General features: G+C 62.7%; 51 protein-coding genes, 1 tRNA gene and 2 pseudogenes (2 of these 54 running past the window's edge). 26 read left to right on the forward strand and 28 right to left on the reverse strand.

The genetic code is table 11. The annotated features are described in order from the left end of the window. A protein-coding gene (locus ACNQOP_RS14135; RefSeq protein WP_416404869.1) for an aminotransferase class I/II-fold pyridoxal phosphate-dependent enzyme crosses the window boundary here: on the reverse strand, nt 1–235 show its start. 2,483 nt of this gene lie to the left of the window's left edge; the window shows 235 of its 2,718 coding nt (coding positions 1–235); the start codon lies at nt 233–235; its stop codon lies beyond the left edge, outside the window. A gap of 27 nt (nt 236–262) precedes the next feature. Beyond that, nucleotides 263–1,765, reverse strand: a complete 1,503-nt coding sequence (locus tag ACNQOP_RS14140) for an amino acid permease (protein WP_416404870.1) — start codon at nt 1,763–1,765, stop codon at nt 263–265. 341 nt (nt 1,766–2,106) lie between these two features. On the opposite strand from ACNQOP_RS14140, the gene ACNQOP_RS14145 reads away from it, so the two are divergent. The 6 genes from ACNQOP_RS14145 (at nt 2,107) to ACNQOP_RS14170 (ending at nt 9,773) form a co-directional block, all read left to right on the forward strand. After that, entirely contained in the window at nt 2,107–3,723 is a 1,617-nt protein-coding gene (locus ACNQOP_RS14145) for a helix-turn-helix domain-containing protein (protein WP_416404871.1), read from the forward strand. Nucleotides 3,724–3,727: 4 nt separating this feature from the next. Further along, nucleotides 3,728–4,639 (forward strand): glutaminase, encoded by a 912-nt coding sequence (locus tag ACNQOP_RS14150; protein WP_257370637.1) that lies wholly within the window; start codon nt 3,728–3,730, stop codon nt 4,637–4,639. A gap of 15 nt (nt 4,640–4,654) precedes the next feature. Next, on the forward strand, nt 4,655–5,473 hold the full coding sequence (locus tag ACNQOP_RS14155) for a DNA alkylation repair protein (RefSeq protein WP_416404872.1): 819 nt from the start codon (nt 4,655–4,657) through the stop codon (nt 5,471–5,473). A 90-nt stretch (nt 5,474–5,563) separates the two neighbouring features. Continuing rightward, the gene (cobA, locus tag ACNQOP_RS14160; protein ID WP_416404873.1) at nt 5,564–6,841 is read left to right on the forward strand and encodes a uroporphyrinogen-III C-methyltransferase; all 1,278 of its coding nucleotides are present in this window, start codon (nt 5,564–5,566) and stop codon (nt 6,839–6,841) included. A gap of 20 nt (nt 6,842–6,861) precedes the next feature. Then, nucleotides 6,862–8,328, forward strand: a complete 1,467-nt coding sequence (locus ACNQOP_RS14165; RefSeq protein ID WP_257370634.1) for an FAD-dependent oxidoreductase — start codon at nt 6,862–6,864, stop codon at nt 8,326–8,328. An 80-nt stretch (nt 8,329–8,408) separates the two neighbouring features. After that, a complete protein-coding gene (locus ACNQOP_RS14170; protein WP_416404874.1) occupies nt 8,409–9,773 on the forward strand; it encodes an MBL fold metallo-hydrolase in 1,365 nt (454 codons plus the stop codon). A gap of 3 nt (nt 9,774–9,776) precedes the next feature. Here the strand turns inward: ACNQOP_RS14170 and ACNQOP_RS14175 are convergent, their stop codons facing one another. The 3 genes from ACNQOP_RS14175 to ACNQOP_RS14185 form a co-directional block, all read right to left on the reverse strand. Further along, on the reverse strand, nt 9,777–10,457 hold the full coding sequence (locus ACNQOP_RS14175; RefSeq protein ID WP_416404875.1) for a FadR/GntR family transcriptional regulator: 681 nt from the start codon (nt 10,455–10,457) through the stop codon (nt 9,777–9,779). Beyond that, nucleotides 10,454–11,743 (reverse strand): MFS transporter, encoded by a 1,290-nt coding sequence (locus ACNQOP_RS14180; RefSeq protein ID WP_416404876.1) that lies wholly within the window; start codon nt 11,741–11,743, stop codon nt 10,454–10,456. Before ACNQOP_RS14180 ends, ACNQOP_RS14175 begins: the two co-directional genes overlap by 4 nt. A gap of 67 nt (nt 11,744–11,810) precedes the next feature. After that, the gene (locus ACNQOP_RS14185) at nt 11,811–13,253 is read right to left on the reverse strand and encodes a PucR family transcriptional regulator (protein WP_416404878.1); all 1,443 of its coding nucleotides are present in this window, start codon (nt 13,251–13,253) and stop codon (nt 11,811–11,813) included. A 143-nt stretch (nt 13,254–13,396) separates the two neighbouring features. On the opposite strand from ACNQOP_RS14185, the gene ACNQOP_RS14190 reads away from it, so the two are divergent. Together ACNQOP_RS14190 and gabT are read left to right on the forward strand one after the other, a co-directional pair. After that, nucleotides 13,397–14,827 carry a gamma-aminobutyraldehyde dehydrogenase gene (locus tag ACNQOP_RS14190; protein WP_235517220.1) on the forward strand — a complete coding sequence of 477 codons (1,431 nt, stop codon included), beginning with the start codon at nt 13,397–13,399 and terminating at the stop codon, nt 14,825–14,827. Between the two features lie 56 nt (nt 14,828–14,883). After that, a complete protein-coding gene (gene gabT / locus ACNQOP_RS14195; RefSeq protein WP_257370628.1) occupies nt 14,884–16,239 on the forward strand; it encodes a 4-aminobutyrate--2-oxoglutarate transaminase in 1,356 nt (451 codons plus the stop codon). Nucleotides 16,240–16,411: 172 nt separating this feature from the next. On the opposite strand, the gene ACNQOP_RS14200 is transcribed toward gabT, so the two are convergent. Then, nucleotides 16,412–18,817: a polysaccharide lyase 8 family protein gene (locus ACNQOP_RS14200; protein ID WP_416404879.1), complete on the reverse strand. Its 2,406-nt coding sequence runs from the start codon at nt 18,815–18,817 to the stop codon at nt 16,412–16,414. 155 nt (nt 18,818–18,972) lie between these two features. Further along, nucleotides 18,973–20,037, reverse strand: coding sequence for an EamA family transporter RarD (gene rarD, locus ACNQOP_RS14205; RefSeq protein ID WP_416404880.1), 1,065 nt, complete (start codon nt 20,035–20,037; stop codon nt 18,973–18,975). Nucleotides 20,038–20,153: 116 nt separating this feature from the next. Here rarD and ACNQOP_RS14210 point away from each other — a divergent pair, with 116 nt between their 5' ends. From ACNQOP_RS14210 to ACNQOP_RS14235, 6 genes and pseudogenes are all read left to right on the forward strand, one after another. Then, nucleotides 20,154–21,605: an FAD-dependent oxidoreductase gene (locus tag ACNQOP_RS14210; RefSeq protein ID WP_416404881.1), complete on the forward strand. Its 1,452-nt coding sequence runs from the start codon at nt 20,154–20,156 to the stop codon at nt 21,603–21,605. Between the two features lie 121 nt (nt 21,606–21,726). After that, nucleotides 21,727–23,075: pseudogene (locus tag ACNQOP_RS14215) on the forward strand (GAF domain-containing protein). Between the two features lie 96 nt (nt 23,076–23,171). Next, nucleotides 23,172–24,695 carry an aldehyde dehydrogenase family protein gene (locus ACNQOP_RS14220; protein WP_416404882.1) on the forward strand — a complete coding sequence of 508 codons (1,524 nt, stop codon included), beginning with the start codon at nt 23,172–23,174 and terminating at the stop codon, nt 24,693–24,695. 42 nt (nt 24,696–24,737) lie between these two features. Next, nucleotides 24,738–25,748: an alcohol dehydrogenase AdhP gene (gene adhP / locus ACNQOP_RS14225; protein WP_416405010.1), complete on the forward strand. Its 1,011-nt coding sequence runs from the start codon at nt 24,738–24,740 to the stop codon at nt 25,746–25,748. Next, on the forward strand, nt 25,748–26,164 hold the full coding sequence (locus ACNQOP_RS14230) for a DUF779 domain-containing protein (protein ID WP_257370622.1): 417 nt from the start codon (nt 25,748–25,750) through the stop codon (nt 26,162–26,164). Before adhP ends, ACNQOP_RS14230 begins: the two co-directional genes overlap by 1 nt. 166 nt (nt 26,165–26,330) lie before the next feature. Further along, on the forward strand, nt 26,331–27,884 hold the full coding sequence (locus ACNQOP_RS14235; protein ID WP_416404883.1) for an APC family permease: 1,554 nt from the start codon (nt 26,331–26,333) through the stop codon (nt 27,882–27,884). Between the two features lie 133 nt (nt 27,885–28,017). Here the strand turns inward: ACNQOP_RS14235 and ACNQOP_RS14240 are convergent, their stop codons facing one another. From ACNQOP_RS14240 to ACNQOP_RS14280, 9 genes and pseudogenes are all read right to left on the reverse strand, one after another. Continuing rightward, nucleotides 28,018–28,155, reverse strand: coding sequence for an IS3 family transposase (locus ACNQOP_RS14240; protein ID WP_416404884.1), 138 nt, complete (start codon nt 28,153–28,155; stop codon nt 28,018–28,020). Beyond that, nucleotides 28,119–28,412: a hypothetical protein gene (locus ACNQOP_RS14245; protein WP_416404885.1), complete on the reverse strand. Its 294-nt coding sequence runs from the start codon at nt 28,410–28,412 to the stop codon at nt 28,119–28,121. The genes ACNQOP_RS14240 and ACNQOP_RS14245 overlap by 37 nt, the downstream gene beginning before the upstream one ends. Nucleotides 28,413–29,083: 671 nt before the next feature. Next, nucleotides 29,084–29,497 (reverse strand): hypothetical protein, encoded by a 414-nt coding sequence (locus ACNQOP_RS14250; protein WP_416404886.1) that lies wholly within the window; start codon nt 29,495–29,497, stop codon nt 29,084–29,086. 17 nt (nt 29,498–29,514) lie between these two features. After that, a pseudogene (locus ACNQOP_RS14255) lies at nt 29,515–29,925 on the reverse strand (amidase domain-containing protein); the annotation flags it as partial. Nucleotides 29,926–29,946: 21 nt separating this feature from the next. Then, complete coding sequence (locus tag ACNQOP_RS14260; protein WP_416404887.1) at nt 29,947–30,690, reverse strand: hypothetical protein; 744 nt, start codon at nt 30,688–30,690, stop codon at nt 29,947–29,949. 891 nt (nt 30,691–31,581) lie between these two features. Further along, entirely contained in the window at nt 31,582–32,217 is a 636-nt protein-coding gene (locus tag ACNQOP_RS14265) for a DUF2461 domain-containing protein (RefSeq protein WP_416404888.1), read from the reverse strand. Between the two features lie 112 nt (nt 32,218–32,329). Next, complete coding sequence (locus tag ACNQOP_RS14270; RefSeq protein WP_257370619.1) at nt 32,330–33,811, reverse strand: catalase; 1,482 nt, start codon at nt 33,809–33,811, stop codon at nt 32,330–32,332. Between the two features lie 13 nt (nt 33,812–33,824). Next, nucleotides 33,825–34,301 carry a Fur family transcriptional regulator gene (locus tag ACNQOP_RS14275; RefSeq protein WP_257370618.1) on the reverse strand — a complete coding sequence of 159 codons (477 nt, stop codon included), beginning with the start codon at nt 34,299–34,301 and terminating at the stop codon, nt 33,825–33,827. A 30-nt stretch (nt 34,302–34,331) separates the two neighbouring features. Beyond that, a complete protein-coding gene (locus ACNQOP_RS14280) occupies nt 34,332–35,099 on the reverse strand; it encodes a hypothetical protein (protein ID WP_416404890.1) in 768 nt (255 codons plus the stop codon). Between the two features lie 85 nt (nt 35,100–35,184). Between ACNQOP_RS14280 and ACNQOP_RS14285 the strand changes: the two genes are divergently transcribed. Both ACNQOP_RS14285 and htpX read left to right on the forward strand, forming a co-directional pair. Continuing rightward, nucleotides 35,185–36,456 carry an MFS transporter gene (locus tag ACNQOP_RS14285; RefSeq protein WP_416404891.1) on the forward strand — a complete coding sequence of 424 codons (1,272 nt, stop codon included), beginning with the start codon at nt 35,185–35,187 and terminating at the stop codon, nt 36,454–36,456. 104 nt (nt 36,457–36,560) lie between these two features. Further along, a complete protein-coding gene (htpX, locus tag ACNQOP_RS14290) occupies nt 36,561–37,430 on the forward strand; it encodes a zinc metalloprotease HtpX (protein WP_235517206.1) in 870 nt (289 codons plus the stop codon). A gap of 100 nt (nt 37,431–37,530) precedes the next feature. On the opposite strand, the gene efeB is transcribed toward htpX, so the two are convergent. The 3 genes from efeB to efeU form a co-directional block, all read right to left on the reverse strand. Continuing rightward, nucleotides 37,531–38,868 carry an iron uptake transporter deferrochelatase/peroxidase subunit gene (gene efeB, locus ACNQOP_RS14295; RefSeq protein WP_416405011.1) on the reverse strand — a complete coding sequence of 446 codons (1,338 nt, stop codon included), beginning with the start codon at nt 38,866–38,868 and terminating at the stop codon, nt 37,531–37,533. Nucleotides 38,869–38,963: 95 nt separating this feature from the next. Next, the gene (gene efeO, locus ACNQOP_RS14300; protein WP_416404892.1) at nt 38,964–40,151 is read right to left on the reverse strand and encodes an iron uptake system protein EfeO; all 1,188 of its coding nucleotides are present in this window, start codon (nt 40,149–40,151) and stop codon (nt 38,964–38,966) included. A 43-nt stretch (nt 40,152–40,194) separates the two neighbouring features. Further along, complete coding sequence (gene efeU / locus ACNQOP_RS14305; RefSeq protein ID WP_235517204.1) at nt 40,195–41,049, reverse strand: iron uptake transporter permease EfeU; 855 nt, start codon at nt 41,047–41,049, stop codon at nt 40,195–40,197. Between the two features lie 563 nt (nt 41,050–41,612). Here efeU and ACNQOP_RS14310 point away from each other — a divergent pair. Next, the gene (locus ACNQOP_RS14310; RefSeq protein WP_416404893.1) at nt 41,613–42,110 is read left to right on the forward strand and encodes a hypothetical protein; all 498 of its coding nucleotides are present in this window, start codon (nt 41,613–41,615) and stop codon (nt 42,108–42,110) included. A 331-nt stretch (nt 42,111–42,441) separates the two neighbouring features. On the opposite strand, the gene ACNQOP_RS14315 is transcribed toward ACNQOP_RS14310, so the two are convergent. Continuing rightward, entirely contained in the window at nt 42,442–42,933 is a 492-nt protein-coding gene (locus ACNQOP_RS14315) for a YajQ family cyclic di-GMP-binding protein (protein WP_017200185.1), read from the reverse strand. Between the two features lie 182 nt (nt 42,934–43,115). Here ACNQOP_RS14315 and ACNQOP_RS14320 point away from each other — a divergent pair, with 182 nt between their 5' ends. Both ACNQOP_RS14320 and ACNQOP_RS14325 read left to right on the forward strand, forming a co-directional pair. After that, on the forward strand, nt 43,116–43,382 hold the full coding sequence (locus ACNQOP_RS14320; RefSeq protein WP_211712039.1) for a hypothetical protein: 267 nt from the start codon (nt 43,116–43,118) through the stop codon (nt 43,380–43,382). Nucleotides 43,383–43,510: 128 nt separating this feature from the next. Continuing rightward, a tRNA-Tyr gene (locus ACNQOP_RS14325) sits at nt 43,511–43,592 on the forward strand. Nucleotides 43,593–43,715: 123 nt separating this feature from the next. Here the strand turns inward: ACNQOP_RS14325 and ACNQOP_RS14330 are convergent. Both ACNQOP_RS14330 and ACNQOP_RS14335 read right to left on the reverse strand, forming a co-directional pair. Beyond that, nucleotides 43,716–44,474, reverse strand: a complete 759-nt coding sequence (locus tag ACNQOP_RS14330) for a potassium channel family protein (protein WP_257370612.1) — start codon at nt 44,472–44,474, stop codon at nt 43,716–43,718. Nucleotides 44,475–44,510: 36 nt separating this feature from the next. Next, the gene (locus tag ACNQOP_RS14335; RefSeq protein WP_235517202.1) at nt 44,511–44,732 is read right to left on the reverse strand and encodes a hypothetical protein; all 222 of its coding nucleotides are present in this window, start codon (nt 44,730–44,732) and stop codon (nt 44,511–44,513) included. Between the two features lie 166 nt (nt 44,733–44,898). Between ACNQOP_RS14335 and ACNQOP_RS14340 the strand changes: the two genes are divergently transcribed. Beyond that, nucleotides 44,899–45,444 carry an acyl-CoA thioesterase gene (locus ACNQOP_RS14340; RefSeq protein WP_416404894.1) on the forward strand — a complete coding sequence of 182 codons (546 nt, stop codon included), beginning with the start codon at nt 44,899–44,901 and terminating at the stop codon, nt 45,442–45,444. Here the strand turns inward: ACNQOP_RS14340 and ACNQOP_RS14345 are convergent. From ACNQOP_RS14345 to ACNQOP_RS14355, 3 genes are read right to left on the reverse strand one after another with little or no spacing between them, the layout of a single operon-like run. Beyond that, a complete protein-coding gene (locus ACNQOP_RS14345) occupies nt 45,441–46,241 on the reverse strand; it encodes an ABC transporter permease subunit (RefSeq protein ID WP_416404895.1) in 801 nt (266 codons plus the stop codon). The genes ACNQOP_RS14340 and ACNQOP_RS14345 overlap by 4 nt on opposite strands. Further along, nucleotides 46,234–47,259 (reverse strand): ABC transporter ATP-binding protein, encoded by a 1,026-nt coding sequence (locus tag ACNQOP_RS14350; RefSeq protein WP_257370609.1) that lies wholly within the window; start codon nt 47,257–47,259, stop codon nt 46,234–46,236. The genes ACNQOP_RS14345 and ACNQOP_RS14350 overlap by 8 nt, the downstream gene beginning before the upstream one ends. Next, the gene (locus ACNQOP_RS14355) at nt 47,225–47,932 is read right to left on the reverse strand and encodes a TetR family transcriptional regulator (RefSeq protein WP_416404896.1); all 708 of its coding nucleotides are present in this window, start codon (nt 47,930–47,932) and stop codon (nt 47,225–47,227) included. Before ACNQOP_RS14355 ends, ACNQOP_RS14350 begins: the two co-directional genes overlap by 35 nt. 178 nt (nt 47,933–48,110) lie before the next feature. Here ACNQOP_RS14355 and ACNQOP_RS14360 point away from each other — a divergent pair, with 178 nt between their 5' ends. Continuing rightward, on the forward strand, nt 48,111–49,922 hold the full coding sequence (locus tag ACNQOP_RS14360; protein WP_416404897.1) for a GDSL-type esterase/lipase family protein: 1,812 nt from the start codon (nt 48,111–48,113) through the stop codon (nt 49,920–49,922). A gap of 150 nt (nt 49,923–50,072) precedes the next feature. Further along, nucleotides 50,073–50,450, forward strand: a complete 378-nt coding sequence (locus ACNQOP_RS14365; RefSeq protein ID WP_211712055.1) for a thioredoxin family protein — start codon at nt 50,073–50,075, stop codon at nt 50,448–50,450. A gap of 96 nt (nt 50,451–50,546) precedes the next feature. On the opposite strand, the gene ACNQOP_RS14370 is transcribed toward ACNQOP_RS14365, so the two are convergent. Then, nucleotides 50,547–50,825 (reverse strand): putative quinol monooxygenase, encoded by a 279-nt coding sequence (locus ACNQOP_RS14370; RefSeq protein ID WP_211712056.1) that lies wholly within the window; start codon nt 50,823–50,825, stop codon nt 50,547–50,549. An 83-nt stretch (nt 50,826–50,908) separates the two neighbouring features. Between ACNQOP_RS14370 and ACNQOP_RS14375 the strand changes: the two genes are divergently transcribed. Further along, nucleotides 50,909–52,585 carry an AMP-binding protein gene (locus ACNQOP_RS14375; RefSeq protein ID WP_416404898.1) on the forward strand — a complete coding sequence of 559 codons (1,677 nt, stop codon included), beginning with the start codon at nt 50,909–50,911 and terminating at the stop codon, nt 52,583–52,585. On the opposite strand, the gene ACNQOP_RS14380 is transcribed toward ACNQOP_RS14375, so the two are convergent. Beyond that, nucleotides 52,582–53,553 (reverse strand): DNA-3-methyladenine glycosylase family protein, encoded by a 972-nt coding sequence (locus ACNQOP_RS14380; protein ID WP_284986428.1) that lies wholly within the window; start codon nt 53,551–53,553, stop codon nt 52,582–52,584. The genes ACNQOP_RS14375 and ACNQOP_RS14380 overlap by 4 nt on opposite strands. Nucleotides 53,554–53,694: 141 nt before the next feature. Between ACNQOP_RS14380 and ACNQOP_RS14385 the strand changes: the two genes are divergently transcribed. The 3 genes from ACNQOP_RS14385 (at nt 53,695) to ACNQOP_RS14395 (ending at nt 56,760) form a co-directional block, all read left to right on the forward strand. Beyond that, nucleotides 53,695–54,087: a VOC family protein gene (locus ACNQOP_RS14385; protein WP_235517194.1), complete on the forward strand. Its 393-nt coding sequence runs from the start codon at nt 53,695–53,697 to the stop codon at nt 54,085–54,087. A 64-nt stretch (nt 54,088–54,151) separates the two neighbouring features. Further along, nucleotides 54,152–55,537: a cystathionine beta-synthase gene (locus tag ACNQOP_RS14390; protein WP_416404900.1), complete on the forward strand. Its 1,386-nt coding sequence runs from the start codon at nt 54,152–54,154 to the stop codon at nt 55,535–55,537. Between the two features lie 59 nt (nt 55,538–55,596). Then, nucleotides 55,597–56,760: a cystathionine gamma-synthase gene (locus ACNQOP_RS14395; protein ID WP_416404901.1), complete on the forward strand. Its 1,164-nt coding sequence runs from the start codon at nt 55,597–55,599 to the stop codon at nt 56,758–56,760. 82 nt (nt 56,761–56,842) lie between these two features. On the opposite strand, the gene ACNQOP_RS14400 is transcribed toward ACNQOP_RS14395, so the two are convergent. Then, nucleotides 56,843–57,540, reverse strand: the final stretch of a protein-coding gene (locus ACNQOP_RS14400; protein WP_416404902.1) for a phosphocholine-specific phospholipase C. It continues 1,420 nt past the right edge of the window; the window shows 698 of its 2,118 coding nt (coding positions 1,421–2,118); its start codon lies beyond the right edge, outside the window — the gene reads right to left on this strand; it ends in the stop codon at nt 56,843–56,845.

The following is a 57,540-nucleotide window of genomic DNA, read 5'->3' on the forward strand; positions in this document are numbered from 1 at the left end:
CGTCGATTAATTGGCGCAACTGCGCCACGGCGTTGACTCCGGGCTCTGCCCAATACGGTTCCACCGCCGCCAGGAGGGCAAGGCTTCGGTGGATCTGGGACAACAGGCCGGGCTCCTGGTGCCTGGCTGAGGCAAGCTGCCTGAGCGCGTACCCCAGGAATTCCCACGCATCGGCTCGGGACCGCCAAGCCCGGCTTGGCGTGCCGATTTTGAGGGACGGGGAAGGGTTGCTCATGTGTTTCACTTTCGAACTGGGAAGGGTCTAAGACGTCAGCGCTGTGCGGATGCGGCCGCGATACGCATACCAGCCCGCGATCAGGAGCGGCACCAGCACCAGCAATGACGCGAGAACCCAGCGGCCCGTTTCCGAGAAGCCCATGGTTACGACCACAAAGGCGAGGAACCCAAGCGTGAGGTAGGAGGTAAAGGGTGCTCCGAACAGCCGGAAGGCCGGGCGGACCACCTTGCCGCTGCGGACCCACCGCTGGAGCTTGATGTGGCAGAGCATGATGGTGGCCCAGCCGCCGATGATGCCCACCGCCGAGATTTCCAGCACGATCTCAAAGACCTGCGAGGGGACAACGGCGTTCAATCCAACGCCCACCAAGGTGATGACCGCTGTCAGGAGGATGCCACCGTAGGGCACTCCGGACGCGCTGATCCGTCCGGTGAATTGCGGAGCCGAGCCATTCACAGCCATGGACCGGAGGATGCGGCCAGTGGAATAGAGGCCGGCGTTGAGGCTGGAGAGCGCGGCGGTGAGGACCACGAAGTTCATCACGGACGCGGAGATGGCTCCGGCCTGCGGATCGCCGAGGTGCGAGAAGAAGGTGACAAAGGGGGACTCGCCGGCCTTGTAGGACGTGAAGGGAAGCAGGAGCGAGAGCAGCAGGACGGAGCCCACGTAGAACACCCCGATGCGGATTACTACGGTGTTCACGGCCTTGGGCATCACCTTGTGGGGGTTGGCGGTTTCGCCGGCTGCAGTGCCCACCAGCTCCACGGCGGCGTAGGCGAACACCACGCCGCTGATGGCCAGGAGCGGCGCCACGGAGCCCATGGGGAACATGCCACCGTTCTCAGCGATGACGTTGAAGCCCGGAACGCCAACGTCCGTCCGGCCGCCGAAAACAATGAAGCAGATGCCCACCACGAGGAACGTCACCAGGGCGCCCACCTTGATCATGGCGAACCAGAACTCCATCTCGCCGAAGATCTTCACGGACACCAGGTTCAAGGAGAGCACCACTACCAGAGCGATCAACGCGATCAACCACTGCGGGATGTCATTGATGGGCGCCCAATATTGGCCCCAGAACTTCACGTAGAGGGCAACGGCGGTGACGTCCACAATGGAGGTCATGGCCCAGTTCAGGAAGTAGAGCCATCCCGCCGCGTAGGCCATCTTTTCGCCGTAGAACTCCCGGGCGTAGGAAACGAATGAGCCGGACGTGGGGCGGTACAGCACCAGTTCGCCCAGCGCCCGGAGGATCAGGAATGCGAAGAATCCGCAGACGGCATAAACGAGCACCAGCGCGGGCCCGGACCCGTTTAGCCGGCCTCCGGCGCCCATGAAGAGCCCGGTTCCGATCGCACCGCCAATGGCGATCATCTGAATTTGCCGGGGCTTGAGGGTTTTGCGGTAGCCGCTTTCCTCCGGGGCGACAGCGTTCGACGACGGCGCTGCGGCTAAGTCTTTCGGGGAATCCTTCGGGGAATCTTTGGGGGCGGAAAGGGTCTGTGTGGACGCAGGGGTGGGTATCACTTCGGGGGTCTCCTTTGACTCCGTTGCCACCTTAGGTGGCCCAATACTCCAAAACGTGGGGGTGGCCTGCCGGCTTGATGTACCTGAATTTGGCCGTGGTGCAGACAGGCTTTGTGGTGTTTGGGACAGTCACCAACTCTAGGTCGCCGCCGTCGCCGACAAATTGGCTGGCGAACCAAATTCCAGGGCCGGCTCTTGTGCCGGGCGGACAACACTGGTGTTCTGAAGGGCCGGTAATGTTTCTCGCTGTGCGTGCCTGCGTACAGGTACCGGCTGCGCCCCTCAATGGCGAGGAAGCGTCTTGCCGAAGACACTGATGAGGAAAGGAAGCGATAGCTTCGTTGAACGCTTTGGACATTGACGACGACGGTGTCGTCACCTTATTGAGCGACGTCCTGGAAGACCTTGGCGTCGACAACGCCCGGTTGGTGCTGGCCCCTGCAAGTGACAACAGAACTGTCAGTGAAACAGTCATTGTCGACGCTGAAGACGACGATGAGATCCGCCCCCGGGTGCTGGTCATGCTGATTGGTGTCCGTGGACGTGCCGCCCTCCCCGCACTTCGTCGCATCATTGCCGGCCGCCCCACCGCGATAGCAGTCAAGGGCAGTGAGCGCGAGCTGGAGGCCGCTGCTGAGTTGCTCCAGGCAACGGGTATTGGCCTGGTGGCCGTGGCTCCCGGACTCCGCTGGGACAAATTCGAAAGCATCGCACTGGACCGGATCCGCGAAAACCATGTGCCGGGGGAATCCCCAAACGCCGTCCACCGGGACCTGTTTGCGATCGCGCAAACTACAGCCACGCTGACCAACGGCCACGTGGTGATCGAAGATCCGGGCAACAGGGTGCTTGCCTACTCGCCTGCGTCCAATGACGTTGATGAGCTTCGAAGGCTGTCCATCCTGGCGCGGCGTGGCCCTGAGAAATACCAGAAACTCTTGAAGGAATCAGGAGTTTACAAGCATCTGCAAGCCACTGAAGCACCCGTTCATGTGGAGGCCAACCTGGAGGCCGGGCTTCGGGAACGCGTAGCAATCGGCATTCACGCCGGCAGCCGGGTCATGGGATACATCTGGTTGCAGGAAGGCGCAGAACCCCTGGCGGAAAACACTGACCGCATCATGGTAGGCGCCGCCCGGCACGCAGCCATTGAGCTGGTACGGCACCGCAACGAGCAGTCGCAATCGATGCGGGAGGACCGGGTATCCAGCCTGCTCAGCGGCACGGCACAAGTTCATTCCCAAGCCCAAGCTGCTGGAATCGATCCCTCCAAACCAGCGGCTTTGGTTCTGATTTCTGCAGGGGGCCTCAGCCAAAGCGCAGCCGGTCTCCAGCTGCGCAGGGGCGAACTCTCCAAAGTGGCCTCGATTCATGCCGCGGCTTACCGGCCAGGCGCGGTGGTGGGTGCGCTTGGCATGGAGACCGCCATCATTCTCCCGGACCTGGACCCGCAGAAATCGCTGCCCGCCATCAATCGGCTGGTCAACACGATTGTCCGTGATGCCACCACCCACCTCCACTTCCAAGTGCAGGCAGCAGTAGGCCCCATCGTTCCACGCCTGGACGCACTGCAAGCCACTCTTGACCATGTGCGCAGCGTCCTGAAAGTCATGGAATCAACCCCCGATGTTCGCGTTGCCTCGTACAGCGACGTTGAGACCACCGTCCTGACCCGGGAACTGCTGGAACTGTTGGAATCACGGACCGGTTTGCGTCATGCGGGTATCACCCGGCTTTGCAGCCGCTATCCGGAATTCGCGCTGACCCTCCTGACCTACCTGGAGTTCTTCGGTGACGTGAACCGGTGCGCCGAGGAAATGGCTGTCCACCGAAACACTGTTCATTACAGGCTTCGCCGTGCCTGCGAAGTGGCTGGCCTGGACCTGCAATCCGCGGATGAACGCCTGCTGGCACACCTTCAGATCAGGCTCTGGACCTATGCAGGGACCAAAGGCTAGAACTGTGGACATTCAAAACCTCCTCGACGACATCGTCGGAGCAGTTCAACCGCATATCGGCCAAGGAAATGTGGCTGACTACATTCCGCAACTCGGTGCTGTTGACCCGTATCAATTCGGGATCTCGGTAGTTACCCGCGACGGTGAAGTCTTCTCGGCGGGTGATGCGCACGTGGAGTTCTCCATTCAAAGCATCTCCAAGGTGTTCGCTCTCGCCCTTGTGCTGGCTTCCGACGGCGACCACATCTGGAAGAGGGTCTTCCGCGAACCATCGGGCAATCCGTTCAACTCCTTGGTTCAGCTGGAGAGCGAGGAAGGCATTCCCCGCAACCCCTTCATCAACGCCGGTGCGATTGTGGTGACGGACCGGCTCCTGAGCCTGACCGGCAACGCAGCGCACGCCGTGCGGGACCTGATGCGGCAGGAAACCACCAAGGAAAGCATCGACACCGATCAGCGTGTTGCCGGCTCGGAACTGGCCAATAGCCACCGCAACGCTTCCTTGGCGCACTTCCTTGCGAGCTGCGGAAACCTGGAGAATCCTGTCGAGGATGTCCTGGACTCCTACGCAAAGCAATGCGCGCTCGCCATGACCTGCGAGGACTTGGCGCTCGCCACCCGTTTCCTTGCCTCGAATGGTCTGGGCGTGGACGGAAACCTGCTGCTGTCTCCAGCCCAGACCAAGCGCATCAATGCCGTCATGCTGACCTGCGGAACCTACGACGCCGCGGGCGAGTTCGCTTACCGGGTGGGTCTGCCGGGCAAGAGCGGGGTGGGCGGTGGAATCGTTGCCGTGGTTCCCAACAAGTGCTCCATCAGCGTGTGGAGTCCGGGCCTGGGAAGGTCCGGGAATTCGGTTGCGGGAGTAGCGGCACTGGACGAATTCACCACCCGCACTGGCTGGTCGGTCTTTTAGGCGCATGATGGAGTCATGACCCCCAAGGACGGTAAGGCTCCCAAGGACGGTAAGGCGCCCAAAGACGGAAAGGCCCGCAAGCCTGCCGCGCCCGCGCCGGGAACGCAGCCCACCGCCGTCGCATTTTTGCAGCGCCTGAAAATCCGTCAGTCGGACGTGGAGCAAGCTAAATACCAGCGGTATTTCAAGACCGGCAAGGGCGACTATGCCGAGGGTGACTTCTTTATGGGCGTGCGCATGGGTGAGGTTTTCACGTTGAGCAAAGAGTTCGCAGCCATGTCGATGGAGGACATCGAGCAGCTTCTGGAGCAGGACATCCACGAGGCCCGCGCAGGAGCCGTGAAGATCATGTCGCTCCAAGCCCAGAAAAAGAAGACCACCGAAGAGCGTCGCCAACGCCTCTACGAGCTCTACTTGCGGAAGCATGACCGGATCAATAACTGGGACTTGGTGGATCTTGGGGCAGGACGCGTGGTGGGTGGCTGGCTGATGGACAAGCCTCGTGACCCGCTGTACCAACTGGCTCGCTCGGAGAACTTGTGGGAGCGCAGGACAGCAATCGTAGCGACGTCCGCGTTCATCCGCGAAGGCCAGCTGGATGACACGTTCGCCATCGCCGAGGTCCTGCTTCACGACCCGGAGGACCTGATCCAGAAAGCCGTGGGCGGGTGGATCCGTGACGCAGGCCGGAGCAGCCGCGAGCGTCTTCTGGCTTTCCTCGACGAGCACGCCGCCACCATGCCGCGGACCACGCTTCGTTACGCGATCGAGCACCTGGGCAAGGAGCAGCGGGCCCACTACCTGACGCTGAAAGACAGGGTTTCCCCGAACTAGGCCGGTAGATATGTGACGCCGGATTACCCAGCGTTACCGGGTGTTTCCGAGCCTTTGAAGCATATTACGAGCCCGCCCTACAGTTTTTTCATGGCAATACAGGACATTTACCCCACCGCGCTGCGGCTGCTCGGGCGCCCGGTGCTGGTGGTGGGCGGCGGACCCGTGGCTGAGCGCCGAGCCAAGGGACTGCTCGACGCCGGTGCGAAAGTCACCGTGGTCGCCCCCGTTGCCACCGAAAACCTTCACGGCCTGGCCGCTTCAGGGCTGCTCACCGTGGAGCAGCGCGAGTACGTAACGTCAGACCTCGACGGCGTCTGGTTCGTCCAGACGGCCACTGGCACTTCCGCTGTGGACACCCAAGTAGCGTCCGACGCCGAAGCGCAGCGCATCTGGTGCGTCAACGCCTCCGACCACGAAGCCTCAGCAGCGTGGACCCCCGCCGTAGCCGTGGTGGACGACGTCAAGATCGCCATCAACGCCGGGGGAGACCCGCGCCGCGCCATGGCTCTTCGAAATGCCGTTGCCACTGCCCTGGAAACAGGTGACCTTCCGCTGCGCCGCCACCGCAAACCGGACGCCTCCGGCACGGCTCCAGTTGGCTCCGTCGCCTTGGTGGGCGGCGGTCCCGGCGACTCCGGCCTCATCACAGTCCGCGGTCGGCGCCTCCTGGGCCAAGCAGATGTCGTGGTTGCCGACCGTCTCGGCCCGCGCGAGCTGCTGAAAGAACTGGCTCCCGATGTCCGTGTGATTGAAGTCGGCAAGACGCCCGGCCACCATCCCGTCCCGCAGCTTGAGATCAACCGGATCCTCGTTGAGGAAGCCCTTAAGGGCAACCGCGTGGTCCGTCTTAAAGGCGGCGATCCCTATGTCCTGGGCCGCGGTGGTGAGGAAGCAGAATTCTGCCGGCAGAACGGCGTCGAGGTTGAAGTGGTGTCCGGCGTGACGTCGGCCATCTCGGTCCCGGCCGCAGCGGGCATTCCTATCACGCACCGCGGACTGGCCAAGGGCTTCAGCGTGGTGACCGGCCATGAAGAGCTGTCCGAAGTCCCCGCACGCCCGGACCACACTGTGGTGTTGCTCATGGGAGTGGCTCAATTGCGCGATTCCGCGGCTGCCCTGGCAGGCTCGGGTCTGCCTTTGGACACACCAGTAGGTATCGTAGAGAACGGGTATTTGCCGGATCAGCGCGTCACCATCGGCACCTTGGGTACCATCGCGGACCAGGCGGAAGCCGTTGGCGTGGCCAGCCCGGCAGTCATCGTGATCGGCGATGTCGTCCGTGTCAGCCCCTTTGCTCCGGAGCATTTCAAGACCGCTGACTACAGCACCATCACCCCCAACCGTCCCCGTGTCCGCAGTAACTGAGAAAAAGAAGGAACACAGCCGTGTCAATTAGCACCCCCGTAGGTTCTGCGGACCGTCCGCTTCGCGTCGCCGTCATCGGTTCCGGCCCGGCCGGCGTGTACGCAGCGGACATCCTGACCAAGAGCGAAGCTGTCAAGAGCGGCGAACTCACCGTCAGCATCGACCTCTTTGACCGCTACCCGGCACCGTACGGCCTGATCCGCTACGGCGTTGCACCGGACCACCCCCGCATCAAGGGCATCGTCAACGCTTTGCACAAGGTGCTTGACCGCGGCGACATCCGTTTCTTCGGCAACGTGGACTACGGCACGGACATCTCCATCGAGGACCTCCGCAAGCACTACGACGCCATCATCTTCGCCACCGGCGCCATCAAGGACGCCGACCTGAACATTCCGGGCATCGAACTCCAGGGCTCCTTCGGCGGGGCCGACTTCGTGTCCTGGTTCGACGGACACCCGGACGTTCCCCGGGAATGGCCGCTGGAAGCCAAGGAAATCGCCGTTCTGGGCAACGGCAACGTGGCCTTGGACGTAGCCCGTGTCCTGTCCAAGCACGCCGACGACCTGCTGGTCACCGAAATCCCGGACAACGTTTACGCCGGCCTGAAGGCCTCCCCGGTCACCGACGTGCACGTCTTCGGCCGCCGCGGTCCTGCACAGGTGAAGTTCACCCCTCTGGAACTGCGCGAACTCTCGCACTCCAAGGACGTTGACATCATCCTCTACGCCGAGGACTTCGAATTCGACGAAGAATCCGACCGCCAGATCCAGAGCAACAACCAGATCAAGACCATGGTTGGCACACTCACCAACTGGATCGCCGAGCAGCCCGAGGACCTTTCCGAGCTCACGGCGTCCCGTCGCCTGCACCTGCACTTCCTGCACAGCCCGGTTGAGATTGTTGACTCCACCGAAACTCCGGGCAAGGTAGCCGGTATCAAATTCGAGCGCACCGAGCTGGACGGCACGGGTAACGCCCGCGGCACCGGCGAGTTCATCGACTACCCCGTCCAGGCCGTCTACCGTGCCATCGGCTACTTCGGTTCGGCCCTGCCGGACGTCGAGTTCGACCACAAGAAGGGCGTGATTACGAACGACGGCGGTCGTGTCCTGGATGCCGACGGCCAGCACGTCCCGGGCCTTTACGCTACGGGTTGGATCAAGCGCGGTCCGGTTGGCCTCATCGGCCACACCAAGGGCGATGCCCTGGAAACCGTGACCTACTTGCTGGAGGACCGCGAAAACCTGCCGGTCGCCGAGGTTCCTGCGGCAGACGCCGTCGTGGATCTGCTCGACGCCCGCGGCGTGAAGTTCACCAGCTGGGAAGGCTGGCTTGCGCTCGACGCGCACGAGCTTGCCCTCGGCGCCGCGGCTACCGAAGCCGGCGGTTCGCACGGTGTTGAGGTCAAGCGTGAGCGCATCAAGGTTGTGCCGCGCGAGGACATGGTCAACATCTCCCGCGACGGCGTAACGGCCGAAGTTTAACTACAACGCGGGGTCACTTAGGGCCGGTCCGGGGCTTCCGGATGGGCCCTAAGTGACCCCGCGTTGTTTTATGGTGGGGTATGGACGTCGTGGTCATCGAGACACCCCAGCTGGGGGACCGGAGCTACCTGGTGCATGATGGCACCGTGGCGTTGGTGATCGACCCCCAACGGGACATTGACCGGGTGGAAGCCGCCGCCACAGCTGCGGGCGTGCGGATCACGCATGTGGCCGAAACCCACCTCCACAATGACTACGTCACCGGCGGTTTGGTACTGGCTTTGAAACACGGCGCTGACTACCTGGTAAACGCCGAGGACCACGTCTCTTTCGCCCGGGTTCCTGTCAGCGACGGCCAGGTTCTGCGCATTGGCCGGTTGTTGGTACGGGTTGTGGCGACCCCGGGACACACCCACACGCACCTTTCGTACGTGGTGCGGGACGAAACGCACGACGGCGGCACGGAGGCCGTTTTTTCCGGCGGCAGCCTGCTCTACGGTTCAGTTGGACGGACGGACCTGGTCTCGCCCCACGACACCGCTGCGTTGGCGCATGAGCAGTACGCATCGGTCCGGCGGCTGGCCTCCCAAGCCAGCCCCGACGCGGCGTTGTACCCGACACACGGCTTCGGCTCGTTTTGTTCGATTGGGCCCGCCAGCCACCAGGAAGCGTCCACCATCTCCGAGCAAGCAGCTTCCAACCACGCGCTGACGGACGCCAATGAGGGCCACTTCGTTGCAGAGCTGTTGGCGAACATCACGGCCTACCCGTCCTATTACGCCCACATGAGCCCACTCAATGCTGCCGGGGTTGGGCCTGCGTCATTGGATGTGCCGGAGTCCGTGGACGCCGAAGAGCTGGGGCGGCGCCTCAAGGCAGGGGAGTGGGTAGTAGACCTCAGGCATCGGGTGGCCTTCGCGGACAACCATCTTCAGGGCAGTGTGAGCTTCGAATACGGTCGCGGGGACAATTTCACCAGCTACATCGGCTGGGTGATCCCGTGGAACCAGCCGCTCACTTTACTGGGGCCGGCGGACGAGGTGGAACAGGCGATCCGTGATCTGGCGAGGATCGGCATCGAAAGTCCGGATGCCGCCGTCGGGCCTGAACCGGGCGCTTTGGCGCCTGACTCTCAGCGAACCTCCTACCCCCACGGTAACTGGAGTCTCATGGCCAAAGAACGGGCACCCCACGATGTCGTATTGGACGTTCGAAGGCCGGAGGAATTCGAAGCATCGCACGTGGGTGGAGCGCTTAACGTGCCCGTGTATGAGCTGCCCGGGAGGATCCCAGAGCTGCCGGTGGCGAGGACCTGGGTGCATTGCGCCACGGGTTACCGCGCAAGTATTGCGGCCAGCCTATTGGACCGGGCGGGCCGGAACGTGGTGCTGATTGATGCCAGGTTCAAGGACGCAGCCGGCGCGGGGATCGAAACAGTGCCGTAAGACTTACGGCTGGGCCTGGTCAGCGCAGAAGTCCAGGTTCCGGTACACACTGCTGACCGCAGCATCGGGATCATGGGCTTCCAGCGCATCCACCAACTCGTCATGCCCTTCGCGGGGAATGCCATTGAAGCCGCCCTTGCGCTGCTGGCGGAGGAGGTCGTTGTGGAAGACACCGCCGAACGAGACGTACAACTGGTGAAGCAGGGGGTTCCCGGAGGCCACGGCCACACGTTCGTGGAATTCCCAGTCGGCCGAGGCCCACGAGGGGTAGTCCTCGGCGAGCCACGCATCATGACGAAGGGCGAGGAGGCGGCGCATCTCTGCGATGTCCTCTGGTGTGGCATGCTTCGTGGCCAAACGGGCTGCCTGCGTGTCCAGGCCGAGCCGGACCTCCACAATGTGCTCTTGCGTGTGCTCCAAATACATCCGCTGGGCGGCGCCGGACATCTCGCTGTTCGCCCGGACGTACGTGCCGTCGCCGCGACGGACTTCCAACATCCCGGAGTGCGCCAGGGCTTTGATGGCTTCCCGAAGGGTGCCGCGGGAAACGCCCAGCGAGGCCATCAGCTCCGGTTCTGCAGGAATGCGTTCCTGCAGGGGCCACTCTCCGGACTTGATCATGTCCCGCAGCTTGGCCGTGATTTCCTCGGCCAAGGCTGGGCGATGCGAAGGGGTCAGGGTCATGCTGTCCTCGGTCCGGTCTTGGTGGCAGTGCGCTTGCTGGTGAGCATGTGGCAGGTAACCATGAGTGCCACCGCCACGATCGACAGCAGGCTCAGGGGCAGCACCCAGCCGCCGGTGGCGCTGTGGAGGAGTCCCATGCCAAAGGGGCCAACTGCCGCAATCAAGTATCCAAGCGATTGGGCGATGGTGGAGAGGGCGGTGGTTTCCGCCGTCGAACGTCCGCTGCGGCTGATGATCACCAGGACCAGCGGGAAGATGCCCAGGCCGAAACCGAACAGCACAGCCGGCACGACTGCCAGGGATGTGGGCAACCAGATCATGGCGGCGATGGCCAACAGCGTGGAGCTGCTGGCGAGGTACAGTGCTGGGCGCAGCATGCCCGGCCGGGAGCCGAACGCGAGCAGGATCATGCCAGCAGCGACGGAGACGAGCTGCATGACGCCGAACTGCAGGCCGCTTTCGGAAGCGCTGAGGCCCTGCGAGGTCAGGATGTAGGCGAACCAGCTCATCACGGCGTAGGCAAGGAAGGCCTGGAACGTGAAGATCGCGGTGATCAGGATGCCGAGGCGGGTGCGCAGGAGCGGCCACATGGAGACGCGGGCGCGCTCGGTCCGGGTGCTGTTGCGGTGCGTGTGCAGGACCATGGGCAGGAAGCCCAGGAGCGCGGCAACGCCCAGCAGGCCCCAAGCGGCCAGGCCCATCGAGGGAGAGCCGAGCTGTTGGGACAGGGGGACACTGACCGCTGCGGCGAAGGTGGCCCCGCCTGACATGGTGAAGGTGTAGAGGCCGGTCATCATGGACGTGCGCTCGGAGTAGTGCTCCCGGATGAACGACGGCATGGCTACGTTGCAGACGGCCAAGCCGGACATTGCCAGCACCGTTCCGCCCAGTAGGGCACCGGTCGCGGGAATACCCCGCACCAGCAAGCCAGCGGCGAGCAGTGCCAATGCGATGGCGATGGCCTTCTCGACACCTACGCGGCGGGTCAGCCACGAGGTTCCCATTCCGGCGACAGCGAAGCAGAGCAACGGGATGGACGGCAGGATGGACGCAACCAAGGCTCCGTAACCCAGGACCTGCTGGAGATCGTGGAACAAGGCGGCGGCGCTGGTGATCCCGGCGCGAAGGTTAAGGCCAATGAGCACCACGGCGATAATGCCGACGACGGCGACGACGCGCGTCTTTGGAACTGCCTGGCTCGCCGAAGTCACCGAACCAGCAGTGTCAGCGGGGCAGGTCGTAGGGATATTTCCTGTCGTGGGAGTCAAAGGGGTCGTCGCAGCCATAACTAAAGGTTAGACGTTTGACGTCTAATGTCCACACTTCTGTGGCGAACCTCTCCGTCCAGGGGGTCTACCTGGGGTTCCGCGAGCCCAGACGCTGGACGGCCAACGCCAGCCACAACTGCACGCGATCCTGCGTCTGGGAGGGGTCGTAGCCCGTGAGCTCGGTGATCTGCGCCAGCCGGTAGCGGACGGTGTTCCGGTGCAGCGTCAGGGCTTCGGCCACGGCTGCCACTGATCCGTTGTGGTTGAGGTAGCTCTCCAACGTGGCCACCAGCTCGGCTCCGTGGGCGGCATCGAACTTCCGGAGGGGAGTCAGCGATTCGCTCGCCATATCGGCAAGGGGCACATCCTCGCTGGCGAGCAACAAGGACGTCAGGCTTAGGCGTTCCGGTTCGTTGACCGGCAAGCCGTGCGCCACGGCGTCGCGCGCCTCAAAGTAGCTCCAGCGCAAGCCGTTCGGCTTCGTGTAGGCGCCACCGATTCCAATCACGGCATGGATGCCGGCTTCCTGCAGGTGATCGCTGAGGCTCTTGGCCAGCGCGGTGGCCGAACTGCCGTCGTCGCTGATGACCGTGACCAGGTCCTTCCCGACGACGGCGCTGACGCCGGCTTCCAGCGCTTGGGGGAGCGAGATGCTGACCAGTTGTTTGTGGTGCGCCGTGGACTCCGCCACCAACACCACGTTCTTCCGTGTGCTGTTGATGCCTACCCCTGCCAAGCGCCGGGCCGCTTCAATGGTTTCCAAGGTGCCGTGAATGACGTCGTCCAGCACCTGTCCCGCCATGGCCCGCTGCGACTGCCGCTGCTTGACCATGTTGTTGAGCTCCACGCTGATCAGGTTCTGCGCGTAACTCACAATCCCGGAGTCCACGAAAGGCTGCCGCAACCACAGCGTGCAGGCGTCCCTGCGGCCGGTGGGAATCGGGTACGACGCCCAGCCATCCGCCGTCGGCGCCGGTTTCCCAACCACGCTGTTGTAAAGCTGGGCACTGAACTGGGTGAGCACAACGTCGGTGCGGAGCATGCTGCCCAGCTGTTTGAGGAGTTCGTTGAGCCCGCCTCCGGTGAGGAGCGAGCGGGCCAGGATCTGGTGCCCGGCCAGGAGGCGTTCGAGGTTGGCATAGTGGTCCGCGGAGTGCGACTCGGCAACGAGTTTGCCGATGGCAATGAACGGGATCTCGTAGGGCACCTCCACCAGTGGCAGACCCCAACGGTTGGCCTCGGCGACCAGGGCCTCCGGGACGGACTCGTGGGTCAGGCCGATGCCGAAACCGATCCCGACCGCGCCGGCACGTTGGGCCTGCCGGACAAAACGGCGCTGGTCCGCGGCGCTCTTGAGGCGCAAGCCCGTGGTGAGGACCAACTCGCCACCGCTCAGGAAGCGCTGGGGATCCTCGAGCTCCGTTACCGCGACCCAGCTGATGTCCTGGTTAAGCGTGGTCTCAGCGAGGCCAGCCTGGCGGAGTTTGAGGGAGGGGACAGCGACGAGCGAAGCGAGGGACATGGCCATGGATTAAGGGTAACCCGGCGCTGGGCAAGCGCACTAAGGGAGGGGGTCGTCTGTGTGCAGCTGACTATTCCTTGGACCCCCTCCCTGGCATAGGCTCTGATCAGCTCAATCCATGCCCAGACACCGAAAGAGGGTTGCACGCCGTGGTTCAAACCTTGCAGAACTTCATCAATGGCGAATTCGTTACGCCGGCAGGTACGGGTCTCCTGGACATCGTCAATCCTGCCACCGGCGACATCGTTGCCAAGTCGCCCATTTCGGTCCAGGCCGACGTGGACGCCGCCATGACCGCTGCCAATGAAGCGTTCAAGTCGTGGAAGAAGGCCACCCCCGGCCAGCGCCAGCTCATGCTCCTCAAGCTCGCGGACGCAGTAGAGGCGCACAGCGACGAACTGGTCGAAGCTCAGCACCGCAACACCGGACAGGTCCGCTCCCTGATCGCCTCCGAGGAGATCGCGGCAGGCGCAGACCAGCTCCGCTTCTTCGCCGGTGCTGCACGCATCATGGAAGGCAAGTCCGCGGGCGAGTACTTCGAAGGCCACACTTCCTACGTGCGCCGCGAACCCATCGGCGTCGTGGCCCAGGTTGCGCCGTGGAACTACCCGTTCCTGATGGCCATCTGGAAGATCGGCCCCGCACTTGCTGCCGGTAACACGGTGGTCCTCAAGCCCTCCGACACCACGCCGGAATCCACCCTCGTCCTGGCCCGCCTCGCAGGCGAGATCTTCCCTGCCGGCGTCCTCAACGTCGTCCTCGGCACTGGAGAGACCGGCGCCATGATGGTTGACCACAAGGTCCCCGGCCTGGTGTCCATCACCGGTTCCGTCCGCGCCGGCATCGCCGTCGCCAGCGGCGCAGCCAAGGGCCTCAAGCGTGCCCACCTGGAACTTGGCGGCAAGGCCCCGGCTATCGTCTTCAAGGATGCCGACATCAAGAAGAGCGCAGCGGCCATCGCCGAGTTCGCTTTCTTCAACGCCGGCCAGGACTGCACCGCCATCACCCGCGTGCTGATCGAGGACTCGGTCCACGACGACGTTGTGGCAGCGATGGTGGAGCACACCAAGACCCTGCACACCGGCTCGCAGAACGACGAAGACAACTACTTCGGCCCGCTCAACAACGTGAACCACTTCAACGCCGTGACCTCCGTGGTGGAGCACCTCCCGGAGAACTGCAAGATCGAAACCGGTGGCCACCGTGCAGGCGAGAAGGGCTTCTTCTTCGAGCCCACCATCATCTCCGGCGCCAAGCAGAGCGACGACATCGTGCAGAAGGAAACCTTCGGACCGGTCATCACCGTCCAGAAGTTCAGCACTGAAGAAGAAGCGATCGAAATGGCCAATGACGTCGAGTACGCCTTGGCTTCCAGCGTCTGGACCACCGACCACGGAACGGCCATGCGCATGAGCCGCGACCTGGACTTCGGTGCAGTCTGGATCAACACCCACATCCTCCTCACGGCAGAGATGCCGCACGGTGGCTTCAAGCAGTCCGGCTACGGCAAGGACCTCTCCATGTACGGCGTGGAGGACTACACGCGCATCAAGCACGTGATGTCTGCATTGGATGCATGACACAGCCGCGTAGCGCGTCCGCCCCACCCGTACGAATTTCCCAGAAAGGCAAACCCATGACCACCACCGCGAACGAGCTCTCGTACCGCATCGAGCAGAAGCGCAACATCAACGGCACTTTCCCCGGCCCCAAGTCGCAGGCACTTGCCGAGCGTCGCGCCGCCGTCGTTGCTGCCGGCGTTGCTTCCGGCGTTCCCGTCTACGTTGAAGACGCCGACGGCGGCATCATCCGCGACGTCGACGGCAACTCCTTCATCGACCTCGGCTCCGGCATCGCCGTGACCAGCGTCGGCGCGTCCGATCCCGCCGTCGTCGCCGCCGTGCAGGAAGCTGCCGCACACTTCACGCACACCTGCTTCATGGTGACCCCGTACGAGGGTTACGTTGCAGTCGCCGAGCAGCTCAACCGCCTGACCCCGGGCGACCACGCCAAGCGCACCGTGCTGTTCAACTCCGGCGCTGAAGCTGTGGAGAACGCCGTCAAGGTTGCACGTCTGGCCACCGGCCGCGACGCCGTCGTAGCTTTCGACCACGCCTACCACGGCCGCACCAACCTGACCATGGCACTGACTGCCAAGGCCATGCCGTACAAGACCAACTTCGGCCCGTTCGCGCCCGAGGTCTACCGCATGCCCATGAGCTACCCGTTCCGTGAAGAGAACCCGGAGATCACCGGTGCCGAGGCCGCCAAGCGTGCCATCACCATGATCGAGAAGCAGATCGGTGGCGACCAGGTTGCCGCGATCATCATCGAGCCCATCCAGGGTGAAGGTGGCTTCATTGTTCCGGCCGAAGGCTTCCTGCCGGCACTGTCCGCATGGGCCAAGGAAAAGGGCATCGTGTTCATCGCCGATGAGGTCCAGTCCGGCTTCTGCCGCACGGGCGAATGGTTCGCCGTTGACCACGAAGGTGTTGTCCCGGACATCATCACCATGGCCAAGGGCATCGCCGGCGGCCTTCCGCTCTCGGCAATCACCGGTCGCGCGGACCTGCTCGACGCCGTTCACCCGGGCGGCCTCGGCGGCACCTACGGTGGCAACCCGGTAGCTTGTGCAGCAGCGCTGGCAGCCATCGACACCATGGAGCAGCACGACCTCAACGGCCGTGCCCGCCACATCGAAGAGCTGGCCCTGGGCAAGCTCCGCGAACTGGCAGCTGAAGTTTCCGTGGTTGGCGACGTCCGTGGTCGCGGCGCCATGCTGGCCATCGAACTGGTTCAGGCCGGCTCCAAGGAACCGAACGCCGAGCTCACCAAGGCTGTTGCGGCTGCTTGCCTCCAGGAAGGCGTCGTCATCCTGACCTGCGGCACCTACGGCAACGTCATCCGCCTGCTCCCGCCGCTGGTCATCAGCGACGAGCTGCTCATCGACGGCCTCGAGGTCCTCGCCGCAGCCATCAAGGCCCACGCGTAAGGGCTGTTTTCCAGCGCAAGAGGCGGGCCGGGGTTTTACTTCCCCGGCCCGCCTCTTTTGCGTTTCCACCATGGACCGAGTTCGTGGGAACCGCGCGAGTTCGCTGTCCAGCTCCGGACTGTTTGGCGCTCTTCCCACGATTTGGGCGCGGATTCACGACGGCGGTGCTTGCCTAGCTGCCCAGCGTCAGGTTCTTATGGTGGCCGTGTCCGTCGAGCTGGACCTCGATGGTGTTGCCGGCAGTGAGCACAGCACCGGCATCCGCCTGGACCACGGTGTTCCACGAGCCGGGAAGCGTCACACGCACCGAAGCCTGCGTCCGTGACGGGTCCGCCACGGACACCGTGAGGTTGTCACCGATCCTGCGTGCGGACACCGTGCATGGCCCGGATGCTGTGTATCCGCCCCCGGATGCTGCAGCGAAGAAGTTGGCCATGACCAGGCTGTCTTTGCCGGACTCAACCATCTGCACATCCGCCGAGTTGGCAAGAACTTTCACATCCGGGTTCGCCGACTGGGAGAACGTGGTCGAATGGTCGGCGGCAGGCAGGATCATGTAGGCGTAGCCCGATCCCGCAGGGTCAACGCCGTGGCGGTGCGTGATGGTCACATAGTCCCTCGTGACGGGATCCGTGCTTCCACCGGTGTCTGCACCTGAATTGATGTCGAACCAGGTCCCTGTCCGGCGCACCACCGCAACGTCGGGTGCCCCGGAAACGCCCGGAGCATCAAGGAAGACGTACCCGCCGTGGCCTTCAAGATGCACGGACCGTTTCAAGACCACGGGCGCTTCCCCGGGCGCCATCCGCCGGTTCCTGGAGTCTGTCCGGACCGCCGGGGCGGAATCTGTGGCGAAGGACCTGTTCTCAATGGTGGTCCGCACCGCAGCTCCGCCCGTTCCCGTGATGCCTGCGCCGAGGCAGACCACAGCGTCATCCAGGAAAAACCACGACTTACGGCCGGACAGGGTCTTGTTGTGGTTGAGGTGGTCCATGCCGATGACACCCCAGCGGCCGTCCACGGTAAGCCCGCCGGCAAAGGCCTGGAAGGCGCGGGGGATTCCGGTTCCTGCGGCCCCCGCCCCAGTGGCACGAACTTGGTCGTTAACGGTGGTGCCAGGAAGGGCATAGGGGTCCACAGTGGGCCAGAAATCAGCACTGAACTGGGACGGATCCTGCCGCGTGTAAAGGAACGTCATGCCATCGCCCTGGTACCAGCCGAGGTTGTTCTCGCTGTTGCCCCACTCATAGCGTCCAATCCGTTTGGAGGACAGGTTTACCGTGCAGCCCCAGTCCGGACGGTGGTGGACCAACCTGTCCTGGTCGGCGAACATCCGGCTGTAGACGGGAGCCGGTGCGGCAACCACTGCGGAATCAGAAAGCACTCCGAGGGACAGCAACGACTTTGCCAGGCTCTGGGTAGGATGCCCGACGAGCTTCTGGTCCGCGCAGCGTTCCAGCCAGCCTTTCGCCAGAGCCAGGAAGCGGGAACGGTACGGTTCGTCGCAACCAGGCGCCAGGAGAAGGACCGCTGAGATAAGACCGAAGCCGCTGACGTAGTCGGGTTCGCGCTGGCGGGAGACGGCGCGTCCGCGGATCGTGTCCATGATCCGCCCATCCCAGACGAAGGGGGCGTAGGTGTCCTCCACGGCATCAAGGAGCACCGAACGTTTGGGATCATTGACGGCCCAGCTGCTTCCCCCGAGCATCGCGATGATCTCGGCGATCCCAGCCAAAGCCACCACACCGTAGGTTCCTGCGTAGGGCAGATAGGAGTGCTGGACATAGGAGCCGTCCGCGTAGAAGCCGTCGCCGCTGGTGACATAGGTGAAGACACTGTTGGTTCCGCCGCGTACGGTATCGCTCAGGGCGTCGCGGCCCGGGGCGATCTCGTCCGGTCTGTTATCCAGGATCCCCCGCATGCAGCAGGCCAACGACTTGTCGACGCGGTTGGCGCCCGTCTCTGCCAGGGACGTAGCGCGGCCGCGCCAGTTCGGGTTGGGTGCGAACCAACGGACAGCTGCCAACAGGGAGGTCCGCAATGCTTCGGGAACTTCGGCATGAAGAAGCGTCAGGATGTCGACGGCTTTGCGCGGGACGCCGATCTCCCAGAACCACCAGTTGCCCGCTGCCTTGATGGACGGCTTGTACGCAGTGTCATTCAGGAGTTGCAGGCCGGCAACGATGTCCGCGGCCAGGTTCGCGTTGCCGGCGCAGGGGTTGCCTGGGACTGCGTATCCGAGGGCCATGTCGTAGAGGCGGTTGAAGTGCAGGCCCATGTTTCCGGTAGCGGCAGTGGACTGACCGATGCCAGTCAGCGGAATGTCGGCCCACAATGCTGTCCGGGAGGATGCCTTGTCCATGGAGGACCACCATTTCTCGGTGGTCTGGCCCATGCCTGCAAGCTGCGAGGCCAATTCCGGGATACCCGCTGCGCTCTGTTCACCCGTGAGGACCAGCCGCCGTCGGTCGATGAGTTCCTGCAGCCCGGAAGCCGCAAAAGAAGGTCCAGCCTGGGAAAGCATGACGCCGGCAAGGGCGGCCGCCCCTCCGGCGCGGAAAAGGGTCCTGCGGCTCACTGGGGGTCCATTGAAGTTCAAAACTGCTCCGTTCAAAACTGCTGGGTGCGGGGAGTGGACATTGCGGTAAAAGTTTCCGCAACTGTATGTCCGACTCCCGGGCCCCTCAGCAGAAATGAACAAAAGTGCTCATGGCTCCCGGATAGCGGAATCCCTTACGGGTGCGACGCCTCGAGCCGGGCTTTCTTCTTGAGCACGGAGTTTTTCCGCGTCGTCCGGAGCATGTCGATGGTCAGGAGAACCAGGGCGAGCCACACCACGCAGAAACCGATCCAGCGGGCCGTGGTCATGGTCTCGTTGAAGACTGTCAGGGCAACGATGAACTGGAGGACCGGGGCGAAGTATTGGAGCAGGCCGATGGTGGTCATGGGCAAACGGCGGGCCGAAGCACCAAAGAAGAGCAGGGGGACGGCCGTGATGACGCCCGATGCCACCAGCAACCAGAAGTGTCCGGCGCCGTGGGTGGTCAATGTTGCGGCCCCCGATACGCCGAGGACCACCATGGTGATCGCGGCGAACGGGGCCAGCACCACCGTTTCAACCGACAGACTCGTGAGCGCGTCAACCTTGGGTCCTACGCGCTTTTTCACGAAGCCGTACAAGCCGAAACTGAAGGCAAGGATCAGGGCGATCCAGGGAAGCTGTCCGTAGGAGAATGTCAGGACGCCCACCGCGACGAAGCCAATACCTACCGCCGCCCACTGGAGGGGACGCAGTTTTTCCTTCAGGACGAAGACGCCCAGCAGGACCGAGACCAGCGGGTTGATGAAGTACCCCAGGGACGTTTCGACGGCGTGTCCCGTGGTCACGCCGAAGGTGTAGGTGAGCCAGTTGATGGCGATCAGGCCGGCGGCCAACGCCAAAGGACCAAAGACGGACCGGTCTTTGACTGCGGCACCGAAGACGCGCCACGCGCGGGTAATGGTGATAAGCAGCGCGCAGAAGATCAACGACCAGACAACCCGGTTGGCGACGATTTCCACGGCACTGGCCGGCATGAGAATGAAGAAATAGAGCGGGAGCAGACCCCACAGCCCGTACGCGCCAATGCCGAACAGGACGCCCGCCGTCGATTCGCTCCTTACCGGTTTACCGGCGTTGCCGGTACCGCCGCCCTTGCCAGCCGCCGTCGTTGACGTAGTTGTTGAGGAGCTTGAGATGATCTGATCCGGAGTCGACACAATGTCGCAAACACCGTTCATAGGCGCAATATTCCGCAATCTTTATGAATTTCTGTGACTCCTGCCATATAAGCGGCTTGGCGTAGGGTCGACATCTAGAATTGAACCCTGCGCGCCCACCAACGGCGCGGCTCACTGCTTCGGAAGGGCTTACGGTGCCAAATTCAGCCGCAACCAATCGTCCGTTACGCGTTGCCATTGTTGGCGCTGGCCCGGCGGGTGTCTACGCCGCGGATATTCTGACCAAGTCCAACGAGGTCAAGGACGGCGAGGTTGAGGTCAGCATCGATCTCTTCGAGGCATACCCCGCACCGTACGGTCTGATCCGCTACGGAGTTGCCCCCGATCACCCCCGGATCAAGGGCATCGTCAACGCCCTGCACAAGGTGTTGGACCGCGGCGATATCCGCTTCCTGGGCAACGTGACCTACGGCCGGGACCTGACTCTCCATGATTTCCGGGCGTTCTACGATGCCGTGATTTTCTCGACGGGTGCCATCAAGGATGCGGACCTGAACATTCCCGGCGTTCACCTGGACGGTTCCTTCGGCGGCGCAGATTTCGTGTCCTGGTACGACGGCCATCCTGATGTTCCCCGCGAATGGCCCTTGGATGCCAAGGAGATCGCGGTCATCGGTAACGGCAACGTGGCCCTGGACGTTGCCCGCATGCTGGTCAAGCACCCGGAAGAGCTGTTGGTCACCGAGATTCCGGACAATGTTTACGCCGGGCTCAAAAAATCGCCTGTCACCGACGTCCACGTGTTCGGGCGCCGAGGTCCTGCACAAGTGAAATTCACCCCGTTGGAACTGCGGGAGCTTTCACACTGCAAGGACGTTGACATCGTGCTTTACCCGGAGGACTTCGAATTCGACGAAGCCTCCGATGAAGCCATCCGCACCAACAACCAGATCAAGACCATGGTCAACACCATGACCAACTGGCTTGTGGAGGAGCACGCCGAGTCCGAGCAACCCTCCTCGCGACGCCTTCACCTGCACTTCCTGCACAGCCCTGTGGAAATCCTGGACTCATCTGAGACTCCAGGCAAGGTGTCCGGAATCAAGTTTGAGCGCATGGAGCTCGATGGCACCGGCAACGTCAAGGGCACGGGCGAGTTCATCGAGTACCCGGTCCAGTCTGTTTACCGCGCCATCGGCTACCACGGCTCGCCGTTGGAGGAACTTGAGTACGACGACCGCCGCGGTGTCATCCCGAACGACGGCGGTCGGGTCCTGGATGCGGACGGTAACCACGTCCCGGGTATCTACGCCACCGGCTGGATCAAACGCGGTCCCGTAGGCCTCATCGGCCACACCAAGGGAGATGCGCTGGAGACCATCGGCTTCCTCCTTGAAGACCGGCTCACGCTGCCCCCGGCGGAAAACCCCGACCCGCAGGCCATCATCGACCTCCTTGAAGAGCGCGGGATCGAATACACGACGTGGGAGGGTTGGAACCGGCTGGATGCCCATGAGGCCGCGTTGGGCGCGTCATGGAGCGAAGCCGCAGCCGCGGCTGCCGGTGATGGTTCGGGCGACGGCGTGGTCCGCGAGCGCATCAAGGTGGTCCCGCGCGAGGAGATGGTCCGGATTTCGCGCGGCTGACCCTGGAGTTTTTGTCCACTTGGCCGCTCCGAGGGCGTTGGCTGTACAAAAACTCCGGCTCCCGAACTAGACTGCTGGGTACTGTGCCGCCCACCACATGCACGGTACCCAGGGGAGTTCGATGAGGAATCCAATCCATCCGCCGGTTCCAGGCGACACCGCGGAATTGGTGCAGAGGCGTGCGCTGGCAGGCCATGAGCGCCTGAATCGCAGCGGCCTCCTGGACGATGAAGGCACGTTGGCCTGCGTCGCCTGGTTCGTGAGTCCTGGCAGCGGTCTGCGACCCTGCAAGCCAATCCGGACGTCGCCGAGGCGCCCCTTGCGATGGACAGGGACGAACTCGAGGAGTATCGCAGGCAGCATCCGTTGGCTGCGATCATGCCGGTGATCAAGAAGCTCCTGGTCCAACCCAGCCATGACAGTGGTTTGTTGGTAGCGGTAGGCGACGATGTCGGGCGGCTCCTGTGGGTTGACGGCGACCCCGTGATGCAGCGCCGCGCCGAGGGCATGATGTTCGTGGCCGGCGCTGACTGGTCCGAAGCCTCCGTTGGGACCAGCGCCCCCGGAACTGCCTTGGCCCTGGACCGCAGCATCCAGATCTCCGGTGCCGAACATTTCAAACGGTCCGTTCACCCGTGGAGTTGTACAGCCGTGCCGTTCCATGACCCTGATTCCGGTGCCGTGCTGGGCGTCGTGGACATTACCGGTACGGAAACAGCAGTGGCGCCGCACACCCTGTCCCTGGTGGAGGCAACCGTTGCTGCGGCCCAGGCACAGTTGCGCATCGAGCGGCTCCAACTCGCCGCAGCCATTCGAGACAAACCACGACGTCGGAGCGCGTCTTCAACGTCGACCCAAGCCACTGGTGCGCTGTACCGGAACAGCTTGCAATTGTTGGGTCGCGATCAGGCGTTGCTGAGCATTGATGGCCGAACCGTCTCCCTGTCAGCACGGCACAGTGAAATCCTGGCGATCCTCGGCAACCACCCTTCCGGCCTGAGCGCTGACGATCTCTGCGCCCAGTTGTACCCAGGAGACGGTTCTGCCGTGACGCTGCGCGCCGAGATGGTGCGGCTGCGCAAGGTCCTCCACGGGCTCAGCCCCGATGCTGTTCCCGAATCCCGTCCCTACCGCTTGCCCGTGGAATTGCTGCCCGACTCCGGACAGGTCCTCAGCTGCCTCCAACGCGGCGCCCACCGCATCGCCTTGGAAATCTACAAAGGTGCTGTCCTTCCGCGGTCGGAGGCACCCGGCGTCGTGCAGTTGCGTGAGCGGGTATCGCACTTGCTGCGCGAAGCGCTGCTCAGCGACGGCAGCGTCGATTCGCTCCTCAAGTACGCGGAGTTGCCTGAGGCGAAGTACGACGTCGACCTCCGCCTGGCCGTGCTGAAGCTGCTGCCGCCCCGCTCACCCAAGCGGGCCGCCGTCGTGGCCGACCTTGAACGGATCGACACTGAACTTTCTGCGTGAGCTGAATCACAGGGTTGCAACGTAGCTGCAACCTCATCGCTCCTAGGCTCGGATCAATGGCGACAGCCACCGTGATTCGCAGCAAAGGAGCTAGCAATGACTGTTTACGCACAGCCGGGTACCGAGGGTTCGAAGGTCACCTTCAAGGACCGCTACGAGAACTGGATCGGCGGCGAGTGGGTTGCCCCCGTCAAGGGCGGCTACTTCGAGAACATCACCCCCGTCACGGGCAAGGCCTTCTGCGAAGTTGCCCGCGGAACCTCCGAGGACATCGAGCTTGCGCTCGACGCCGCCCACAAGGTTGCACCGTCCTGGGGCAAGACCTCCGCCACTGAGCGCGCAGCGATCCTGAACAAGATCGCCGACCGTATTGACGAGAATGTGGAGCTTCTTGCGGTCGCAGAGACGTGGGACAACGGCAAGCCCGTCCGCGAGACCCTGAACGCCGACATTCCGCTGGCAGCGGACCACTTCCGCTACTTCGCCTCTGCCGTGCGAGCACAGGAAGGTCACCTCTCCCAGCTGGATGAGGACACCACGGCTTACCACTTCAAGGAGCCGCTGGGAGTTGTTGGCCAGATCATCCCGTGGAACTTCCCCATCCTCATGGCTGTTTGGAAGCTGGCCCCGGCGCTCGCGGCCGGAAACGCCGTGGTGCTCAAGCCCGCCGAGCAGACGCCGACGTCCATCCTGGTCCTGATGGAGCTCATTGGCGATCTCCTTCCGGCCGGTGTGGTGAACGTGGTCAACGGCTTCGGAGTGGAGGCCGGCAAGCCGCTCGCTTCCAGTTCCCGGATCCGCAAGATCGCCTTCACGGGCGAGACCACCACGGGCCGTCTCATCAGCCAGTACGCGTCCAACAACCTGATCCCGGTCACCCTGGAACTTGGCGGCAAGAGCCCCAACATCTTCTTCGACGACGTCGCCGACCAGAACGACGCCTTCTACGACAAGGCGCAGGAGGGCTTCACGCTCTTCGCGTTCAACCAGGGCGAAGTCTGCACCTGCCCTTCCCGGGCCCTGGTCCAGGAAGGTATCTACGACTCCTTCATGGCCGACGTCACGGCCCGGACCAACAGGATCATCCAGGGCAACCCGTTGGATACGGATACCCAGGTCGGCGCCCAGGCCTCCAACGACCAGCTGGAGAAGATCCTGTCCTACATCGACATCGGAAAGCAGGAAGGCGCCAAGATCCTCACCGGCGGCGCCCGAGCCGAACTGGACGGTGACTTCGCCGGGGGCTACTACGTCCAGCCCACCATTTTCGAAGGCCACAACCGCATGCGCATCTTCCAGGAGGAGATCTTCGGCCCAGTGGTGTCAGTGACCAAGTTCAGCGACTACAACGACGCCATCGGCATCGCCAACGACACGCTCTATGGCTTGGGCGCCGGCGTCTGGTCGCGCAATGGAAACGTCGCCTACCGCGCAGGCCGGGAAATCCAGGCCGGCCGAGTGTGGGTCAACAACTACCACGCCTACCCGGCAGGGGCTGCGTTCGGCGGCTACAAGTCCTCAGGTATTGGCCGTGAGAACCACGCCATGATGCTGGACCACTACCAGCAGACCAAGAACCTCCTGGTCAGCTACAACGAGAACAAGCTCGGCTTCTTCTAAACCGTCTTGTCTACCGATCAAAGGAGATCGTCAATGAGCACCATGCAAGCTGCAGTCGTCACCAAGTTCGGTACCGACCTCGAGATCAAGGAAGTGGAAAGGCCGACGCCGGGTCCCGGCCAGGCGCTGGTCCGCCTCATCACATCGGGGGTATGTCATACCGACCTGCACGCCGCCGAAGGCGACTGGCCGGTCAAGCCGACGCCACCGTTTATCCCAGGCCATGAAGGTGTGGGGGAAGTAGTGTCCCTCGGTGAGGGCGTCACGGATGTTGCTGTCGGCGACCTGGTGGGCAACGCCTGGCTCTGGTCCGCGTGCGGCGACTGCCAGTATTGCCGCACCGGCTGGGAGACCTTGTGCGAGTCACAGCAGAACGGTGGCTATAGCGTTGATGGCTCGTTCGGTGAGTACATGCTGGTGGACACCAGGTTCGCAGCGCGCATCCCGGAGGGTTCGGATCCCGTGGAAGTGGCGCCTGTACTGTGCGCCGGCGTCACGGTGTACAAGGGTTTGAAGATGACGGAGACCAGGCCCGGCCAGTGGGTCACCATCTCGGGCATTGGCGGACTCGGGCACATCGCTGTCCAGTACGCCGTGGCCATGGGGCTGCGCGTGGCAGCCGTGGACATCGCCGACGACAAGCTGGCGCTCGCCAAGGAACACGGCGCAGAGCTGACGGTCAACGCACTGCATGAGGACCCGGCCGAGGTCATCCAACGGGAAACCGGTGGCTGTCACGGCGTGCTGGTCACGGCCGTTCACCCCTCGGCCTTCGGCCAGGCGATTGGCATGGCGCGTCGCGGCGGGACGATCGTGTTCAATGGGTTGCCGCCGGGGGATTTCCCGGCGCCGATCTTCGAGATCGTCCTAAAGGGCCTCACCGTTCGCGGTTCAATCGTCGGCACGAGGCAGGATCTCGAGGAAGCACTCGAATTCTATGCCCAGGGAAAGATTACGCCGACGGTCTCCACCCGTGAGCTCTCCGAGGTCAACGCGGTCTTTGACGAAATGAAGCACGCCAAGATCGATGGCCGAGTGGTGCTGAAGTTCTGATGAACAACACCAGCTTGGAAGCTGCGGTGACGCTGCCGGGGGAAGACTTTTCCCGGGTGGCGCTCACCGCAGCGTCCGTGGAACTGCTGCGGAAGCTATGGGAGCAGCACGGCCCGCTGATGTTCCACCAGTCCGGTGGTTGCTGCGACGGTTCCGCCCCCATGTGCTACCCGGCCGGGGAATTCCTGACCGGGGATTCCGATGTCCTGCTGGGCCGGTTCGACATCGGGTCCGATGGGCAAGCGCAACCTTTGGAGTTCTGGATGTCCAAGGAGCAGTTCGCCTACTGGTCCCACACCCATCTCACCGTGGATGTGGTTCCGGGACGGGGTAGTGGGTTCTCCGTTGAGTCTCCCGAAGGGAAGCGGTTCCTGATCCGCTCAACGCTCATGGACTGGGACGTTCCGAGCAATTAGGTGGTTGGGCTGGTGTGACGGAGGCTACCCGCATTCGTCACACCAGTCACAGCAGTCACGCTGATTCGGTGGTCGTCTCACTATCTGGGATAAATATGGTCGTCCATTGGCCGGACACTATCCTTGATGAGTCCTATACCACTCCCATCCAGAATGTGGCATTTTTATGAACATTTTCAGGACCAAGTCGATCGAGCAGTCGATCGCTGATGCCGACGAACCCGGGCGCAAGCTGAAACGCAGCCTCAGCACCTGGGACCTCATGATCATGGGTGTCGCCGTAGCCGTCGGCGCCGGCATCTTCTCCGTTGGCGCGAAAGCCGCCGCAAACTTTGCAGGCCCGGCCGTCACCATCTCCTTTGCTATCGCCGCCGTCACCTGTGCCCTGGCCATCATGTGCTACGCAGAATTCGCTACAGCCATCCCCGTGGCAGGCTCAGCGTACGTTTTTACCTACGCCACCATGGGCGAAGTCCTCGCGTGGATCATCGGCTGGAACCTCATCCTTGAGCTGTTCACCGCCGCTGCCGTTATCGCGAAGTACTGGGGAATTTACCTCAGCACCGTCTTTGGCCTGATGGGTGTGGACATGCCGCCGTCAGTGAGCGTTGGCGGCGTTGATCTTTACTGGGGCGCTTTCCTTATTGTCGCGATCTTCACCGTGCTGCTGGTGCTGGGGACAAAGTTGTCCGCACGCGTCGGCAACGTCTTCACGCTGATCAAGATCGCAGTGGTGCTCTTCGTGATCGTTGTTGGCTTCAGCTATGTGAAGTTCTCCAACTACACGCCGTTCGTCCCGGCCTCGCAGCCCACTGATTCCGGAGCTGCCGATGTCATGAAGCAGTCCTTCTTCGGCTTCCTTACCGGTGCTGCTCCAGCGCAGTACGGGACCTTGGGTGTCTTCGCCGGTGCAGCCCTGGTGTTCTTCGCCTTCATCGGCTTTGACGTGGTGGCAACCTCCGCCGAAGAGGTCAAGAACCCGCAGAAGACCCTGCCGCGCGGCATCTTCGGTGGCCTGGCCGTTGTTACTTTGCTGTACATCCTGGTCTCCCTGGCGCTTACCGGCATGGTCTCCTACACGCAACTGGCAGAGGTCAAGAACCCCACCCTGACCACAGCCTTCGAGGCCGTCGGCAACACGGATGCAGCCAAGGTCATTGCGTTCGGCTCCCTGGTTGGCCTCACCACCGTGATCATGGTGCTCCTCATGGGCCTGTCCCGTGTGGTCCTGGCCATGAGCCGCGACGGACTCCTGCCACGCTCGCTGTCCAAGACCAGCGAAAAGCGCTCGACGCCGGCCCGTCTGCAGATCATCTGCGGTGCTGCAGTGGCCGTTGTTGCAGGCGTGACCAAAGTGGATCTTCTCGAGGAAATGATCAACATCGGAACGCTGTCCGCGTTCGTGATGGTGAGTCTTGGCATCCTGGTGCTCCGCAAGAAGCGCCCGGACCTCAAGCCTGCGTTCCGTGTCCCTCTCGGCAAGGTCATCCCCTGGGTCTCCGCAGTACTCTGCCTTTACCTGATGACCAACCTGGCTGTTGAAACCTGGATCTTCTTCGCGATCTGGCTGGTTATCGGCATGGTCATCTACTTCGCATACGGCCAGCGCCACTCACGCCTCAACGAGAGGTTCGCTTCTGCCAAGGCCTCCGTCAACGGTGTTCCCGAAAGCCGCCAGGCCAAGGGCGATGAGGACGAAGACACCTTCACCAAGGTTTAGACCAATGTGAGTAGCTTGTCGGACAGCTGAGCTATATTGCAGTAAAAGGCGTCTGGGAACCATCGTGAACTGGGTCCGGTATTGAACTGGGCTCAGGCCCTTTGAGGTTTGTCGAGTTTCGTCTGGTCTTGTACTAGTGGATGTAGTCGTCTAAATGGGTGGCTAGTGCTTCCGTGCTGATGAACCGTACGTCGCGGAACATCTCTTCTTTGGGGTGGCGGAAGAAGTTCTCCATCACCGCGTTGTCGCAGCAGTTGCTCTCGCGAGACATGGATTGGACCGCTCCGGTGCCTTTGAGGAGAGCGAGCCAGGAAGCGTGCCGGTTTTGGAATCCTTGGTCCGAAATGAACGAGTGGGTACTGATCGGGTTCTAAGCAGGTCAGGGCCCTCGCGGAGCGATGCATTGGTGAGGTCCAGGTTCGGGGACGTGCCGATGGTGTGGGAGATGATTTGCCGATCGAAGAGATCCATGACTGGTGAGAGGTAGAGTTTCCGGTCCCCGACGCTGAATTCGGTCACGTCCGTCACCCATTTCTGGTTCGGGGCGGTGACATTGAGCGCCTCCCGCCGGTCAGGGGAAAGAAAGCGGGCCTGGTGATTGAAGAACGTCGATCGGGCCAGACCGGCGACCTGCAGCAGAACCGGCCGCGGGCCTTGACGGCTTGGACCTTCACCGCTCCTTTTGAACCTTCAAGGCCCATAATTTTCCCAATTGCGCCATTTCGGCCGCAACGTCCGAGCCCTCGCGACGATACGCATGCACCCACCTTCAAAACAGGACAGGCGACGACGAGTCAGCCTCCGCTGCCAGATCCTGTGCACTCTCGCCCGCCAGGAGCCGTTAGACCAACGCGAGCTTGAAGTCGAAAGAAAATGACTGTTTCGACGGCTTGGTCAACAGCGCTCCTTGCCCACGAATCCTTTACTTCAGTTGCAGACTCTTGACCGGCCAGTGGGACACACCCAGCCGATTGGCTGTCGCCGTATCCGCAAGACACTTCTCCAACCACGCTACAGCGGTCTCGCGCTGGACCTCATGCAACGAACTCTGCGAATGCAAAACTGCTCCCGGAAGTCAGAACTGAATTCTCAAATCCAACTTCCGGGGAGCAGTTCAATGGGCTTCCCGGGTTCTTCTCTTTACTGCCCTAGTTGCCGCTCTTTGAACGCCGTTGTAGAGCGGAATGTGCCAGTGCGGACTACGGTGTTGCGGCGGGTGATTTCGGTGGGCCAGCCGTTCCTAGTGCCAGCTGCCATCGTGACTCATGCCAGTCGAGCTCGAAGGTGAGATCATCGCCTTCGCTATCGCTGGCTGTCACCAGATAGTTGTCAGGTGCTCCGTGATGTTCCTGGTACTGGATCTCGTATCCGCTGGATTCAAGAGCCTGGGCTTTGGTGATGAGTTCGTTGGCTCCGGCCTCTCTTTCTTGCATGTCGACAAGCGCGAGTTCCAAGAGCTTCTTTTGATCACCATTCTTTGCAGCGCTAATAACAGTTTCGGCTGTGGAATTGCGTTGTCCCATGTCTGGGTCGAAAGTTCTGTCACAACCGCCGAGCACCAGGCCGAAAATGCAGAGCAATATGACAAAAAATGTCCGTCCTAGATTGTGCATGGTATTTAGCTTAGCTCTTAGGTCCGGAGGCCGTACCAGGTTGCGTATGGGAATGACGAATAAAGATTCCAGATACTCCTGTTGAGGGTATCGGTGGTGTGATAGCTAACGCGGATGTCACGAGTACCCGCACTCCACGGGGAGTACGTCACGAACATGGAATGGTCGACATCAGGCGTACCTTCAGGCCAATGCACCTGCAATACGTCCGCAGGACCAAGGTCATTTAGGTAGCTCAGGTAGCTGACCCGGCCTTGGCCGACTGCAAAGTTGTGGAAGTTTTGGGCACCCACCCATGAATACGTTTGATTAGCGAACGTGTACCACCAGCTGCTGTCGTAGGTATACCAACCTCCTTGGTCGGCCCACCCTCCCGCTTTCAGCGACTGGGAGACAAAGTTTTGGCAGTCGTTGCCGAAAGATCGGTAAGCGCCGTTGCGGCCAAGTGCTCAGTTGAGGGCGTAGTTGGTCATGGCCGTGTAGTTGTACCCTGCGGCCAGTGTGACTTCCTGGTCCGACTTGGGGCCTGCACCCGGCTTCGTCTGGGGTACATGGGAGTTAGGTGCTGACGCCTTCGCCTCAGTGGCTACCTGGCCCGGTCCTAGGATAAGGGGCTTTCGGGCCCCGGGAGCCGGGGCCAATTGTGCCGCGCTGACTACTGTTGAAGGTGGTACGCCGCCTTCATTCTTAGGTTTGACCGAGTCGATTGTCCATCCGGAGTCCGTCTTTGTGAACTCCACAATCTGTTCGTACCTGTAGCTCTCCGGCGGTCCTCCCGTTGTGTAGGTCAAATCTGTTCGTTCGGTGATTTCCGCGGTGGCTCTTTCGGCTTCGAACTTGAAGCTTTCTGATTCGAAGGTTGTAATGACTGAAGAATAGCCCTGTCCGTATGCAGCCAGTCGGGCCTTCCGGGCTTTCAGTTCGTCGTAGTCCGCGGCCACCTTGGCCTTGGACTTCGCGCTAAACCGCTGCAGCTGTATCCGAGATGAGGAGATGGCAGGGTCGCTAAGGATCTGCTGGTTTCTCTCGATGATGACAGCCTTTAGAGTTGCGGATAGTTCCCCAATGTCAGCTGGCGGCTGCGAAACCTGCTCCGTTGCGGCAAACGCAGTATTTGGCTGAAAAGCAGTAAGCACGACTCCGATGGCTACGAAGGTTGCGCTTAGATTTCTGGTTCTTCGCGTGGTACTCACATCCACGTCCTTTCAAACGATCATGCTAGAGCGCCTCCCCCAATTGAAAGGCTGAGTGCAAAATACCCCTTATTGACTTTGGAAACAACAGTTATTACAAATAACTTTACTAACTGATTGATGTACAAAACACGCAGGCGTCTTACCTTTTTTGGGCGAACGGAGCATTCTGTTTGCGCGACAGATCTTCCTTTGACGCGGGTCCGGTGCTCAGTCCTGCAGAGCGTCGACCTCGATGTTCTCACCCAGAGGTGGGTGAGCGTGGGCTTGACGGGTCGAGAGACAACCGATCCTGGGAGTTGACGACGGCTGGCTACCTATGCCGGTGTCACTACTAAGGGAGGGCGGCCGCTGATCCGGACATGGACTTATGTCGGGGGCGGGGAAAAGTACCGCTGTTTATGACCGAGGTCCGCAGGCAGCAAAACAAACAATTGGGGAAGTTGCCCTTGGGTCGACTTTGAAACCCGTCCAGGGGAGTCTGAGGACGAGGACACGCCGGACATCATACAAGCTGTCGCGGAGCATGGACCAGCACATCGACTTCTCTGCGCTGAAGAGCTATTTGGACCTTGCCCACCCCCCATCTGGCGGGCTAGTTACTCAAGACGGCAAGTCCCGCCCGGGTGCAAAGGGATGCTGGAAAGAGATCGTGCGCCACGGCCTCCCGGCCCCAGTGCGGCGAACGGCAAGAGGAGCAGCAGACAACATGCTACTCTGGCGGTCTTTGGCGCTTTGCGGTTTCAAGCCATTGGGGAAGTACGTTCGGGAGGCCAACGACAGAGACCTTGTGGATCTCCTCGATGCATAACGCTGTCGTATCTCACTGACTAACAGCCCGGCGAGCGTGCGGGCGTCTGAGGTGAATCTCGAGGACCAACATCAGAGAATCTACGGCGCTGCATGCTCACTGACCCACTCCACCAAAGGCCTCAGCACTTCCCAGCGGGCAGCGATCTGGTCTTTCGCCGCCGGAGTGGATAACCACTCGGGCTGCCCGATCTCCTCCCCGGCGGAGAGGGACTTGTGCTTGAGCAGCTCAGCGCGCGGATGGTCTTTGTCGAAACCCCGCGGAACAGTCTTGAGCTTTTCACCTTCAATGGCGAAGCCGGCCGATCCGACCGCGTCAACGATTCCCTGCAGCTCCGATCCGCTGTCCGGGGCATCCACTGCCGCACGGAAACGGGCCAGCTGGGCCGGGGTATGGGAGTGGTATCCACCGCCAATCAACAGTCCGTCGGCGCTGATCTGGACGTAGTACCCCACGCCTTCCTGGGTTGCCGCGAAGGCTCCCTGCGCTGTCTTATACGGTGACTTGTCCTGGGAGAACCTGATATCCCTGTTCGGCCGGAAGATCTTGGCCGGGCCGAACTGCGGCTCCAGCTCCGAAAGCAGGGCTGTCAGCGGCTCCTTCACCTCGGCGTCGTACGTTGCTTTATGCTCCATCCACCACTCACGGTTGTTGTTCTCTTCAAGCTCCTCGTAGAAGCGGAATGCAGCCGGGGAAATGCCTTTGAATGTGCTCATGCAAGGATCCTATGAACCGCGCGGTGGTCGGAGCCATAGGTTCAAAGCGCTATGTGGAAAAAGAACACCCCGCTGCGGAGATCCGCAACGGGGTGTTCCTGAAGTGCAACGCTTAGAGCTTGTTGGCTGCTTCTGCGTCGGACTCGGTCTGGCCTGCGCCGAGGTTGGCGCGGAGCTTGGCGCCGAGGTCGGCGTCAACGTTGGTCCAGTACTGGATGGCGCGTTCCTTGATGTCGGCGTTCTTCACGCCGCCAACAGCACCGGTGATGGTGTCCAGGAGGCGGGCCTTGGCGGCGTCATCGTAGACCTCGCGGTACAGCGTACCGGCCTGGCCGAAGTCGTCGTCCTCAGCGTGCAGGGTGTGCGCGGAGAGGGTGAGCTCGCCGTCGTTCTCCCAGCCACCGGCGGGCGACGTCGGCTCAACAGCGGCCGGGCCACCCACGGAGTTCGGTGCGTACACCGGGGTGGACGGGGAGTTGAACAGGTAACGTCCCTGGCCGTCCTGGCTGTAGTTGTTGACCTGGTTCTTGGGCTGGTTCACCGGGATCTGGGCGTGGTTGGTGCCCACGCGGTAACGGTGTGCATCGGCGTAGGAGAAGATGCGGGCCTGCAGCATCTTGTCCGGGGAAGCAGCGATGCCCGGTACGAAGTTCGACGGCGCGAAGGTGGCCTGCTCGATCTGCGCGAAGTAGTTCTCCGGGTTCTTGTTCAGCTCCATGGTGCCCACGTGGATCAGCGGGTAGTCCGAGTGCGGCCAAACCTTGGTCAGGTCGAACGGGTTGAAGCGGTACGTCTTGGCGTCTTCGTAAGGCATGACCTGGACGTGCAGTTCCCAGGAGGGGAAGTTGCCGGCGTCGATGTTTTCCTTGAGGTCGCGGATGTAGAAGTCCGCGTCCGAACCAGCAAGCTCTTCGGCCTGGTCGCCGGTGATGGTCTTGACGCCCTGGTTGGACTTGAAGTGGTACTTGACCCAGAAACGCTCGCCTGCGGCGTTGATCCACTGGTACGTGTGCGAACCGTAGCCCTGCATTTCACGCCAGGAAGCCGGGAGGCCACGGTCGCCCATGAGCCAGGTGACCTGGTGTGCGGACTCGGGGGACAGGGTCCAGAAGTCCCACTGCATGTCGGCGTCGCGCAGGTGGCTGCCCGGGAGGCGCTTCTGGGAGTGGATGAAGTCCGGGAACTTGATGCCGTCGCGGATGAAGAAGACCGGCGTGTTGTTGCCCACGAGGTCGTAGTTGCCCTCGGAGGTGTAGAACTTCACGGCGAAACCACGGGGGTCGCGCCACGTGTCGGGGGAGCCGTTCTCGCCTGCGACGGAGGAGAAACGGATCAGCATTTCGGTCTCGGCACCCGGCTGCAGGAAAGCTGCCTTGGTGTAGGCCGAAACGTCCGAGGTGGTCTTGAACGTACCGAATGCGCCGCCGCCCTTGGCGTGCACTACGCGCTCCGGCACCCGCTCGCGGTTGAACTGTGCGAGCTTTTCCACCAGGTAGTGGTCGGTGAGGATGATGGCACCGTCAGCGCCGACGGACTTCGAGTGCGCGTCGGAAGTAACGGGGGCACCTGACTGGGTTGTTGAAATGGCAGTCATTGTTCTCCTATTTCTATTTATGAGTTACGGAAGTTGCGGGAAGCTGTTGTTTGGACTGGCAGTCCTGGCAGATGCCTTGGTACAGGACATCTGCGATCTGGATGGTCATTGGCTTGGAGTTTTCATCCCAGTGCGGTGTCAGGCACGGGGCGTGTCCCACGGCGCAATCCACGTCTTCCACCCTGCCGCAGCTGATGCACACAGCGTGGTGGTGATTATCGCCAACCCGGGTCTCATAAAGCGCCGGGGAGTGCGGGGGCTCGAAGCGGCGCAGCATCTGCAGGTCCGTGAGATCGCTAAGCACTACATAAACGGACTGCGCCGTCAGTTCAGGAAGCTCTTTGCGGGCAGCAGCAAGAATGCCTTCTGCCGGGGAGTGCGGGTGGTGCTGGACGGCGGCGAGGACTGCCAGGCGCTGTTTGGTCACACGCCGGCCGTGGGCATGCAGGGCAGCGGCCCATTCTGCTTGCTCGGCTGTGTGATCGGTCATGTAATCAGTAAAACACTTATTATGAGGAGTTCACAATAAGGCAAGACTAACTTCGGGTGAACAGAGCAAAGACTCCAAGGGATTCTCTTCCTCTGCGGCCGACCGTCCCAGTGCATGGACGCGTACTGTGGCCCCGTTGTCTGGTTCCAGCGCCAGGCAGCTGAACCCGCTGAGCCCGCCGGCCAGGGGCAGCGAGCCCAGGGCAGCGCCCATGGCCAAGAGCTCCGCCGGAGAGACTTCCGCGATCGACCCCACGGCCCTGATCGGTTGGATCACTGCGTGGTTGCGCCCCGCGCCCGTCGATTCAACCAGCCCGCCCGGGTCCAGGATGGGCTCGACGGCGGTACCTACCCCGTCCGGGAACGGCACCGCCGCTGCTGGTCGGGCACGTACCAGCGCATCCCTGATCGCATCGTCGGTTGCTTCCAGCCGTTCCAGCGGTTCCCCCACGCGTCGGTGCGCCGGCAACAGCAACTGGTGTCCCGGCGTCGAGGTTTCACCCGGTCCACGCCCGAAGAGGTGGAAGGTGGGGGTGGAGGATTCGGCGACGGGTTCGCCGATCGCAGCACCGAGCGGGTGCCAACGGTAGCTGAACATGATGGGGCAACGGACAACGCCCATGACATCGCGGAGTGCCGTCCGGATCAGGTTGTGGCAGAGCAGCCAGTCGGTCGCCGAGGGGTAGGCGAACTCTGTGGAAGGGTCAGACAACCTGAGCAGCACATGGCCGGCGGTGAGGGGATGGCGCGGCCGGGCTATCTCCCAGAAGGCCGAACGGTACAGCAATCGTCGCGACATGACGTGTCAACTCCCTCCCCGGGGTGAGCCTACCAAGCAGGGCGCCGCGTGCGGGAGGCGCCCTCATGCTGGTTAGGGTTGGACGGTGGCGAAACTACTGGCAGACATCACTCCGTTGAAGGAGAGTCCCGCTTTCCGACGACTCTGGCTGGGAGCCTCGGTGGCCGCCATCGGTACCCAACTGACGTTAGTGGCCGTCAGCCTGGAGGTTTACAGGCTGACCCAGGAAAGTCTTTACGTGGGCCTCCTGGGAATCTTCGCACTGGTTCCCTTGGTCATTGCAGGGCTCTACGGAGGCTCTGTCTCGGATGCCTACGATCGCCGCAAGGTGGCGATCATCGCTTCACTGGTCCTCTGGGCAACCACGGCAGGACTGGCATTGCAGGCCTGGCTGGGGATTGGCAACATCTGGATCCTCTACGCCCTGGTGGCGATCCAAAGCGGAGCGCAGGGCATCAACGGTCCGGCCCGCAGCGCCATCATTCCGCTCCTTGTCCGGAAGGACCTGCTTCCGGCCGCCAACGCCCTGAGCATGCTGACCTTCGGCCTTTCCATGACGGCCGGACCACTGCTTGCCGGTGTCCTCGTTGCCACCATCGGGTTTGGTTGGACCTACACCATTGACGTCATCAGCTTCACGTTTGCCCTCTGGGGACTCTTCAGGCTTCCGCCGCTGCCGCCGTCCAAGGACGCGGTGCGGCCGGGGCTGCGTTCAGTGGTGGAGGGCTTCCGCTTCCTGGGAACCCGGCCCAATGTGCGCATGACCTTCATCATCGACCTCATCGCCATGATCTGTGCCCAACCCAGGGCGCTCATGCCTGCCATTGGCGCCGTCATGATCGGCGGAGGCGAAACAACAGTGGGCGTATTGCTGGCGTCCACAGCCGTGGGGGCTTTCCTTGCCGGGCTCTTCTCCGGGCCCCTCGGCCGGGTACGGAAACAGGGGAGCGCCGTGGTGTGGTCCGTGGTTGGCTGGGGAGCCTCAATTGCCGGATTCGGACTGGTGGTGCTGCTGGCCGGGGACTCGGGCCGTGAGGGCGTCACGCCCTGGTTGCTGCCTGCTGCGCTGTGTTGCGCACTTGCGGGGATCTCCGACTCCATCAGTGCGGTCTTCCGCACCACTATTCTTCAGTCCGCAACTCCCGACCATCTCCGGGGACGGCTTCAGGGCGTGTTCATCGTGGTGGTTGCGGGCGGCCCGCGGGTCGGCGACATGCTGGCCGGTGGGGTCTCCCAGCTCCTCAGCGAAGGCGGGGTGCTGTTGCTCGGCGGGCTTTTGTGCATTGTCCTGGCGTGGCTGGCCTCGCGCATCCAGCCCGGCTTCGTCGCCTACGACGCCAAGCACCCCGTCCCTTAGCTCCGCCAGCGGCAACGCCGACGTAGGCTGATAACGGAACCCGGGGACCGGCGTCGGCGTTAATCCGTACAAAACCCCTGCAAGAGCGGAAGAAAGCGATAACCGTGCATAAACACAACAATGGACTCAAGACTGCAGCGCTTTTTGGTGTGCTGTGGGCAGTGTTGTTGGGGTTGGGCGCCATCATCGCAGCCGGGACCCGGAGCACAACTCCTATCTGGATCATGGCGCTGATCGGCGTCGGGACTACGGCCTACGGATACTGGAACAGCGACAAGATCGCCATCCGCTCCATGGCCGCGTACCCGGTCACCGAAGCGCAGGCGCCGCAGCTTTACCAGATTGTTCGTGAGCTGTCCGTGCGCGCCAACAAGCCCATGCCGCGGATCTACCTTTCGCCCACCATGACACCCAACGCTTTTGCCACAGGCCGGAACCCGAAGAACGCCGCCGTGTGCTGCACCGAGGGAATCCTGCATTTGCTTGATGCGCGTGAACTCAGGGGCGTGTTGGGGCATGAACTGATGCACGTGTACAACCGCGACATCCTCACCTCGTCGGTCGCGGCGGCTGTGGCCGGTGTCATTACCTCGGTGGGCCAGATGCTGCTGATCTTCGGCAGCGGTGATCGCCGCAACGCCAACCCGCTTGCCACCATTGCCATGGCATTGCTTGCACCGTTCGCGGCCTCATTGATCCAGATGGCTATCTCCCGGACGCGCGAGTACGACGCCGATGAGGACGGCGCCCAGCTGACAGGTGATCCACTGGCCCTGGCTTCGGCCCTGCGCAAGATCGAGTCCGGCGTGAGCCAACTACCGCTGCCGCAGGACCAGCAGCTGGTTAATGCCTCGCACCTCATGATCGCCAACCCGTTCCGGGGCGGTGGCATGCGGCGGATGTTCTCCACGCATCCTCCGATGAAGGACCGGATCAGCAGGCTGGAGCAGATGGCCGGGCGGCCGCTCTCCTAAGCAACGCGCGTTTCCTGGCGACACGCGCGTTCCTTACCCGCTGTTCCGTCGTTGGCCAACAACGAAACAGCGGGCCAGCGACGTTGCCGCTTCCGGCGGACTAAGCGAACAGCCCCTGGCCGATAAACCCGCCCGCCTCCACGCCCGGAGGCACCGCGAAGAGACCCGAACCGGTGTGCTTCAAGTACTCCACGGACAGGGTGTCACCCTTGGCAAGTGCCAGTTGCATGGGGACGTAGTGCGTCCGTGGATCTTTGACGAAAGCAATGAAGAACAGCCCTGCGTCCAGGTGTCCCAGGCCGTCTGAACCGTCGGTGAAGTTGTAGCCGCGGCGCAGCATCCTCACACCGCCGTTCTGGTCCGGGTGGGCGAGGCGCATGTGGGAGTCGAGGGGGATGAGCGGAGCGCCTTCCCGGCCGGCCAAGGCAAAGTCGGGAGCGGTAAATTCATCGCCGCCGGACAGGGGAGCGCCGGCACCCTTGGTCCGGCCGATCAGTCCCTCCTGTTCCCGGAGCGAGGTCCGGTCCCAGGTTTCGATGTGCATTTGGATCCTGCGCGCTACCAGGTAGCTGCCGCCGGCCATCCACTGCTCGGACGAACGAGCCGTGTTGGAAACCCAAACGTGCTCCTCCAGCAGTGCATTGTCCTCAACCTTGAGGTTGTTGGTGCCGTCCTTGAAGCCGAAGAGGTTCCGTGGTGTCACCTGCGCCCTGGACGTCGACGACGTTCGGCCAAAGCCCAGCTGCGACCAACGGACCCGGACCTTGCCGAAGCCAATCCTCGCCAGGTTCCTGATGGCGTGCACGGCGACCTGGGGGTCGTCGGCGCAGGCCTGGACAACAAGGTCGCCACCGGTGCGTGCTGGCTGCAGGTCGTCACCCGGGAAATGCGGGAGATCGATCAAAGCCTCGGGGCGGCGCCCCTCGAGACCAAAGCGGACCTTGCCGTCCTTTTCAAACAACCCAGCGCCGAAACCGAACGTCAGGGTCAATTTTGCCGCCGGCAGGTCCAACGCTTCGCCGGTGTCCTCCGGTGGGGCGTCGTACGGGCCATCGACGGCGCCAGTCTTACCCGTCGGGACCCCGGTGGTCATGGCCTCGGCAGCGGCAGTCCAGTCCTTCAGGAGCCTGATGAGTTCCTTGCGATCCTCCGTGGTTACGTCGAACGCGGCCATGTGCAGGCGGTCCTGCGCTGGTGTCGTGATGCCGGCCTGGTGCTGGCCAAAAAACGGAACAACCGCTGACGAAGCATCTGGCGTTGCTGCCTTCGCTTCAGCGGCCGTCACCACGTCATGGCCTAGGAACCCGGCCGCGAGGCCTGCGACGGCGCTCGCGCCGCCCACACCGGCGAGGGACAGGAGCCCGCGGCGGGAAAAGCGCGACCTGCCGGTTCCAGCAGCAGCTGCCGTACCGCCGTCGGACGCTTCCTGCGAACTCACGACGGCGGCAGTCCCGCCGGAACGTTCGACGCCGGCGACCTCACAAGCGCGGTCCGCGTCGGCGGGATCGCTGGTGTGCCCGTAGGGGCAGCCGCTCACAAGACTACGGCTGACGTGAGCCTGGACAGGGGCTCACCCAGCGAATCGACCAAAGCGGCGAGCTGCTGGACCTGCTCAGGGGTCAGCTCGTTGTAGTAGGCGAAGCCCTCGCCCTTTGCGTGCTTCTTGAGCTCAGCCTGGAGGGCGTCGAACTTGCCTGCCAGGGACGTGGCGAGCTCAGGGTTCTTCTGCTCCAAGGCCGGCTTCAGGCTCTCGAAGGCGATCCGGGCCCCGTCAACGTTGGCCTGGAAGTCCCACAAATCGGTGTGCGACCAGATCTCTTCCTCGCCCGTGACCTTGCCCGTGGCTACTTCGTCCAGCAGTTCCTTGGCTCCGTTGCCCAACTTGTCCGCGGTGAGTTCCACGGTGCGGGTGCGCTTGGCGAGGTCCTCGGTGTCGGCTACGAGCTGAGTAGAGATGGCAGTGCGTTCCGCGGCGGTCATGGCCGTGTAGCCTGCCGGCGGGAAGAGGTCTTTCTCCGCCCGGTGCCAGCCTGTCCATTCCTGGCCAGGCTCAAGGTCCGCCTCGCGGGCATCCAACTTGGGGTCCAGATCGCCGAACGACTCAGCAACCGGTTCAATGCGCTCCCAGTGCATGCGGGTGGCAGCGTACAGGTCCCGTGCCTTGGCGGCGTCACCCGCAGCGAAAGCGTCTGCGAACGCCTTGGTGCCCGTAACCAGTTGCTCGGTTTGGTCCTTGACGTAGGCCGCGTACTGCTGGGTTCCCGTGTCCACGAGCTTCTGCAGATCGGCATCGACGCTGGGCTTGTTGCCGGACTCAGTGACCTCGAAGGACGCCCGGATGCCGTCACCCTGCATGCCCGGCTTGCACGCCGTGGTGTACTTCCCTGCAGGAGCAGTAACCACCAGGTTCCGGGAAATGCCCGGGCCGATGTTTTCGACTTCACCAATGATCCGCAGGCCATCCTCGGCGAGCAGGTAGAACTCGGTGACTTCCGTGCCCTCATTCTTCACGGAAAAGGTCAGGTTGCCGCTGGGTGCCGTGCCCGTGGACACCTTGCACTCGTTGGCGGTGCTGGAGACCTGGATGGGGCCATCGGTGGCGCTCGCCGGCTTGGTGTTGTCCGTGCAGCCCGTCAGGACCAAAGGCACGGCAACCGCTGCTCCGATGACGGCAAGGGCCTTTCGGAATGTGGGGGATGAGGGCAGGAAAGTGCCAAACATAGGTGTTTCCTTCGTTAAGGGGGAGTGGCGTCGGGGCGCAGGATCAGGGGTGGGCCGCGACGACGGGAGCGGAGGTCTTGCTTGCAGCCTGGGTTGAAGGCTTCCGGTTGGCCCGGATGTACAGGAACAAGACGGGAACAACGTAGAGGAGCCAGGCTGCGGCTTCAAGCCAGGTGGTGGCCGGGGAAAAGTTGAGGGTGCCCTTCAGCAAGGTGCCGTACCAGGACGACGGCGGGATGGCAGCTGAGACGTCGAAGGCAAGGTTGTGGAGGCCCGGGAGGATTCCGGCTTCCTGGAGATCATGGATTCCGTACGCCAGGACGCCGCCTGCGATGACGATCAGGCCTACCCCGGTCCAGGTGAAGAACCGGCCCAGGTTTACTTTGAGGACGCCCCGGTGGAGCAGGTAACCCAGGCCCGCGGCGGCCAGCAGGCCCAACAACGCGCCGAGCAGCGGGAACGTGGTTTGTCCGGTGGCTTGCGCCGCGGCCCAAATAAACAGCGCTGTCTCCAGCCCTTCCCGTCCCACGGCGAGTGCTGCCACGAGCACCAGGCCCCAGGCGGCGCCGTCGGCTGCTTTGTCGACGTGCGAGCGAAGCTCGCTGCCCAGGCTGCGCGCAGTGCGTGCCATCCAAAAGACCATCCAGGTCACCAGGCCTACCGCGACGATGGACAGTCCGCCGCCAATGGCTTCCTGGGCTTCGAACGTCAGGCCGCGCGGACCGAAGGTGAGGACTGCACCGAAGGCGAGGGAAACTGCGATGGCGAGTCCCACTCCGGCCCAGAGCCTGGGGATCAGGTGCCGCCGGTCGGTCTTGACGAGGTAGGCCATCAGGAGGACCACGACGAGTGATGCCTCAAGGCCTTCGCGCAGGCCGATCAGGAAGTTGGCGGTCATGTAGGTTTCTTTCACTAAGGGGAGCCGTACTTAGGCCCGCCTAAGGAAGAAGAATACTGGGTTCCATCGATTACGCAAACTATTCATGTCCTAATTTGCGGCTGCATTACGGTGATCATGTCGCCGAAGGGCTGGGGCTCGCTTCGTGCTCGCCCAGTTCCTAGAGGATTCGCAACTCCGCGGCCGACCTTGTATCGAAGTCGGCTGAGCTACCCAGGGAGTTCGCTCGGGTAGCCGTCAACCGAATGGAGCCGGTGAGCAGGTCGAGACGCTTCCAGCTTCTGCGGGAGGTCGCGACTGACTCCCTGGCGCTATCAAACTATCGGACAAGCTATTTAGCCATTTGTTGGATTTATTAGTTGGGTATTGATAGTCTCGGCCATGTCCGGCCCCGGTGGTGATGCCGCTGGCGGTTCATATTTTCACTTTGGGGGTTTCTATGTCGCGTGTGTTGTCGAATGCCAGCGATTAAGACGCATATAAGGATTCTCACGGCTGCGACGGCTGTGCTCATGATGGGAATGACAATAACCGCATGCGCTGAGAAGGAGCCAAGCACGACAATGTCTGACGATGCGACGCCGGAAGAGACCATCAGTGCCAGGGAAGGACGGGACCGCGTGGTCGAACTCGTCATCAACACCACCAAGCAGCTCGACGTCACCGGCTGGTGGCCCCGCAACGGCGTCGCCGGAGCGCAGGAGTGCTACCTCGGAAAGGGCGAGAAGGGAGCCAGCTATGGATACGACCACTGGGCGCCGCAAGGAACTAATCATATTGAGGACGCCAAACGCGTAGCCGAGTATTGGAAATCTCTCGGCATGACCGTACGCACCGTGAACCCGACAACCCACCCGACCGTTTACGGGGAGGGTGGACCGGTCCTGCGCGCTAGCTTCGATACAGATAGGCTGCGTGAATACTACGATGTGGGCGCTGTTGCCCCCTGTTCACCGGGCGACGCGGTTACTTTGAACGACGAAGACGAAACAGAACGTAAACAAGGCAAAGTACTCCCCGGGGACGAAGGCGTTGTCGTTCGAGAAGACCCCACGCAATAGCTCCGCGAGGCGACCACACCCGCTGTCCGCCACGCGGTCCTTACTGTCGCTCCCGCGAGGCAGCCGGGATAGGGGACTTCACCCTTCACGAGTTCAGCCACTTCGCATCCGGTCTGATCGCCGATGGCTGCGACGTCGTGACCGTACAGCGGTCGCTGGGGCATGCGGCGCCGTCGACCACGCTAAACACCTACTCCCACCTGTGGCCTACCGCCGAAGACAAAAACGAGGACCGCAGGATCAAGGCTGATCGCTGCGGTCCTCGGAGATTCTGCGGACCCTATGCGGACTACCGGGACAAGCGCCCAATAATCACGCGGCCAGATCCGGTTTAGCTGCGGAAGTTCACGAACTGAAGATCGGCCTCTTCGAACTTCTTGAGGATGTTCATGGTCTCCTGCAGGTCGTCGCGCGACTTGGAGGTAACGCGGAGTTCATCGCCCTGGATCTGGGACTTGACGGACTTGGGAGCCTCGTCGCGGATGATTTTGTTGATCTTCTTCGCGATGTCCTGGGCAATGCCCTCCTTGATGGTGCACTCAAGGCGGAACTCCTTGCCGGACGGGAACGGCTCACCCTGGTCCAGGGACTTCAGCGAAATGCCGCGCTTGATCAGCTTGGACTGGAAGACATCCAGGACAGCCAGGACGCGGTCCTCGGAGTTGGCCTTCATGAGGATCTTCTCGCCGCTGAAGTCGATCTCCGCGCCGACGCCCTTGAAGTCGTATCGCTGCGCGATTTCCTTCTGGGACTGGTTGAGCGCATTGGCGACCTCTTGCTTGTCTACCTTGCTGACGACGTCGAATGTGGATTCGCCTGCCATGACTCTCCTTAGGTTTGGGGCCCTGTAGGGCGGGGTTGGTCTGCCATCCAGCCTAATACGGAAGGCGCCTTTAGGGGCGGTGGACGGCTTTCACAGTTCGCTCACAGCACACGCAAGGTTGGAACTGAGGCAACGCGCCGAAAGTTGTACCAGTTGGAAGAGCGCAACGTCGGAGGAACAGCATGAGCAGCAAGGCCGTCCAGTCCATCAGCAAGTCCGCTTCCGCGGCAGCGGGCTCCATTGGGACGGCGGCAGTGGCTGCGGCGAGTGCGGTGGCAGCGGCGGCTGTGGCAGCCTCGATTGTCCTGAGCCCCGTTCCGGATGCAACGTCCCGCATGGACGGTGTGCACGCGGACCTGCTCCGGGCCGTACAGCTGAACCAGATCACTCCGGAGCAGGCCGAGAAGTTCGAAGCGAAACTGGCTGGCCGGATCCTCGGCGAAGCCTGAGTCACGCGGAATTTCAGCGTGCTGAGCCTCGATTAGATTCTTCGCACAAACTTCTGTAAGGTTGTCTCTGCCTTCGGTTACCGGATCGAAAAGAAACGGTCTCCGGAAGTGATCTTCTTTTGAAGTTCGGCAGATTACCCGAGCGGCCAAAGGGGGCTGACTGTAAATCAGCTGGCAACGCCTACGGGGGTTCGAATCCCTCATCTGCCACCCAGGAAAAATCCCCGGAACCAATGGTTCCGGGGATTTTTTTATGCCCAAAAGCGCCCAGGGTCCAACGGGGCGTGCGAGCCCGCGGGACCAGCGGGGCATGCGAGCCCGCCGGGCCTATAACTAGGGGCGTTCGGTGATGCGCCGGAGCTCGGCGATCTCCATCCTCAGTGCGGCGATTTCAGCAACCAGGTCGGCCATCTCCGCGCGGACGGGCTGCTCGGCCGCTGCGGCCTTCACTTCGGCGGCCGCCGCCATGCCCTCCGCGTTCTCCTCGATCCTTTGCACCAGCCAGGATGCGATGGACGCGGTGACGATACCCAGGACAGCGATGCCGCTCATCATGAGGGCAGCGGCCACCACCCTGCCAATGGGGGTAACCGGGTAGAGGTCGCCGTAACCCACTGTCGTGATGGTGGTGACAGCCCACCAGGCGGCGTCGCCGAAGGTCAGGATTTTGGCGTCGGGGGCATTTTGCTCGACGTCGAGGACCGCAAGAGCGCCAATGAGGATGAGCATCGCGGCGGCCCCCGCCACATAGGTGGCCACGCGCCCTCGCAGCGTTTCTCCTACCGTGCGTTGGAGGACCGAGAGGAGTGTCACCAGCCGCAACAGACGCAGGGGGCGGAAGAAGGGAAGCACGACGATCAGGAGTTCATGCAGGTTCCACAGGAACCAGCGCGTTCTGTTCTCGGCGAGCCACAGGTTGACGAAGTAGTCCAGCGCGAAGATGCCCCAAGTGATCCACATGATGACTTCGAAGGGTGTACCCGCGGCACCGTCGACGCGCCCGATGACCTGCCAGGCGTAGGCAGTGAGGAAGATAAGTGCCGTGGCCATGAGCGGCCATTCCACCAGGTCGCGGTATCGCGCTTGAGTCATAGGGGAATACTAGCCACGGCGGAAGCTAAGCCTGCGTTAGGCGGCAGGTGCTTCGAGCCAGTAACCGTCCAGGTAGTGAATCAGTTGCCGCCCCAGGCCGCCTTTGAGTTGGATCCACAGGGTGCTGCGGTCATTCGTCATACCGTCAATGGTTCCTTCGATGCGGTTGCCGCGGGCATCCTGAAGGACAACAACCTGGTGGCGGGAGAGTTCCGGCCAGACTTCACCGTGAGGCGTGGTGGTTTGCAGCGTGCTCAAAGGGGTCCCCTTGTATGTTCTTCCATCGATTCAGTTCCAGATATTGTGCACGTGTTTGATGAACCGGCGGTAAACGTTAGTGCAATCGTTGGACATGAAGTGCGGCATGCGTCCAACCCGGGCTCGTCTATTCCCTCAGAAGTTACCCGCGGGTAACATTGGGGGTATGCACCTGTTACTTCGCACTCTCATGCTGCTGTTCACCTCGTCACGACGCTCCCGGCTGGGCGTGTGGGAGGAATCATCCCTGCCTTTGCGGGTGCTGCCGACGGACATTGACATCGCCATGCACGTCAACAACGGTATGTATTTCTCGCTCATGGACCTGGGTCGGTTCGACCTCATGGTCCGCAGCGGTATCTGGAGCAAGATGCGCAAACGCGGATGGACCCCGGTTGCAGCCGGGGAGACCATTGCCTTCCGCAAATCCCTGCAGCTGTGGCAGCAATACAGCATCGAAACACGCATCATTGGCTTGGACACCAAGGCCATCTACTTTGAGCAGCGGATGGTGGTGGACGGCGAGATCTACGCCCGCGCGCACATCGCCACCCGCTTGGTCCACAAGGGCAAGCCGGTCACGCAGGAAGAAATCATCGCGGAATTCGGTGCACCTCCCGCAGGCCTGGAACTGCCGGAATGGATCCATGAATGGCGGGAGAACAACGCCCTCCCGGGAGCACGCCGCCCCGCCCCGCATGCTTGGAGCTAGACTCCCACATCCCTCCGCTTCAGAGCCACGGCCGCCAGCACGATCAGTGCTGCCGAGATCCCGAGCAAACCCACGGCAACTCCCCAATCGGCCCCATTGGCCACCGGGGAGTTGCCGTACGCCCAGTGGTAGGGCGAAAGGTTCAGCAACCACTCAACCTTGGGGCTTTGCCTGCCCACGGCGTTGAAGACATAGCCCAGTACGGCCACGGCGGCACCAGCCGCGACGCCGAACACCTTCCGGCCCGTCAGGGCGCCCACGAAGAGCGCGGCCGTCGCGCTCAGCAAGGCCAACGCGGCGAACAGCAGGACAGCACCGGCGAGATGCCCGACGTCGATGTTCAGTTGCGCCGGACCGTTCAGTCCCAGCACCAACACGAAGACGAGAACGGAGAGGGCTGCAACCCGGACAACGATCGCCAGTGCCCGCTCCAGCACCACCTGAACACGGGTAACGCTGTGCGCCAGGGTCAGTTCCAGCAACCCTGATTCCTCGTCGCCGCCAACCGCGGCAGCGCCCCAGCCAACAGAAGCCATGGACATCAGCAGGAAGCCAATCAACCCGAACAGGGTGGCTTGCGTATAGCCGGGACCGGTCGCGATCTGGTCGTAGTTCAAGGCTTTGGTCATCTGTGGTGGCAACGCATTGATCAGCTCCTGCATCTGCGAGCTGCCCCCGATGGAGGGATAGATCGGCAGGTACAGCATGCAGGCCCCGGTGAGGCCCAAAGCCCACGCGAGGGTGGAGCGCCAGGAGTCCGTCAGGGCTTTTGTGAACAGTGGCAGGATCCTAGGCACGGTGTGCCCCTTCCTTAAGGTTGCGGCCGGCTTCAGGGCTGCGGTTGGCTGCGGAGCCGTCAGATATACCGGTGTTATCCGATTCCGCAAGGTCACTTCCTGCGTAAAGCGTCAGCACCGCCTCTTCGAGGTCGGGTTCTTCAAGCACAAGGTCCGTCAGGTTCAAACGCGCCAACTCCTGGACAAGGGCCTGGACGGGTCCGGAGAGCGAGGCGGTGGCCTCCACTGTCCGGGCCGCATGGCCGTCGGCGGGGAGCTCCCGTACTACCACGTTGGCGACTCCCGGCACCCTGGCCAGCAACGCGCCGACGTCGTCCGTCCGTGTGCCTATTGCGTTGAACTTCAGCTGCCGGACGGCAGCGGTGCGGAGGGCTTCCACCGTGGAAACGGTGACAATGTCGCCGTCGCGAAGGATGGCTACCGCGTCTGCTGCCTGCTGGACTTCGCTGAGGACGTGAGAGCTGAGGAACACCGTGGCGCCGGCATCGACCGCCTCACGGACCATCGCGTGGAACTGTTGCTGGACCAGGGGATCCAGGCCGCTGGTGGGTTCGTCCAGCACCAGCAGCTCGGGTCGGTGCATGAACGCCTGCAGAAGACCGAGCTTTTGTTTGTTGCCCTTGGAGAGCTTGCGGGTCTGCCGGTCCAGGTCCAGGTTCAGCCGGTCCGCCAACTCGTTGATGTACCGCGGTTCCACTGGCCCGCTGATTGCCGCGAAGTGATCCAGCATGCGACGCCCTGTGGTCCGGTTTTCAAGTTGCAGCTCACCTGGCAGGTACCCGATCCGGCGTCGAAGGCCTGTCCCCGCGCGCCGCGGATCCTGGCCCAGCACCGAGATGGTTCCCGCGCTGGGCCTGATGATGTCCAGCAGGCAGCGCATGGTGGTGGTTTTTCCTGCGCCGTTCGGTCCGATGACTCCGAACACCGTTCCGGCCTCGACGGCGAAGTCCAGTCCGTGCAGGACCTCGCGACGGCCGAACTTCTTACGCAACCCCTCGACGACGATTGCCTGGGTCACGGGGCATGCTCCCTTCGGTGGTGCTTTCTTGTTGTTGGAGGGCTTCGCGGGCCGCATCAAGGAACCGCGAGTCCGTGTAGAAACCGTTCGTGTAGACATCCAGGGCGGGCAACGTCAGCTGCCTCAGCAACTCCGGGCCGATGCCGTGTGGCCCGGACACCGGAGCGCCCAGCACCCGGGACAGGTGCCTGCCCAGCATCAGCATGGACAGGCTGTTGGAAGCGATAACGACGGCGGTGGCCCGGATATCCGCAAAGGCCCGGATGGTTCCAGCCTGGATACCGGCGTTGATGATGTCCTCTGTCTGGCTGACCACGCCATCAAAAAACGCGTTGCCGGCATCTGATTCATCGCCCAGTGCACGCCGGATGTATGCGATCTCATCGGCGTATTCGTCCGGGTGGTTGAGGTAATCCTGGATAAGCATCCGGGTTGTTCCCGGGTCGGTCTTCTCGCGGCCTTGGCTGGCGGTCTGTGACAGTACGTGCTGGTCGCAGGCCTCACGGAGTCCGGCTTTGCTGCCGAAGTGGTGGATTACCAGGCCCGGGCTAACTCCGGCCTCGGTTGCCACGGAGCGGACCGTGGCGCGGGCGAAACCTTCACGGCCAAAGAGGCCAATTGCCGCATCCCGGATACGCGCCCTGGTGGTCAAATCTTCTGCGGTTGAACGCATGTTTCAAATACTAAACACTTGTTCAATGTGCGGCAAGGGATGCAAGAAAAGTAACGATGTCGCAGCAATGGACGCGTCGCCGTGCAACTGGGTGACATGCATCGGGATACTTGGCTGAGTGTTTCCGGCAGGGAAGCAACGGCAGGGCAATCCGCCCGCGTTTATATGGGGTAGCAGCATGGGGTCCTCAGGATCGGCCACCGGAGGATTCCGGCACAAAATCGCCACAGCGGCAGCGGCATTGCTGCTCATGGTCCTTCCGTCAGGGGTGGCGTCGGCGTCGGCGGAAACCGGGGTGCAGGGGCCGGCCGTCAGTGGCGCCATAGGACAGCTGTACAACACGAGCCCCTGGGCGCGCGGCGTCTTGCTGCGGCCAACAGGTACCGAGCAGTGCACCTATACAGGATGCGTGCAGAAATTCGCCGGTGGAGACATCGCGTGGTCGGCCAGGACTGGAGCCAGGGTTGTAGTGAACGGTGCCGTTCGCACGGCGTGGTGGGACTTGGGTGGGCCGTTCGGCTCCCACGGCTATCCCACGACCGACACGGCGAGCGGGCTTAGGGATGGTGGAACAAAGCAGGTCTTCGAACGCGGCGCCATCATTTCCTCGAGGGCCACCGGCACGCAGGAGACCACGGGATCGACCCACTTTGCCTGGCTGCGTACGGGATCCGAATCCGGCTACCTTGGCTATCCCGTTACCGGCGAGCGTGCGGGACTGCCCGACGGCGGCACGTACCAGGTGTACGAACACGGCTTCATCGTTTGGTCGCAGGCAAGCGGAGCGCATCCGTCCATGGGAGCCATCCGTGAGCGCTGGCGCCAGTCAGGGCTTGAAGGCGGGGAACTTGGATACCCCACCACGGACGAATCCACCGGACTGAAGAACGGGGGATCGGCACAGCAGTACCAACGCGGAATGATCGCATGGTCCCCGGCCACCGGAGCCCACGCTCTGACCGGTGCAATCCGTGCCTACTGGTCGTCCACGGGCGGACAGAACGGTGCACTGGGGTATCCCGTGGGGGAGGAAAACCGCCAAGGGAACTTTGTGTACCAACAGTTCCAAGGCGGCACGGTCTATTGGTCGGCGGCAACCGGGGCGCACTCCACCACGCACGGTGACATCCACAACCGCTACGTGGCCCTTGGGGGAGCGGCCGGCAGCCTGGGCCTGCCCCTCACAGACAAACTTCCGCGGGCCGGCGGTTTGGTACAGCAATTCTCCAAGGGGTGGCTGGTCTGGGGGCCGGGCACCGGAGCGCAAGTCGTTGGGAATCCAACATACAGGGTGTGGTCGGAAAACCCGGGTGACTTCGGCTGGCCGCTGCGTGACACCTGGACCGATTACCGCGGCGAACATGCGGCATTCCAAAAATTGGAGACCATCTGGAACAAGGCCACCCAGGAGCTGTATTCAGCCGAGCCCGTGGACGCATCGACAGCTGTGTTCCTTGGCGACTCCCAGCTCGACCTTGATTCCTGGGCGGAACAGGGAGCCCGTGCTGCCGGCTACCCCCGGCAGGTGGTGCGGAGCATCGGCGGAATAGGTTACGTCTCCGGAAGCGCGGTTGGCTCGGCAACGGACGCTGTCCTGAACGACCGGATCCTCCTGCCCCAAGGCAACCCGGGCCTGGTGGTGGTGAACCTTGGTGGCAACGATGCGCGGATCTTCGCGACGGATGCAGCCATCCTGTCCCAGGCCAACAAGCTGTGGGACGAGCTCAGACGCAAGTACCCGCGCAGCACCATCGTGATCAATGGCGTTTTGTCCCGCTACGACTCCAGCCACTTCCAGCGTCGATGGGTGGATGGAATGCTGATGCGCGAAACCGCGCTCCGTGGCTGGCCGCACATTTCCATGGCCGGTACTGCCACCATTGCCGGAGCAGACGGCAATTACCTCGACAACATCCACATGAACCAGGTTGGCCACAACAAAGTGGCTCCGCTCTACGCATCGGCCCTGAGGTACGTCCTGGGCAGGTAGCATCCCGTTGCGGGGCCCGCTCTACGCCCTGCGGATTGGTTTTGGCCCGCTAAGCGGACCCCGCAACGGAGGGGACCCCGCCGTTATTCCCTGTGACGCGGGAAGCGAACACCGCGGGACATAGCAGGCAGGGTCGCGTACCGTGGAAACATGGCTACAGTTGACATCACTGGAGAACAGTTCGCATCGACCATCGAGGACAACGATATTGTCTTGGTGGATTTCTGGGCTGCCTGGTGCAGCCCATGCCGCCAGTTTGCTCCAACTTACGGGGCAGCGTCGGAGAAGCACTCTGACGTCGTCTTCGCGAAGGTGGACACCGAAGCCGAGCAGCAGCTCGCCGCCGAAGCCGGAATCACATCCATCCCCACGTTGATGGCCTTCCGCGAGAAGGTTCTGGTCTTCTCCCAGCCCGGCGCCCTCAACGGACCCCAGCTGGAACAGGTCATTGAAGCCGTCAAGGGCCTGGACATGGAAGAAGTCCACGCCCACGTTGCCAAGGCCCGTGCCGAGGCCCAGGAAAGCTAAACCTCTCCGGTGAATTCGCCGGAAACGCACCGAGGTCGCCGGAAAATTCCGGCGACCTCGGTGCTTTAAGGCGTTCTCGTAGCCTCCGGCGAATCCTTAGAGCCTGTCGAGCTTGACGGGCTCGGCAAGCAGGGCGCTCAGCGACTCGTTGAGGTCCTGCACCGCGATGCCCTTGGAGTGCTTCTCGAGGAGTTCCTCGGATTCCCAGCGCTCCGTGAGGACGAGCTTTTCTTCGGTGGCTTCCGTCAGTTCGTAACGGATGCAGCCGGGTTCGTTGACGACCTCATCGATCGCGATTTCCAAAGCGAGCTTCACGCGGAAGAACTCGCCCTCGTTGGGGATAAATGTGGCCTGCAGGTCAATGGGTGCACTCATGGTTCCAACCCTACCGGCAGGACACGGCGGCGCTGGAGGTGATGACGGTTCTGTTGCGGGCACTGTCTTGGTAGCGTTCCGTCATGTTGTCCTACACCGCCGGAGACACTGACGTCCCGCTGCTCGAAGAGACCATTGGTGCCAATTTTGAGCGCATCGCCGCCCGGTTTCCCCTCCGGGACGCCCTGATCGAGGCGGCGCCCACACCGGGAGGGGACGCCCGCCGCTGGAGCTACCAGAAGCTGAACGACGACGTCGACCGCCTCGCCCGCGCGCTGCTGGCCACAGGCGTGGCCAAGGGCGAAAGGGTGGGTATCTGGAGCCCCAACTGCGCCGAGTGGACCATCCTGCAGTACGCCACAGCGAAGATCGGCGCGGTGCTGGTCAACGTCAATCCTGCCTACCGCAGCCATGAGCTGGAGTTCGTGGTGAAGCAGAACGGCATGCGGATGCTGGTGACTGCCCCGTCGGACAAAAACAGCGACTACGTCGGCATGGCGCGTGCTGCGGCTGTCTCCTGTCCCGAGCTTCGCGAGGTGGTGTTCCTCCCAGGTGACCCGGCGAACGGACTCACAGCCGGCGTCCCCGAAGCGGGCCACGAAGTTTCTTACGCCGAGCTGCTGACCCGTGCTGACGGCGTCGGGCCCTCAGCGCTACGCGACCGCATGGCCGGACTGGACCCACACGACGCCATCAACCTGCAGTACACCTCGGGCACCACGGGCTTCCCGAAGGGCGCCACCCTGACCCACCACAACATCCTCAACAACGGGCACTCGATCGGCAGGCTCCTGAACTATACAGAGCATGACCGTGTGGTCATCCCGGTGCCCTTCTATCACTGCTTCGGTATGGTGATCGGCAACCTGAATGCGCTGAGCTTCGGTGCTGCCACTATTATTCCCAGCCGTGGGTTCAGCCCGTCGGCGGCCCTGGAAGCGGTGCAGGACTTCGGCGGGACCTCGCTGTACGGCGTTCCAACCATGTTCATCGCGGAGCTGGCCCTGGAGGATTTCGACTCTTATGATCTCTCGACCTTGAGGACGGGAGTCATGGCCGGATCCCTTTGTCCCATCGAGGTCATGCGGCGGGTCATCGATGAGATGCACATGGTGGATGTGGCCATTTGCTATGGCATGACCGAGACCTCGCCCGTGTCCACCATGACGCGCGCCGGAGATACGTTGGAGCAGCGGACCAGCACCGTGGGACGGACCATGCCGCACCTCGAGAGCCGGATCGTTGACCCTGGAACCGGTGAGGTGGTGGAGCGGGGAGTGATTGGTGAGCTCTGCACCAGGGGCTACGCGGTGATGCAGGGATACTGGGGCCAGCCGGACAAGACCGCCGAGGCCATCGACGCCGAGGGTTGGATGCACACCGGCGACCTCGCCCGCATGGACCAGGACGGCTACCTAGTGATCGAGGGCAGGATCAAGGACATGGTGATCCGCGGTGGTGAAAACATCTACCCGCGTGAAATCGAGGAGTTCCTGTACTTGCACCCGTCCATCCAGGACGTGCAGGTGATCGGCGTCCCCGACGAAAAGTACGGCGAGGAGCTCATGGCCTGCATCATCCTCAAACCCGGAGCCGGTCCGCTGACTGCCGCGGACCTGGCCGAGTACTGCCGGGGCAAACTGGCCCACTACAAGATCCCGCGCTACGTGGATGTCCGCGAGAGCTTCCCCGTGACGGTGTCCGGCAAGGTACGGAAAGTGGACATGCGCCAAGAGGCGGTCTCCCGCCTCCACCTCTAATGGGAGCGGTGGTCCTGCACGGTCATCCGGGGTCCGAACGTGGGCTTCCGGAAGCCACTCAAGTACAGCATCCGGACCACCCGTTGCCGCTGCCCTTGCCAGGGTTTCATCAGCTCGATCATGCCGGCGTCGTCGGTCTTCTGTCCGGTCAGCGCGTACCCGACGTAGGAAGCCAAATGGTAGTCGCCCACGGAAATCGAGTCGGGGCAGCCGTGGGTTCGTTGGACCACCTCGGCGGCCGTCCAGATCCCGATGCCCGGGATGGTCTGCAGCTTGGCTCCGGCTTCCGCTGAGTCCAGTTGCGCGAGACGTTCAAGGGCGACGGCGGACTGCAGCGCCCGCATGACTGTTGCCGAGCGCTGTGGCCCGACTCCGGCTTTGTGCCACTCCCACGATGGAATGGCCAACCACTGCCTGGCAGTTGGGGGAACGAGGAGCCCCGCGGGGGCCATGCCAGGGGCCGGCGTTCCATACCTGTACATCAGGTACCGGTACCCGCGCCGTGCCTCCAAGGTGGTGACCTTCTGCTCCAGGATGGTGGGCACCAATGAGTCAACCATCCGCCCGGTGGAGGGTAGCCGCACAGCCAGGTTCCGGCGTCGTGATTCTGTGACCAGGCGGGGGAGCGTGGCATGGAAGGCTGGTTCGTCGAAAGCGGTCCAGTCATCGTGGGCGCCGAGCAACCTGGGCACCGCGGCCACGGCATCCGCGGCGCCGGGGCCCCACGCCTGGGCATCCACGAAGCAGCCGGCCCCGAGGCCGCCTCCCGAGAGACGCAGCGTAACCGGTCCCGAAGCAGCGGTGAACGCCATCCAGTAACCGGAGGAGTGCGCCGCAAAGGATGGATCAGCATTGCCCCGCATGAGGGGGAACATGGTCTGATCCAAACGGAAGGAACTGCCGGGATGCCACCTGATGGCTGCATCTGCCGCGGCCGCAATGCGTGGCGGGGCTTCTGCGATGGTCATGTTTTCATGGTCCCACGCCCGGCTGACAATCCCATTAATAGCCCTTACGGCAGCGGCCGCCCGGGTCTAGACTCCCTGATGTGGCACGGGTGGGCCGCGCCGCATCCCAGGAAAGACTTCCAGGAACAAGGAGCGCCAACCATGGCCGCAATAGTGCATTTCGAGATCCCCACGGATGACAAAGAACGGGCAAACACCTTTTACCAGAGTGCTTTCGGCTGGAACCTCAGCCCCATGCAGGGGATGGACTACACCATCGCCATGACCACCCCATCCGACGAGAAGACCGGTGCCCCCAAGGAGCCAGGTGCCATCAACGGTGCCCTGTTTCCCCGGACGGAGGCGCTGAGGACTCCCATCCTGACCATCGACGTCGATGACATCGGCGCGGCCCTTGCGCAGGTGGAGTCGGCCGGAGGCAGTGTGGTTCAAGGGAAAGACGCGGTACCAACCATGGGCTGGTACGCCTACTTCAAGGACACCGAAGGAAACATCATGGGCCTCTGGCAAACGGATCCGGGGGCGGGTAGCTAGTCGGCGGTGGCGGCCCACATGTCTGAGGCAGGGCTGGGCGCAGGCAAGCGGTAGCTTTGTATCTATGAAGTACGCCCAGTCCGTGTTGGACCTCATCGGCAATACGCCGCTCATCAAGCTCAACCACGTCACCGACGGCATCAAAGCCACCGTCCTGGTCAAGCTCGAATACATCAATCCCGGCGGGTCCATCAAGGACCGGATCGCCGTGAAGATGATCGAAGATGCCGAGAAGGATGGCCGGCTCAAGCCGGGCGGAACCATCGTTGAGCCGACGTCGGGCAACACAGGCGTGGGTTTGGCGCTCGTGGCCCAGCAAAAGGGCTACAAGTGCATCTTCGTGGTGCCGGACAAGGTGGGAGAGGACAAGCGTGCGGTCCTGAAGGCGTATGGCGCTGACGTGGTGGTGACGCCCACTTCCGTTGCTCCCGAAAGCCCGCAAAGCTACTACGGCGTGTCCGACCGCCTGGTCAAGGAGATCCCGGGCGCCTTCAAGCCTGACCAGTTCTCCAATCCTGCCGCTCCCGGCAGCCACTTCGAATCCACCGGCCCGGAGATCTGGAACGACACCGACGGCAAGGTCACGCACGTGGTGATCGGCGCCGGTACCGGCGGCACCATCACCGGCACCGGGCGGTATCTCAAGCAGGTATCAGCCGACCGGGCAGAGTCCGACGGCGGCCCGGTCAAGGTCATCGGGGCGGATCCGGAAGGTTCGGTCTACTCCGGCGGCACCGGCAGGCCCTACTTCGTTGAGGGTGTGGGCGAGGACATGTGGCCGGCCAACTACGATCCCGCCGTCCCGGACCGGGTCATCGCCGTCTCGGATGCCGACTCGTTCTCGATGACGCGCCGCCTTGCCCGCGAAGAGGGCCTTCTGGTGGGCGGCTCGTCCGGCATGGCAGTGGTCGCGGCCCTCGAGGCGGCCAAGGACCTGGACGAATCGGCCGTGGTTGTGGTGATCCTTCCGGACTCCGGCCGTGGATACCTTGCCAAGATCTTCAACGACCAGTGGATGCGCTCCTACGGCTTCCTTTCCGGCGGTGAGGAAGCGTCGGTGGGTGAAGTCCTGAAGTCCAAGACCGGCGAGATGCCGGACCTGGTGCATATCCACCCGAACGAAACCGTCCGCGACGTCATCAACATCATGAACGAGTTTGGTGTCTCCCACATCCCGGTCCTCTCGCAGGAACCGCCCGTGGTCATGGGCGAGGTCCTGGGTGCCGTGGACGAACGCAGCCTCACCAGCAAGCTGTTCCGTGGCGAAGCCAAGCTGGCGGACAAGATCTCCGAACATATGGGCGACCGCCTCCCGGTGATCGGCTCGCTGGAAACCATTTCCGCCGCCCGTGAGCTGCTGTCCGACGTCGATACCGTCATGGTGACCTTCGCGGGGGCCCCGGTGGGCATCCTGACCCGTCACGACCTTTTGGCGTACCTGAGCAACTAAGCGTGCGCCCGATCCACCCGCTGAACGAACAAACCTTCAAGAAACAAAGAGGTGCTTCCATGACTGCCAACAACAACGCCGGATTCAACACGCGAGCCGTTCATGCGGGACAGGCTTTCGAGCCCCGGACCGGGGCAGTTGTTCCGCCGCTGCATTTCAGCACCACCTACGCGCAGGACGGCATTGGCAACCTGCGGTCCGGCTACGAGTATGGCCGCGGTGGCAACCCAACACGTGACGCACTGCAGGAACAGCTGGCCGCCCTGGAAGGTGGATCGGCCGCGTTTTCCTTCGGCTCCGGGCTCGCCGCCGAAGACTCGCTGATCCGCGCGCTGGCCCGCCCGGGCGACCACATCGTGCTCGGCAACGATGCGTACGGTGGCACCTACCGGCTCATCAACCGTGTCCTGGGGGATTGGGGCATTGGGAACACTCCCGTGGATATGTCCGACCTCGATGCCGTTGCCGCGGCAGTCAGGGCCAACAAGACACGTATTGTTTGGGTCGAAACGCCGTCGAACCCGATGATGAAAATCACCGACATCGAGGCGCTCGCCGCTGTAGCGCACGACGCCGGGGCCCTCCTGGTGGTCGACAACACCTTCGCGTCTCCCTACTTGCAGACCCCGCTCGCCTTGGGCGCCGACGTCGTGGTCCACTCGACCACCAAGTACATCGGCGGGCACTCCGACGTTGTGGGTGGTGCCCTTGTGGTCAATGACGCGGAGCTGGCTGAGAAGATCGGCTTTATCCAGTTTGCAGTGGGTGCCGTTTCCGGTCCCATGGACGCGTTCCTGACGACCCGTGGCTTGAAGACACTGGGCGTCCGCATGGATCGCCACAGCGAGAACGGCCAGGCCGTTGCTGAATGGCTGCTGCAGCGTCCCGAGGTGGAAGCGGTGCTTTACCCGGGCCTCCCGGACCACCCCGGCCACGATCTCGCCGCGAAGCAGATGAAGAAGTTCGGTGGCATGGTCTCCGTCCAGTTCAAGGGCGGCGAAGCAGCGGCCCGGACCGTTGCCGAGAACACCACTGTGTTCACGCTCGCGGAATCATTGGGTGGCATCGAGTCGCTTATGAACTACCCCTCGGAAATGACCCACGCATCGGTCAAGGGCACAGAACTGGCAGTCCCCGTGAACCTCCTGCGCCTGTCCTGTGGCATCGAGGAAGCAGCGGACCTGATTGCGGACCTCGAGCAGGCTTTCGCCAAGATCGGCTAACGATCGCGTGAACCCGCTCTTGTCCGTCACACCCACCCTTCTACGGTGGGCGTGACGGACAGAGGCGGGAACGGGGAACTCGCTAGCCCGAGATGCCCTGTTGCCCGTCTTCCTCACGGCCGGTCAGCCGACGCCTGAAGGATCCGTCCTCCGCGGCGGTGACCTGGACGTCGTACCAGCCGTTTGCAGTGTCCCAGCCGATCTTCCTGCTCTGGCCCGGCTTGAGCTTCACCGTTTCCTTGCCGGCTGCGTATTGCAACGACTCCAGTGAAACCGTCACGGTCGCATTGCCCGCGTTGCGCACTTCGATTTCCACGGCTTTCTTGCCGCGGCGCCCCGTGACGGCGACGTCGACGCCGGAGGCGGCACCCGCCGTCGTGCCTTTCAGTTCGTACTGGTAGCGGTTGGGCCCGGTGACAACGACGTCGAACGTTCCCGTGGCCAGCGGGAGTTCAACGGTCCGGCTGCCCGTGACATCCGCGTGCAGGGGTTCGGAGACTTCGCCCGCGTAGCCGTAGACGGTGAAATGGGTGGAGCGCGACCCGCTGTTCGCAAGGGCCAGGTTGATCTTCCCTTGCTGGACCGTGGCGGAAACCCGCGGCCGATACGGCAGCGGCCGGGCAGGCCGGGTGCCCGTTTCCTGGATCGGGGCAACCTGGACGGCAGGGGGATTCGGGTGCCAGCGGCTGATCTTGGCGGGCACCGGGGCGGGGTGGTCGAGGGTTGGGGGCGTGCCCGGGGAATCGAAGTTGAAGACACCGGTGAGGTCGCCGCAGACCT

It is taken from the genome of Arthrobacter sp. LFS091 (genome assembly GCF_047977885.1).
Taxonomy (GTDB): Bacteria; Actinomycetota; Actinomycetes; order Actinomycetales; family Micrococcaceae; genus Arthrobacter.

Coding starts and splice junctions, on each gene's coding strand:
- ACNQOP_RS14155 (WP_416404872.1), top strand. CDS start 4,655: ATGACCCCCAAGGACGGTAAGGCTCCCAAGGACGGTAAGGCGCCCAAA.
- cobA (WP_416404873.1), top strand. CDS start 5,564: ATGGCAATACAGGACATTTACCCCACCGCGCTGCGGCTGCTCGGGCGC.
- ACNQOP_RS14170 (WP_416404874.1), top strand. CDS start 8,409: ATGGACGTCGTGGTCATCGAGACACCCCAGCTGGGGGACCGGAGCTAC.
- ACNQOP_RS14175 (WP_416404875.1), bottom strand. CDS start 10,457: ATGACCCTGACCCCTTCGCATCGCCCAGCCTTGGCCGAGGAAATCACG.
- ACNQOP_RS14180 (WP_416404876.1), bottom strand. CDS start 11,743: ATGGCTGCGACGACCCCTTTGACTCCCACGACAGGAAATATCCCTACG.
- ACNQOP_RS14185 (WP_416404878.1), bottom strand. CDS start 13,253: ATGGCCATGTCCCTCGCTTCGCTCGTCGCTGTCCCCTCCCTCAAACTC.
- gabT (WP_257370628.1), top strand. CDS start 14,884: ATGACCACCACCGCGAACGAGCTCTCGTACCGCATCGAGCAGAAGCGC.
- ACNQOP_RS14220 (WP_416404882.1), top strand. CDS start 23,172: ATGACTGTTTACGCACAGCCGGGTACCGAGGGTTCGAAGGTCACCTTC.
- adhP (WP_416405010.1), top strand. CDS start 24,738: ATGCAAGCTGCAGTCGTCACCAAGTTCGGTACCGACCTCGAGATCAAG.
- ACNQOP_RS14230 (WP_257370622.1), top strand. CDS start 25,748: ATGAACAACACCAGCTTGGAAGCTGCGGTGACGCTGCCGGGGGAAGAC.
- ACNQOP_RS14235 (WP_416404883.1), top strand. CDS start 26,331: ATGAACATTTTCAGGACCAAGTCGATCGAGCAGTCGATCGCTGATGCC.
- ACNQOP_RS14240 (WP_416404884.1), bottom strand. CDS start 28,155: ATGTCTCGCGAGAGCAACTGCTGCGACAACGCGGTGATGGAGAACTTC.
- ACNQOP_RS14250 (WP_416404886.1), bottom strand. CDS start 29,497: ATGCACAATCTAGGACGGACATTTTTTGTCATATTGCTCTGCATTTTC.
- ACNQOP_RS14265 (WP_416404888.1), bottom strand. CDS start 32,217: ATGAGCACATTCAAAGGCATTTCCCCGGCTGCATTCCGCTTCTACGAG.
- ACNQOP_RS14270 (WP_257370619.1), bottom strand. CDS start 33,811: ATGACTGCCATTTCAACAACCCAGTCAGGTGCCCCCGTTACTTCCGAC.
- ACNQOP_RS14275 (WP_257370618.1), bottom strand. CDS start 34,301: ATGACCGATCACACAGCCGAGCAAGCAGAATGGGCCGCTGCCCTGCAT.
- ACNQOP_RS14280 (WP_416404890.1), bottom strand. CDS start 35,099: ATGTCGCGACGATTGCTGTACCGTTCGGCCTTCTGGGAGATAGCCCGG.
- efeO (WP_416404892.1), bottom strand. CDS start 40,151: ATGTTTGGCACTTTCCTGCCCTCATCCCCCACATTCCGAAAGGCCCTT.
- efeU (WP_235517204.1), bottom strand. CDS start 41,049: ATGACCGCCAACTTCCTGATCGGCCTGCGCGAAGGCCTTGAGGCATCA.
- ACNQOP_RS14310 (WP_416404893.1), top strand. CDS start 41,613: ATGTCTGACGATGCGACGCCGGAAGAGACCATCAGTGCCAGGGAAGGA.
- ACNQOP_RS14315 (WP_017200185.1), bottom strand. CDS start 42,933: ATGGCAGGCGAATCCACATTCGACGTCGTCAGCAAGGTAGACAAGCAA.
- ACNQOP_RS14320 (WP_211712039.1), top strand. CDS start 43,116: ATGAGCAGCAAGGCCGTCCAGTCCATCAGCAAGTCCGCTTCCGCGGCA.
- ACNQOP_RS14330 (WP_257370612.1), bottom strand. CDS start 44,474: ATGACTCAAGCGCGATACCGCGACCTGGTGGAATGGCCGCTCATGGCC.
- ACNQOP_RS14340 (WP_416404894.1), top strand. CDS start 44,899: ATGCACCTGTTACTTCGCACTCTCATGCTGCTGTTCACCTCGTCACGA.
- ACNQOP_RS14355 (WP_416404896.1), bottom strand. CDS start 47,932: ATGCGTTCAACCGCAGAAGATTTGACCACCAGGGCGCGTATCCGGGAT.
- ACNQOP_RS14360 (WP_416404897.1), top strand. CDS start 48,111: ATGGGGTCCTCAGGATCGGCCACCGGAGGATTCCGGCACAAAATCGCC.
- ACNQOP_RS14365 (WP_211712055.1), top strand. CDS start 50,073: ATGGCTACAGTTGACATCACTGGAGAACAGTTCGCATCGACCATCGAG.
- ACNQOP_RS14370 (WP_211712056.1), bottom strand. CDS start 50,825: ATGAGTGCACCCATTGACCTGCAGGCCACATTTATCCCCAACGAGGGC.
- ACNQOP_RS14375 (WP_416404898.1), top strand. CDS start 50,909: ATGTTGTCCTACACCGCCGGAGACACTGACGTCCCGCTGCTCGAAGAG.
- ACNQOP_RS14380 (WP_284986428.1), bottom strand. CDS start 53,553: ATGACCATCGCAGAAGCCCCGCCACGCATTGCGGCCGCGGCAGATGCA.
- ACNQOP_RS14385 (WP_235517194.1), top strand. CDS start 53,695: ATGGCCGCAATAGTGCATTTCGAGATCCCCACGGATGACAAAGAACGG.
- ACNQOP_RS14390 (WP_416404900.1), top strand. CDS start 54,152: ATGAAGTACGCCCAGTCCGTGTTGGACCTCATCGGCAATACGCCGCTC.
- ACNQOP_RS14395 (WP_416404901.1), top strand. CDS start 55,597: ATGACTGCCAACAACAACGCCGGATTCAACACGCGAGCCGTTCATGCG.